Raw genomic sequence first — 50,790 nt, 5'->3', positions numbered from 1 at the left:
CCCACGCGCAGGTTGCAACCCGCGCCCTCGCTGCAACCTGCGCAGCCAGGCCGGCGCAGCCTCGCCCACCGACCGAACGACTCATTCGGTCACTACCGCGCGTGAACGCGCACCTTCCAGCCCACGCGCAGGTTGCAACCCGCGCCCTCGCTGCAACCTGCGCAGCCAGGCCGGCAACCCAGACCAGGCAACCCAGGCCGGCGAACCCGGGCCGACGGGGCGCCAAGAGGCTGACATTTGTCATGCCCCGACCATGAATCTGTCACCGCAGCCGATGACGCCGCGCACTACTGGTGGACACGCGATCCGGCGAAGCTTGGAGGCATGAGACAACCGGACGAAGGAAACCTGTTCACCGACATGATGGAGCTCGGACCCGCTCCGACGATGGCGCGGGAGATCGTTGTCATCGTCATCACGCTGGCATTGTTCGGGGCCGTGTTCGCACTCGTCGGACCACAGTTGCCCGCACTCATCGTCGCTGCGCTCGCGGTCGTGTTCATGGCCGGTCGGTTCGTGCTGGGACTGCGCGAATGGAAAAAGCGATGAGCATCATCGAGGTGACGGGCATGACCCGTCGATACGGAAGCGGCAAGTCCGCATTCGAAGCGGTGAGCGGGCTTGACCTTTCGGTTCAGGAGGGTGAGCTGTTCGGACTCCTCGGCACCAACGGAGCCGGTAAGACGTCGACTCTCGAAGTGATACAGGGGCTTTCGAGTCCGAGCGAGGGAACCGTGTCGATCATGGGCATGGATCCGATTCGGGATCGGCGTGACGTACGTCCGAATCTCGGGATCATGTTACAGAAGGGCGGATTGCCGTCCGACCTGACCGCGCTCGAAAGCCTCGACATGTGGGCGGGCACCTGCAGCAACCCGCTGTCGGCAATGGATGTGCTCGACCGCGTCGACCTCGCTGATCGCGCCGACACGAGGGTCAAGTTCCTGTCCGGTGGCGAGCAACGCCGCCTGGATCTGGCGTGCGCGATAATCGGCCGGCCACGCGTGCTGTTCCTGGACGAACCGACCACGGGTCTCGACCCCGAAAGTCGTCGCAACACGTGGACACTGATCGAGGAGCTGCGAAAGTCGGGTGTCACGATCATGTTGACGACGCACTACCTCGACGAAGCCGAGCGACTCTGCGATCGTCTGGCAATCATGCACAGAGGGCGCGTCGTGCGAAGTGGAACCGTCGCCGAAGTGGTCGGCGATCACCCGGCGACCATCCATCTCGAACTGCCCTCTCTACCAATGCCGGAACTGATGTCTGCTCGCATGAACATCGAAGACGGCAAGCTCGTCGTCGTCACGTCCGAATTGCAGGACACGTTGACCGAACTGCTCGTATGGGCTCAGCGAACAGGCGTCCGAATCGAGGGCCTCGACGCTCGGGCTGCGTCACTCGAGGCCGTATTCCTCTCCATCGCAGACGAATTCGACGACCGCAAGGAGATCGCAGCATGAGCACCATGGCCACACTGTCCCGAGCGGAATTCACTCTGCTGGTCCGCAACCGCGTACTGCTGTTCAACGCGCTCGTCATGCCACTTCTGTTCCCGGTGGTGTTCCTGTTCATCGGGCGCGAAGACGGCGCCCTGCCCGACGCCATCGTGTCCTCGGCGCTCGAGGTATTCGCCCTGTTTCTACTGGTGTTTCTGGTGTACTACAACCTGTTGTCGTCCTACGCGACGAGACGGGATGAGTTGGTACTCAAGCGTCTTCGTACCGGTGAAGCGACCGACAATCAGATTCTCCTCGGCCCCGCGGTACCGTCGTTCGCGCTCACCGCGCTGCTCACGATCGTCGTTGCCGGTGTCGTCCTCGTTCTCGGTGGCAATCTGCCGGTGAGTCCCCTGCTACTCGTCGCCGCCCTCGGTGGCGGCGCTGCGATGTTCGCGGCGCTCGCCCTGATCACGTCGACGTTCACCAGAAATGCCGAAGCCGCGCAGATCACCAGCTTGCCCATCATTCTGCTCGCGATGGCGGGCACGTCCTTCATGCGCGACATCGTGCCTGACTCGCTCGGGCCGGTCATCGACCTGACTCCGATCGCGGCGGTCCTGGACCTGATCAATCTCGGCTGGATCGGCACGACGGATCCGACGACGAGTTCACTCTCGTTCGCCGAGACCTTCTCCCCCGCCCTGCAGCCACTGCTCGTCATCGCGGCATGGATCGTCGGTTCGATCCTGATCGCCAAGACCCACTTCCGCTGGGAGCCGCGCGCGTAGTGCTGACCCAAGTCGGCTGTGGAAATGTGGAGTACATGGAACTGAGGCGCTATCTCGACCCCCGCACCACGTGGCGGGACACCTCGGAGGTCGACAAGGTGCGGCTGTACACCCGACAGTCGTTCGTGGGAATCGTCGTTGCCTTCACGATTCCCGGATTGATCGAGTCGATCTCGAACGCGGCCTGGCTGTCTGCGGTAGCACTGAGTGTCTCCGCCGTGGCGGCGGTGCTCGTGCTGCTGCGGCTACCACGAATCGGCGGAACCGGCTCCGGGAGCATCCGCATCCCTGTTGCGGTGAGCGTCGGGGCCGCAATCCTCGCCGGGGTGACCGGGACTGCCGCGGTTCCGCTCTGGGCGCTGCTGGTCGGATCGATCCCCGTGTGCGTCCTCCTCACGCCTGGATGGACACTCGCACTTGCGATCGCACTAGGTGCGGCGACGTCCATGACTCGCTTCGGGCTACCCGGGGCGGTGTCGGCTTTCGTCGTCGTGATGTTCATGTCTGCGACTGCGCGACTGTCGATCTGGTTGCTGCGCATCGTGACCGAGCTGGACGGTTCCCGTCACGCCGCAGCGCAATTGTCGGTAGCCGAAGAGCGACTGAGGTTTTCACGGGACCTGCACGACGTGGTGGGTCGGGCATTGTCGGCCGTCGCAGTGAAAAGCGAACTGGCGGCCATGCTCTCACGCCGGGGGGACGACCGAGCGGCGGCTCAGATGGACGAGGTTCGTGAACTTGCACAGCAGTCGATGGCCGAGGCACGTCAGCTTGTGCGCGGGTACCGGTCGATCGACCTCGAGGCAGAACTCGGTGGTGCCGCGTCACTGCTGAGCGCCGCGGGCATCGATACCGAAGTTCGTGGCGCAGCCGAATCGGTGGCACCCGAGTTCGCCGAGGCCGCAGCGTGGGTCGTACGTGAGGGCGCCACCAACATCCTCAGGCACTCCGAGGCCACACGTTGCCGCATCGAGGTGACACACGATTCGCTCCGAATAACCAACAACCGTCCGCGTACATCGACGTCGACGGACGGGACCGGTCTCGCGGGACTGGCCGAACGCCTGGCAGCCGTCGGCGGAACCCTCGACACGACCGGTGATTCGGACGAATTCACCGTTACTGCGACGTTCACACCAAGGGTGGCATCATGATTCGAGTACTCCTTGCCGACGACGAGAATCTGATCCGCACGGCGCTCGCAACGATACTGGGGCTGGAGGACGACATCGAAATCGTGGCACAGACGGAATCCGGCGAAGGCGCTGTCACCGCCGCGAAAGAATTCTCGCCCGACGTCGCAGTTCTCGATCTGCAGATGGGTGGCATCGACGGCATCGAGGCGGCCACCGAGATCGCTGCGGCAGTCCCGTCGTGCGCGTCGATCATCGTCACCAGTCACGGCCGTCCCGGGTACCTGAAGAAGGCGTTGTCGGCGGGAGTTCGCGGTTTCCTCCCGAAGACCACCTCGGCATCGACCCTCGCCGAGGTCGTGCGCACCGTGCACGGAGGGGGTCGCTACGTCGATCCCACACTTGCTGCGGAGGCAATCGGGGCCGGGGACTCGCCGTTGACCGCGCGGGAGTCCGACGTACTCGAATTCGCCGCCGACGGCGCAACCGTCGCCGAGATCGCTGCTCGTGCACACCTCTCGCAGGGCACGACGAGAAACTACCTCTCCTCGGCAGCCGCGAAGCTCGGTGCCGTCAACCGCCACGAGGCGTCGTCGATCGCGCGTCGTCACGGCTGGATCTGATGCACAGCCAATGCAGGTAGCCGACGCCCGCTCGCGGGGCGGGACACCCTGACCCGGAGATTGTTGTGCCGCAGCAGATACACCGCCGCGAACAGTCCCGATGCCACCGACACCACGCCGCCCACGACCAACGGCGCCCGCGGATCGACGACGTCAGCGAGCCAGCCGAGCACCGGGCTGCCGATCGGTGTTCCACCGAGGAAGCACAGCATGTAGATGCCCATCACCCGGCCGCGCATGTCCGAGGGCACGGACATCTGCAAGATGTTCATCGCCGACGTCGAGAACGTCAGGTTGAGTGCGCCCGTCGGGATCAGCAGCAGCGCAACGAGAATGTAGTTCGGCATCAGCCCGACGAGCAGCTCGAAGACCCCGAACGCGAGCACAGCACCGATGAACAGTCGTAGCCGCGGCGGGGTGGCACGGCGGGCGGCGAGCGTCGCACCCAGTAGAGTGCCGACAGCAAGCGTCGTCGACAGCAGCCCGTACGCGTCGGCGCCACTGCCGAAGGTGTTGCGTGCCAGCACTGCCAGACTCAGCGGAAAGTTCAGGCCGAACGTCGACACCATGAAGATCGTCGCGAGCATCACTCGGAGATCTGGTCTTCCCCACACATAGGCGAATCCAGCGCGGACCTGCCCCTTGGCACGCGGTGCCCGCTCGACGGCATAGAGGTCTTTCGCCCGCATGGCCACCAGCGCAGCGAACACTGCGGCGAACGACACAGCGTTGATCAGGAACACCCAGCCGGTACCGACGAACGTGATCAGCACACCCGAGATCGCGGGGCCGATGATGCGCGCCATGTTGAACGTCATGGAGTTCAATGCGATTGCGTTGGCCAGCGTCTTCTGACCGACCATCTCGATGGTGAACGACTGGCGCACCGGAGCGTCGATGGCAGACGAACAACCGAGGATGAACGCGATGACATAGACGTGCCACAGTTCGACGACATTACCGACGTCGAGCACGCCGAGAACGAGACCGCACACCGCTGCGAAGACCTGGGTGATCATCAGGAGCTTGCGTTTGTCGTATCTATCGGCGAGTACACCGCCCCACACCGACAGAATCAGAGTCGGCCCGAACTGGAGCGCCATGACGATACCGACGGCGAACCCGTTGCCCCCGGACAGCGTCAGAACAAGCCAATCCTGCGCGACGCGCTGCATCCAGGTACCGATGAGCGAGACGATCTGCCCCGACGCCCACAATCGGTAGTTGCGCGTGTGTAGCGCAGCAAAGATCGTGGGCACGTACCTAATAGTAACCCTAGGTAACTACTCCGAGTCGTTCACGAGCGCGCTGATGATCCCGACTGCCTCGCGCAGGATGGTGAGCTGATCCTCGTTCAACCCCGCCAGCTGCGCAGTCATCCATGCCTCGCGGGCACTGGCCTCGTCCGCGATCAACGTATGTCCTGCTGCGGACAGCGACACGATAACCTGGCGGCCGTCGGTCGGGTGAGCCGTACGCACGACCAGGCCCAACTCGGCCAACGATGCGATGACCCGCGTCATCGAGGGCGGTTGCACGCGCTCACGAGCGGCAAGCGCTCCGGGCGTCATATCGCCCTCACGGCTCAGCGTCGCAAGAGCCGACAGCTGAGTCAGCGACACCTGCGAATCGACCCGCCTCCCCCTCAGGTGGCGAGTCAAACGCACCACGGCAAGCGACAGATCGCTAGCCAATTCACGGTTGTCCTTAACGCTATTTCCCGACGTCACAGCGCAGAGACTACGCCTAGCGGAAGGAATCAGCTCACGTAACCGCCTCGGTGATCGGTCCGAGCGAAAAATACGCCACGAAGAGCAATGCGACGATCCAAAGCAAGGGATGTACCGATTTGATCTTGCCCCGCCCGGCAGCGAGCACGACCCAGGTGATGAACCCGACACCGATACCGTTTGCGATGGAGTACGTGAACGGCATCACCAGGATCGTCAGGAACGCCGGCAGGGCGATTTCGAACTTCGTGAAGTCGATGTCGCGGACCTGACCGATCATCAACGCACCCACGACGACCAGGGCCGGAGCGGCAGCTTCGATCGGAACGATGGCAGTCAACGGCGTCAGGAACATCGCGGCGAGAAAGAGAATTCCGGTGACAACATTGGCCAAACCGGTTCGTGCACCCTCGGCGATTCCCGATGCCGACTCGACGAAGACAGTGTTCGACGACGCCGACGCACCGCCACCGGCGATCGCGCCGGTCCCTTCGATCACGAGCGCCTTGCCGATTCCGGGCAACGTGCCCTTCGAATCGACGAGCTTGGCTTCCTTGCCCAACCCGGTCATCGTGCCCATGGCGTCGAAGAAGTTGGCCAACACGAGCGTGAAGACGAGCAGGCTCGCTGCGAGCACACCGATACGGGTGAATGCTCCGAGCAGGTTCACCTCACCGACCAGCGACAGATCCGGAACCCGCAACAACTGCTCCGGCAGGATCGGCACGCTCAGATTCCACCCCTTCGGATCGACCCCGTTCGACGGGCCGACGTCGGTGAAGGCTTCGACGATCGCCGCCACGAGCGTGGTCGTCACGATTCCGATCAGCAAACCGCCCCGCACCTTCCGGGCGACGAGGATGCCCATCAGCAGCAGACCGAAGACGAACACGGCCGTCGGCCAGGACGCGATGGATCCGTCGATACCGAGTCCGACGGGGACTGTCGTACCCGCGGCGTCGGGGATTCTCCGCACGAAGCCGGAGTCGACGAGTCCGATAAAGGCGATGAAGGCGCCGATGCCCGCTGCGATAGCCGCTTTGAGCTCGGACGGAATCGCGTTGAACACGGCAGTCCGGAAACCGGTCACGGCCAGCAAGACGATGATGATGCCGTCGATGACCACCAAGCCCATCGCTTCTGGCCACGTCACCTGAGGGGCGATCGTCACGGCGAGCAGCGTGTTGATCCCGAGACCCGCGGCGATGCCGAACGGGTAGTTGGCCACGATTCCGAACAGGATGCTCATGAAGCCGGCGACCAATGCCGTCACCGCCGCGACTTGTGCCACGGGAAGGATGTTGCCGAGAACGTCGGTCTTGGCCGCTGCGTCGTCCGCGGAGAAGCTGCCCAGGATGAGCGGGTTGAGCACCACGATGTACGCCATCGCCACGAAGGTGACGACGCCGCCACGCACCTCGGACGCGACAGTGGATCCTCGTTCGGTGATCTTGAAATAGTTGTCCAGGAGCCGGGACTGGAAAGGCATAGGGGTAACCTACATTTCGTGGAGCGAGAGCCGGAACCGACCGAGCTCAGCCGCAGGCTGACCGACCCGGCGCCCGTCATCGCCCTCGGAATTGCACTATGGGTGGCAGCAACAGTCGTCGTACTGACCGTCGGCGATCGGTGGTCGTCCGCTCTGCCCGTGTGCCTGGCCGGCATCGGCGTCGGCACGGTCGGCTTCGTACTGTTCCTCGTCCAGCGCGCCGCGGCCAGACGTGGGAGCAAGACCGCCCAGCGTGGCCTCGACTGAGCGTGCTTGCCGTCACGCCGCCCGAGGGAACGTAAGCGCCGTCACTGAATGTGCCGCTGACGTGCGGAAACTCACCACTGAATCGGTTGAGTTACACAGAGTTAACGTGGACGATGGGTTATGTCAGTTACACGAAACCATTGATATACGAAAGCAAGGCCATGAAGCTCGTTTCGCAGATCCGTACCCGTCGCAACCACGCTCGTTCCCTCCGCGCCCTCTACGCCCGCGCGCACGCCGTCAGCAGCCCCTCGATGCGCGACGAACTCCTCGTCATCGCGCAGCGATCCGATTTCTCGCGCTGATCGCTCCGCTCGCATAGATCCACAGCAGTGCCCACAGGGTCCCGAACACCCACCCCGCAAGCACATCCGTAGTCCAATGCGCGCCCAGGTAGATCCGAGAAAACCCGATCGCCAGGCTCGACGCAACAGGTAGTGCAAGCACAACGGGACGACGCAGCCACGGGGTGGTCGATCGCAGCATCATCGCGATCGCCACCGTGGCCAGCACCGCGGACATCGTGGCATGGCCCGACGGAAACGAGTGGGACGAGATCTCGACCAATCGCTCCGGTATCGGTGGCCGTGCGCGCCCGAAGATCAGCTTCGCCAGGCTCATCGCACCCCAGGCGGTCAACATCGCACCCGCCACCACAACGGCGTCGGCACGTCTACCCCTTCTCAGCAGCAGCACGCAGCCCGCGATCGACCAGACGAACATCGACACTGTGTTCCCGAGCGTCGTGATCACCCAGAACATCGTCGTCACCCAGCCGACACGGTTCTCGACCATGGACTGCAGAACGTCACCGTCCACTCGAACGCTCCGCTCCGTCGGCCAAGTGCGTGATGCCATCAGGCGTCACCCACCACGGAACGTCCCGCTCCCCCGTGACCGCTCCGGTCAACCGGACGACGAGATCGCGGTGAACGACGACCTGCCCCACAGGAAGCTCCAATCCGAGCGCCGCACAGGCCAGTACCGCTCTCGGCTCCCGGTCCCACGAGCTGACCCGCCCGACGCCCATGACTTCGGCGTCGACCGCCTCCGATGCCGTGCGCACATCGAGTATCGAGGCGAGCACCGACGCCGTCTCCATCGAGGACAACACCGCGACCTCGGCGGGAACGACCGATACCAACCACGGTCGATCGAGTACGAGCGCAACGTCGGGATCGACAAGGGCACCCGAGATCGCACGGATTCTCGGAGGGAGGTCGAGGTCGTCGAGATCCACTCGGCCGGCGAGCACAGCGTCCGCGAGAAGACGGTGTGCCCTCGCAATGACTGCCGGAGTCGGTGAACGCAGCGGATCCGCGAGTCGCTCGACAATCAGGCGAGCAAACCAGGCGCTCTCACACCTGTTCGATGCCAACGCGTAAGCGAGTGCGTCGGCGTGTGGATGATCGAAGGGGTCGAGAAGTCCGTCGAACGTGTCCTCGGACGGGGCCCGGAAGGATTCCAGTCGCGCTCCGTCGATGTGCGCGTGGGTGCGTAGCCACCAGGCGGTGTACCCGAACCTGTCCTGCAACGCCGCCGAGGTACTTGGATCGGTGACGAGTTGTGTCAGAGCCTGTGGCCACCGACTCTCGTCCACCAGATCCAGATCGCGCACGGCGAGAAGAACGTCGGGCTCCTCCGGCAGCGACTCCCACCACGACTCCTCGTCGTCGAGTTCGTGGTCCGGCGCCGTCGGAAGTTCGTCGGTGACGACGCCGAATCCCCACCCGACTCCGATTGCTCGAAGCGCCTCCGCACCGAACCTGTCGACGATCTCGGTCGCTACGAGACCGAAGGGTGATTGCTCGGACAGCACATCTGCCAGTGGCGCGTCGGGCAGAAGCAGTTCGTCTGCCGCGCGGAGTTCACCCTCGGAATCGGTGAGCGGAAGCGACCCGAGCCACGACGGCAACGCGCGGGCATCGGCCGCGAGGGACAGGATCGACTCGGTGAGCGTCTCCACCGACTCCGCGTCGTCCCAGTCGAGATCGTCGAGGAGTGCTTCCACCGCCGGATCGGCCAGCAGATCGGACGCAGTCGCCTCGGCCGCACCCAACCGCGACAGCAGTGACCTGGCGGCGTCGGGATGAACCAGACGCGCCCAAGGGACGGCCCCGGCCGCACTGATCCCCTCGCCGAGAACGGTTGTTCGAGGTCCCGTCACCGTTCGGCCGTCGGTCAGTGGAACCGGTAGCGCAGCAAGCTCTTCCGCGGCGATGCCGTCGACGACCAGCGGGGACAACGCGTCGTAGAACGTTCCCCACCACGACGGCTCGCGGTCCACACCCGTGAGCACCTCGGCGAGCTCGGCGAGACCGAGTCGGTGAACCCCGACAGCTGCGAGAGCGGTGGCGTCACGAGGACCCGACAGTGACGCGGACACCAGTCCAGGGAAGACGTCGACGAGTGCGTCGCCGAGTTCGTCCGTCAACCCCGGCAACACCGTCGCCCTCGACGGCACGAGGTTGTCCCCCGAGCATCCGAGAAGCCATGCAGTCGTGGTCGATTCGTGCAGCATCTGCTCTCGCAGTACGCCGTCGACCGCACTACGCGCGAAACCGGGAACGGGAACGAACGACGGCCGGTAGCGGCCGGGCAGTGCAGCGAGCACGTCGCCGTAACCATCGGCGACTCGGCGCACGTCGGCTCCGGGCAGGACGCGGCGCCGGTCGGGTTGCATCGCCACGTCGGCAACGAGCAGCACCGGAAGCGACAACTCCTCGTCCGAACGAGTCGGTGCACGAAGGACATCCGAGCTTGCCCGACGGGGCACTCCGTCGACGAGTGGAATCAGCCACCGGGCGTGCTCGGTGCGGTACTGCCACCACCGAAGATCGCCGATCGTGACCAGGTCCAGTCTGCCATCGAGGTTCTCGACGTCGCGGTGGATCACGTCGCCTGCTACCTCGATCGACTCGAGGGATTCGAGTTCGAGCAACAGATCCACGGCCTCGCTGCGCATCGAGTCCAACACTGCGTCGACGTCGTCGTCGCGAAGGCGCAAGACGATCTCCGACGCGAACCCCACGGCCGGTGGCTCGCTCGACGGCCACACCAGCCGAAGAACAGGGACTCCGACGCCAGGAGCGGACAGGCCAGCGTCGGCAAGCGCCCGTTGCGTCGCTTCACTGCTGAACGCCACACCTCCCGCAGCCGAGCGGAACTCGATGTCGTCGCTGACGGCTCGGACAGCGGTGAACCCGACCCCGAACCGCCCGACTCCGTCGGTTTTCGCCGACACTCGGAGCGCGGTCAGTGCATGGACACCACCGATGTCCAAGGGGGCACCGGTGTTGGCAACGTGAACAGCACTGCCGGACGACCACACTCGCATCGCGCCGAGAACGCCTGCGCGGGAGGCTGCATCGGCAGCATTCTGCGCGAGTTCGGTCAACAGCCGGTCTCGATAGCCACCGCGAACGAGGTCGTCCTCGGTGGCAGCGTCTTCCTTCAACCGAGTCGGCGAGGACGTCCATGCCGAGACCGTTGCGGCCCGGATCGACTCGGTGTCGAACGGATCTCTCAGTTCGTCGATTGCGCGTCCTGCGGTGCATCCTCGGCCTCGGCCGCAGTCTCGGTCGGGGCCGCAGTCTCGGTTTCGGTGGTTTCGGTTTCGGCCTCGGCCTCGGGCGTCGGCACCTGCACCGTCACGTCGAGAGCAGCATCGTCATAGGGATCGAATTGCGGTGATCCTGCACCAGTGGGCAATTCGGTGTCCGAGTGAGCACCGCAGCCGTACTCGGCGTGCACGACGCGTCCGTCCGCGGCGTACTCGTTTCCGCACACTCCGAAAGCCGCGGACAGCGACCCGGCAATCGGCAGATAGAACCCGCACAGCCCACACGTGGACGGCGCGGCCTTGGCCGTCTCGCTGTCCGGGCCGAAATCGCCGTCGTGCCAGCGCTCTGCGGCGTCGAGACGCCCTTCCCTGCTCGGAACCTGGGTCCGCCCCAAGCCGAGCTCGTAGGCGACGTCGTCCACCGCAGGGTCGCCGGTGGCGACGTATCCGGGCACCAGACGCGGGTCCTGATGCCGGGGAGGGAGGAGATCACCGGGGCCGAGATCGCCGGGACGAATCCGCTCGTCCCACGGTAGCCAACCCGGCGCGACGATCGCATCGGGGCCGGGAAGAAGAACGATTTCACTGATCGTGGCCACGTCGGCCCCGTCGGGTGCAGCAACGACGACAGCCCATTGCCAGCCTCGGTAGCCCTGCAGCTCGGCGAGAAAACGGTGGGTTGCGGCAGTGTCATCTTCCGCGGTGACGCCGAGATAATCACCGACACCGCCCTCTGCCGCATCGATCAGCGCCTCGTGGGCCAACTCCCTGGCGTCGGCTAGGACTGGACGAATCTGGTCGAGTTCTGGAGAAGATGTGAAACTCACACATTCATTTTGCCGCATCACTTCGAAAGCGCCCAGTTCGGGCTGCCATGATGAGGCCATGTCGGCCTCGTTTCGTATCCTGCTTGGCCTTGTCGCTTCGACCGCCCTGCTGGTGGGCTGCACGTCGTCCACCCCGGCAGCTACGGATACGTCGGTTCCGGACCTGTCCGTGTCGGTCGTACGCACCCTCCCTCATGACCGGACTGCGTTCACGCAGGGGTTGGAAGTGTCCGACGGTCAGCTGTACGAGAGCACGGGTCGCAACGGGTCCTCGTACATCACGGTGTCCGATCTCGACACCGGCGCCGAACTCCGCCGAGTGGACCTGTCCGCGGACTACTTCGGCGAAGGTTTCACCGTCGCCGGCGACACCGCCTGGCAGATCACCTGGCAAGACGGTGTCGCATTCGCGCGCGACCCGCAGACCCTCGAAGAACTCCGCCGCGTCGAGTACGACGGTGAAGGCTGGGGCCTCTGCGAATCCACGGACGCCGGACTGGTGATGAGTGACGGATCGTCGACACTCACCTTCCGTGATCCGGTGACGTTCGAGGTCACCTCGACGGTCGAGGTGACCTCGAGCGGGCAACCAGTGGCGAACCTCAACGAACTCGAGTGCGCCGAGGACGGTTCGGTGTACTCGAACGTGTGGCGTACCTACGACATCGCCAGAATCGATCCGAAGACAGGAGACGTCACCGCCATGATCGATGCCCGTCCACTGTGGGATGCGATGACGACCGACGAGCGAGCCGGCGCCGACGTGCTCAACGGCATCGCGCAGATCCCCGGAACTGATCGCTTTCTCGTGACTGGAAAGCTGTGGCCGACCATGTACGAGGTGGAGTTCACAGCCTCCCAGTGAGTCGGTGTTCTCAACCGCCGCAGATTTAGGACAGAATTGATCTCGTGACCGATCCCCGCGACTCCGACGCCCCACCGGGTGAGGACCATCCAGGGTTCGACAACTATCCGCCGGCTTCCCAGGAGCGGAGCCTGCGGAGTGACCCGGGTGGTCACGTTCCGAGCCGGCGGACGCCGCTGCCGCCCCTGCATCCGACACCCCACACGCCCTCGAAGCAACCGCCCTCGGGAGCGAAATCACAGGGGCCGAAGCCTCCGCCGATGCCCCGCAAGCTGACCGTCACGCGTGTTGCTGCGATGCGCAGCCGTGAGCTGACCGGCAAGGGCATCGCGACGTTCCAGCGAGCAGCCAAAGCCGACGGTGCCGACAAGTCGGGGTTGACCGCCCTGACCTATGCCACGATGGCGAACTTCGCATCCGACGCCGCCATGGCGGTCGCGCTCGCGAACACGCTGTTCTTCTCCGCGGCGACCGGCGAGGACAAGACGAAGGTGGCGCTGTATCTCGTCATCACGATCGCTCCGTTCGCCTTGATCGCTCCGCTCATCGGCCCGATGCTCGATCGGTTGCAGCACGGTCGACGGATCGCGTTGGCGACGTCGTTCCTGTTGCGGACTGTTTTGGCGGTAGTGCTGGTGTTCAATTTCGACAGCTGGGTTCTGTATCCGGCGGCTCTGGGGATGCTGGTCCTGAGCAAATCGTTCGCAGTGCTCAAGAGCGCTGTCACGCCCCGCGTGCTGCCGCCCGAGATCGACCTCGTCCGGGTCAACTCGCGGCTGACGGTGTTCGGTCTGCTCGGCGGAACCATCGTCGCCGGTGGCATCGCCGCAGGTATCGCATTCGTCGCCGATTCACCCGGCGCGCTGTGGTTCGTGGCGGCAATCACCGTGTTCGGTGCGTGGCTGTCGATGCGGATTCCGTCGTGGGTGGAGGTCACCGAGGGCGAAGTTCCGGCCACGCTCAGCTATCACGGCGACAACGCCCAGACCGAGGTCATCCGGCGCGGAAATGCCACGGCTGCCCCACCGAAGGCCCGGCGGCAGCCACTCGGTAGATCCGTCATCATAGGGTTGTGGGGTAACGGAACCATTCGAGTGCTCACCGGATTCCTGACGCTGTACGTCGCCTTCGTCGCGAAGGCACAGACCGACCACGAACCCATCAAGCAGGCGGCGATGCTCGGACTCGTCGGCGCGGGCGCTGCGATCGGCAACTTCGCGGGCAATGCCACGGGAGCGCGCCTCAAGCTCGGCAAACCCGCCATCGTCGTACTCAGGTGCACAACTGCGGTCACGTTCATCGCGATCGTCGCTGCCGTTACCGACAGTCTGTTGACGGCAGCATTGGCAGCTCTCGTCGCCTCGTGTGCGAGTGCCCTTGCCAAGGTCTCCCTCGACGCATCGCTGCAGTCCGACCTGCCTCCCGAGTCGATTGCCTCCGGCTTCGGACGGTCCGAGACAGTGCTGCAGCTCTGCTGGGTGCTCGGCGGCACCATGGGGGTGCTGCTGCCCACCGAGTACTGGCTGGGCTTCACCGTCGTATCGGTCGTGCTTACGATCGGACTCGTCCAAACGTTCCTGACCTACCGCGGGCGATCCCTGCTCCCCGGCTTCGGCGGCAACCGGCCCGACCACGCCGACCAGGAAGTATCGACTACCGTTTCGTAGTCGTTCCACATCGACAGAACGTGAGCCAAGTGAACTTCGCACCGAAGACCAAAAAACTACTGGCCATCGGAACCGCCGGACTCCTCGTCATCGGCGTGGCGTCTGTCGCTGTGCTGGCGCTCCTCATCTCGGATGCGCCGACTCATCGACCGACCATCACCGCGTTCGCCGACGGCAAGGCCGTCACGGTCGAGCCGTACCTGTACTGCCCCGTCGAGGCGCCACTGTGCGATCCCGACGGAGCCAGTGCGAGCCTTCCGGTGCGCGCCGGCCGTCCACTGCAGCTGTCGCTGCCCTCCGAGATCACCTCGGCGCCCTGGATCGTCGCCGCCGTGTACTCGGACGGCAGCGGCTCGAACGGCAGCGGCTCGGACGGCAGCGGCTCGAACGGCAGCGGCAACGTGGTCGAAACCGACACGCTCTATCTCCCCGACCAGAAGCTGGGACTGACAGTCGCACCGGTCGACGACGACGGCCGAAAGCTACTCGGCGTCGAGATTCGACTGCCGTCCGGGGTGATCTCGACCGAGACCGCGCAGGAAGAGATCATCAGCCACGCGATCTGGTCGATCGCGACGAGCTAGACGCCGGCGTTCGGGGGAATCAAGTGTCGAGTTCCCGGGCAACCGCGCGAACAACCTCGGAGATCTTCTGAGCGGTCTTGCGGTCCGGGTACTTACCCTTGCGCAGCTCAGGCTGAATCGTTGCCTCGAGCAGCGTGATCATGTCCTCGACCATGCCGTGAAGCTCGTCCGGGGTGTGCTTGCGCTCGACCGGCTCGCGGCGGTTCGGCGTGTTCTGACGCACTGTCGGTGCTGGTTCGAGGACCTTCAGGCTGAGCGCCTGCGGTCCACGGCGTCCCGCGGCCATCCCGAACTCGACGCGCTGGCCCGCCTTGAGGCCCTCGACACCTGCCGGGAGCGCCGACGAACGGACGTAGACGTCCTCACCTTCCTCCTGCGAGAGGAAGCCGAACCCCTTGTCGACGTCGTACCATTTCACCTTGCCGGTAGGCACTGCGCTCACCCGTCCATTTGTCTCGTATGGTCTTGCTGGCATAAAATTTCGCGCCCCACACAACTAGGCAGGACGCGAATGCACCAGTCTAGCGCGCAGGCACGGTGCCGGGCACCTCGGTTTCCTTCGCGGCTACCGTTGAGCCTGTGACCGAACGACGACACAGCTCGAACTCCGTACTCCTGCGCGTAGCACTGACGCTGTTCGCCGCGGGACTTCTCGCCATCGCAGCGATATTCTTGGTGCCTGCGGTCGGCGGGAACGAGCCACCCCTGTGGCTTTATCTGACGGCGATGATCGCCGCGCCACTCGGGTTCGTCCTGGCACTGGTTTACGCACTGATGTCCGGCCGGCGTGCGCGATAGAGAGGGAGTACTGGCGATGCGAGTAATTCTGAACATCATCTGGCTGATCTTCGGCGGGCTGTGGCTCGCGCTGGGCTACTTCGCAGCAGGCATCATCTGCTGCATCCTCATCATCACCATCCCGTTCGGCATCGCCTCGTTCCGGATCGGCGTCTACGCACTGTGGCCGTTCGGCAAGACCGTCGTCGAGCGGCCGACGTCGGGAGTCGCATCGGTCATCGGAAACGTGATCTGGCTGATCGTTGCCGGGGTGTGGTTGGCGATCGGACACATCGCCACGGCGATCGCGATGGCCATCACCATCATCGGGATCCCGCTGGCCATCGCGAACCTGAAGATGATCCCGATCTCGCTCATGCCGTTGGGCAAGGACATCGTCGACGCCTGATTCACAGGCACAGGCACGGTCCCGGTGTGGAAGGACACGGGAACCTTTCGGCATGGCCGCAGCATCCAACTACCGGTGGAGGTAAATTCCCTCCCGGCCTGGGCACCTCGATGCCCGGCCGATGCGAGAAGGGCGGACTGACTGTGTACAGGTGCACTATGACGGCGCGATGCCGTGGATACATGCTCGACTCTCGTCGCGAGGTTCGGCACTGATGGCTGCACGCGACTGGGTACTCGCGATCGATTTCGGTACCTCCAACACCGCTGCAGCGCACACGAGCCCGATCAGCGGTGCGGTGGAGGCGCTGACCCTGTCGCACAATCGCACGACGATGTCGTCGTCGGTGTTCGTCGAATCGCCGGATCGCATCGCGGTCGGCGACGTAGCCACCGACCGCGCCGAGTCGAACCCTGCCGCATTCATCCCGGCCCCGAAACGCGCAATCGGGCAGGGGGTGGTGACGGTCAACGGGTACACCGTCCCCGCGGCCGTACCCGTGGCTGCTGTTCTCGACTCGGTCATCGCACGTGCCACGGCTGCCCACAGCGGTACTGCGCCGTCGAGGCTGGTGCTCACACACCCCGAAGCTTGGTCGCGACGCGAGATTCAGGTGTTGCTCGATGCCGCCGCCCAGCTCGGTCACGATCCGTCTCGGGTGACCACGGTGTCCGAGCCTCGCGCGGCCGCGCACTATTACACCCGCGCGCACACGGTGACGCCGGGAACGAAGATCGCGGTCTTCGACTTCGGCGGAGGCACCCTCGACGTAGCGGTGCTCGAAGCGAACAGCCGCGGGAGCTTCGACGTCGTAGCCGCCCGCGGTGACAACGGGTTGGGTGGAAAGAACCTGGACGCGCACATGCGCCGTTGGGTGGATCAGCAACTCGATGTCCGCGACCCCGACCTGCTCGACTTCCTACGCACCCGCGCCCCTCTGGACGTGCGATATGCCCTCGAAGATTCGATCCGTCGAGCCAAGGAACTGCTGTCGGAGGCACCGTCTGCGACGATCGCGGTCACCGGCGACGGACGCACCGAGCGTTTCCAGATCACCCGGGACGAGTTCGAAGAGCTGATCTCCCCGGTGTTGGACAAAGCTGTCGAGTTGGCCAGGTCGACGCTGCTCGACGCCCGCATCACCGAGCCAGGCCAACTCGAAGCCCTGTACCTCACCGGCGGGTCGTCGAGGATCCCAGCGGTGCACGAACGCCTGCGTCCCCTCGGACCGATCGCGACGCTGGACGATCCGAAAACCGTGGTGGCGCAAGGAGCTTTGGCTGCTGCTGCACCCATCGTTCGCAGCCCGCAGGGCCCGGTTCACAGCCCGCAGGGCCCGACACGCACTCCTGGACCACAACCGACCCGGCCGGCTCCAGCGGTGCCGAATCCGCCTACCACGGCACTCGCCGAGTGGCCGAGCCCGTCGATCGGAACACCCGCGCACCCCGAACCGGCTACCGGCGGGCACAGGAAGTTGGTGATGGCGGGTGCTGCAGTCGCGGTCGTGGCGATCGCAGCCTTGGCAGGATTCTTGGTCCTCGATCGAAGCAGCGGCGATTCGGACGCACCGACAGCAGGCGGGCCGAGCTCGAGTGTGGCACAGGACGTCGATCCGGCGGCCGCGTCGGGAGGTGGAGATGCCGTCGACACGCCTCCGACGACGAAAGAGGCTGTCGTCGCAGGTCTTCCGCCGGCACTGCGCGCGGAGCTCTCGGAGTGCAAACAGACCGGAGAGACCGACAACGGCGGTGCACAGTTGCAATGCCAAATCCCGGCGGACAGTTCGTTGACGAGCGGGATAGTCGAAGAGAACAGTGGGGCGTCGTACATCACGGTCTCGGTGGACGTCCGTGAGGCGAAGAAGCAGGTCCTGCGGCTCCGGCAGGGGAATCAGAACGACACCGCGGCCGCCGACAATCAGATCGTGGAGAACGTCGCTCGCACTGCTGCGGCGCACCTGTCCGCTCCCGAGATCACCGGCGCCTACTCCATCGCCTACGCCAACGGCGCGACCGGTGTGATGGTGGGCTATTACGACGCGGTCGGGGCAGACGGCGCGAAGACCTTCCTCAGCCGCGCAGGACTGATCAACTGACACGCCGAAAAGGCTCGGCGACAACACCTTCCACAGCAGGGGCTACCAGGACCAATCCGGTCTTGGTGGCCCCTGCTGCTTCTCTCGAGCACAGCACGGTCGCGTCGCGACGTTCTTTTTCGAATGCGCGGGAACCTTTTGCGGGCCCGGGTGCATCCAACTATCGACCGCAACAACGAGAGCAACTCGAGATACGCCCGAAAGAGGACACGCCATGCAGAACGACGACAAAGCCGTCTACGACAGCACCGACTCCGCCGAGTACAAGGCCAAACTCGACGCGATCGCCAACGATCCAACCATGAGTGTCGAAGAGAAAGCCGATGCCATCACCAACGCCATGGAGGAAGAAATGAACGAGATCTCTGCTGCCACTGATACATCCGACGACAGGGCAACAGCAGCCGAGCCGACAGCGTCCTCGGCAGAGGTGACCGCCGACCCATCGACCGCCACCTACGGCGACTCCTCGGCCACCGCATCGGAGTCGGTGCCCCCTGCCAAGGTAGACGCAGTCGATTCACCCGCTGCATCGACGGTCAACGAGGCCATCGGGGTCAACGGTCAGGTCGACTACGTCTCGCCACGCGACGTGGACGGCGACGGTCTCATCGATCTGACCCATTCGCGAGTCGACGGAATCGACACCACAACCCATTACAACGAAGACGGCACGATCACCCTGATCGAGCAGGACACCGACTCGAACGGCACCTACGAGACCGCAGCAGCGCAGCAGTCCGACGGCACTATCCGCGTCGCCGAGGATCTCGACGACGACGGCGACGTCGACCTGGCGACGTTCCACGACCCCGTCAGCGGCGCGCCGGTCCGCCAGGACACCATCGAGGGCGGTGCGATCACCGAAACACTGATCGACTCGAACAGCGACGGCCAGGTGGACGTCGTGCTGATCGACTCGAACGGCGACGGCCGGTTCGACACCGCGATGCTCGACTCCGATGCGGATGGCCGCATCAACGCCACCCTCGTCGACACCGATGGTGACGGCCGATTCGATTTGGGCGAGCTCGACAGCAACGGCGACGGCAACTTCGACACCGTGGCCACCGGCGCCGACACGGACCTCGGCACCATCGAGAGCCTCGAGTCGGCCATTCCCGCCGACGACAACTACCACGCGCAGGCCGGCACTTACCCAGCCGAATCGCAGAACGACCTCTGACCGAACTTTCCTCGACGACAAGGGGCCGACCGATGCACGAGTTCGACACGACCGCGATGTGGCCGTCCGATGCGGCAGATGATCTCGCCGACGGGTGTGCCGGAGAGCAGGTCACTGCGGACTTCTCCGATGACGGCATGGCAGGCGCCGAGCTGATCGGTGCACCGGCCGGCCCCCACCGCGAGGACCAGTACGATTCCGAAGCCGTCTACACACGACCCGGGCCGAGTGGATCCTCCGCGGCCGACTCCCTGGCAACGGGCAACCCTGCACTCGACATAGACCTCTCCGATATCGACACCTCCGATATCGACACCTCGGGCGCCGATTCCGACAGCACCGAAGATGCCTCTACGCCACCTGGTGACGCCGACGCAGTGCACGGAAACCCCGCGCAGTGGACGATCAACTGGTTCTACCAACAGTTCGACGGATATTGCGGCCCCGCAGTCGTCGGACAACTCGTCGCCGAATACACCGAGGCCGACATCAGCGACCCCCGGGATCTCGTCGATCGCGCGGTCGAGTTGGGCCTGATGGCCGGTGATGATCCGGCCGGCGGAATGACACTGCCCGACATCGAGATCCTTCTCGAAGATCAGGGCGTGCCCGCCACCATCAGCTCCGGGTCGCTCGACGATCTCCGCTCGGCCCTCGACAACGGGCAGGGCGTCGTCGCGATGGTCGACTCCGGGGAAATCTGGAAACCCGAGCACGAAGGCGTCGAAGACAACCGCCCGGACCATGTCCTGGTCGTCGCCGGCATCGACGACGCACGCGGCGTCGTCATCCTCTCCGACCCCGGAGTACCGGACGGCAATCAACTCGAAGTGCCGATCGAGCAGTTCGAGCAAGCCTGGGCCGACTCCGGGCATCAGATGCTCGTCGCCGACGATTCGGATCCCGATCTGATTCCGGCCGACACCGACTCGACCACCACGACACCACCCGTGACCGACACGCGGCCGGCCAGAACGACGGTCATCTCGCTTCGCTCGTGAACCACCAGGCACAATGAACACATTGGACCTCTGGGCGCGCCATCGCCCACGGCCGAGTCGACCGGACAGTAGCGAGGTGAACGATGACCGACGACCACATGGCTTTGTTGCGTGAGCTCGCCGGCGACCTGCCACCGCTTCCCGACGGGGTCTGGAACCGCACCCTCGACGCCGCGTTCGACCCCGATGCTTCCGTCGATTCCGACCTCGTCCCCGAATTGGACGACCGTCCCCTCGTCCCCGAAGACGAGGACCTCGTGCTCGACGACGAGGACATGGCGCTCGACGACGACACCGTGCTCGACGACGTGCTCGACGACGACGCACCTCATCCCGACGGCGACACCGACCTCCCCCTGGCCGACGACCTGGGGATCGACTCTGGCGGCACCGGACCGGGCGACGACCTCGGCCACCAGCTCGACATCGATTTCGGGCACACCGACGAGCCGGGCGACGATCTTCTTTGATGCGAGCTACCGCTGGGCCCTGCAACGTCCAACGGGAGTTCGGTCCTGCCGCGAGCATGCTCATATCCGCCCGGGTTCGTACCGGTGGGTACTATCTCTCCGCCGGGGGTGGACACGGCGGAGATTCGCAGCATCGATCGGGGGTGGAATGAGCGAGTCAGAGCTGATCGCGGCGTGCCGCCTCGGTGATCACCGTGCATTCGCCGACCTCGTCGGCCGATACCGCACCAATGCGTGGCATGTCTGCTTGCAGATCACCGGCAACACCCACGACGCCGAAGATGCGTTCCAGGACACCGTCACAGCGGCCTGGCAGAATCTGCACAGGTTCCGCGGCGAGGCACGCTTCAACACCTGGCTGCACCGCATCGCGGTCAACGCTGCCCTCGCTGTCGTACGCCGCCGTAAACCGACCTCGAGCCTCGACGACGACACCACCGACGAGCCTGGCATCGACCTCGGCCACGACCAACCTCGAATCGACGACCGGGTCGCGACCGCATCGGTGGTCCATCAGGCCTTGAACGAGCTGCCCGAGGACTTTCGCGTCGCGATCGTGCTCGCCGAATTTGCCGACATGCCCTATGCCGACATCGCCGAACACCAAGGTGTGTCGGTGGCAACGGTCAAAACCCGCATCCACCGTGCACGTAAACAGCTCGCCGCCCTGCTCGGTCCGCGTACCGACGTCCACTGACAATCGGGTTGCCTTGCACAGGAGACAAGAGAACGCGGCAAAGCCGTCCGGCACACCCCAATCGGTGGGTGCGCCGGACGGCTTCGTTTTCGAGCCGACCACGCTCTACTCTGCGTTCTGGTCGGCCTGTTCGAGGATCAGGTACTGGGCGCTGATCTTTTGGTCGACGTCCTTCTTGTCGTCCGTTCCGTACGCTTCGCCGACGTAGCGCCCGTTGACGACCAAGCAGTAGTCGGTCGTCCCGTTCGTGGTGTCCTTGCTCAGGCACACTGCGTCGGGAAGTCCCTGCGGCGACGGTGCTTCCACGTATCCCTGGGAGGTGAGGTCGTTGCGGAATTCCTCGACGATCATCTGCGCACCGGCGTCGTCGGACGCCCGGTAGACGTTCGTCTTGTAGACCGCGTTGTGGTCGGAACCGGCCTCGGTGAGAACGCGGTAGGTCAACGGCGGGTTCGTCGAGCGGTGTGACATTCCGCGGGGGCCGTAAGAAGCCATGTCGTTACCGGAATCAGCTTGCTCGTCTTCCTCGGGAATGGCGTAGAGGAGGATCTTGTCCTGGTCGATCATGGGCAATTCGGCGGGCTCGCCCCCGTTCTGCGCCAGGGTCGGTTGCGCAGGGAACTGGTCGATGAGCGGACCTTGCAGATCGAGCGCGCGAGCCACGGCCTGAGCTGTCCACTCTTTCTCGTCGGCAGGCGCTTTGGCCCAGGTGTAGATCAGGTAGTTGCCGTGCGCGGTGAACGCGTTGGCGGACACCTCGGGACCAGCACTGTGGGTGTACTCCGACGTCGAGACAAGAGTGTTGGGCAAGATTCCGATCGTCTCCGGGGTCTCGACGCCAGTGCCATCGGAGTCGACGGTGGTCAACCCGTCATGCATCTCCTGGGCTGCGGCAGCAGCGTTGTCGGAGGTTTCGAAGCGCAGGACCATCTGCACGAGCGAGCGGGACGGGTCGGTGACAGCTGTGGTCGCGGTTGCGGCCGTGGAGACGTATCCGTACAGCATGCCGTGGGCTTCGGCGACATCGGCTGCATTCCCGCTGAGCACCATCTCGAGGTTCTCGTGGCTGCGGATGACCATCGTGGGCATCTTCGCCGTGACCAAGTTCGGGTCCACCTCGAAGGGCACCACGACGAACTCGGCCAGTCGCTGGGTTTCCACGTCGAGGATGTTGTCCCTGGTAGCACGACCGAACTCCGGAGCCGGGCTGGTGGGATAGCTTCCGGTATCGAGTGCCGCCGGGTCGACAGCACTGCTCTCCTCGCTCGCGTCTCCGCCGGATTTCGCCACGGGCAGGCCGTCGCTGGTGTCGGTGCCGCATCCGGCCAATACCGCACCGGCGCAGGCAATCGCCCCTGCACGCCTCAGCCATGTTCTCGAACGCACGCGAAGATCCTCTCGGTAGTAAGCCCGGTCGTCGAAGACTGCGCCGGGCTCGTTGTCGGTGTCACTGACTGTTGGATGCATCCGGCACCGCATAAGGTTCCCGCACCGAGGCCACCAATTCCTCTCGACGAATCCACGACGGTGCCGACCGGGCTCCGTTCCGCGCCCCGACGATGGCCGGGGTTAGAGTCTGACCGCGCAGATCATGCGCACGGGGGTCGAAATCGAAGGCGAACGAAGCGGAGGGGCAGTGAACTCGAGCGATACAGCAGCGCCTCCTGCCCCGGCAACAGATCGCGCCGCGGCATTGCTCGAGACGATCACCACCAAGATCCTGCGCCCGTTCCAGTTCGACGCGGTCGCCGACCTCGCCGCTCGCCGCGCCGCACAGGACCTCGCCCGCACTGTCGTCGTGGTCGGAGAAGTCAAGCGCGGCAAGAGTTTCCTCGTCAATGCCCTCGTCGGGTTCCGGGATGCCTCCCCGGTCGGTGTCGACGTGACAACCTCGACGACCCTGTCGTTCACCGATACCGACGCAGGTGCGCCAGGCGGGGGCGCGGAGTTGATCTATCCCGATCGCACCGAGGCGATCCCCCACGCCGACCTGGAGGACTGGGTTTCCTGCGAAGGCGCGCGCGTCCGCGATGCCCGAGCGGTGGAGCTGCCGACCCGCGCAGTGGTCGCTGTGCCCGGCAACCGGATGGGGACCACAACGGTCATCGACACTCCCGGTGTCGGCGGCCTCGACCCCTCGTACGCCGCTCTCGCGGCCGACAGCGCAGCGCGAGCATGCGTGGTGGTGATAGTCTGCGACGCGTCCACCCCGCTCACCGCACCCGAGATGGAGTTCATCTCCGGCGCCGGCGCTGGCGTCGAGGCACTGATCGTTGCGGTGACCAAGACCGACAAGAACGTGCGTCGGTGGAGGCCGATCGTAGAGCAGAACACCGCCCTGCTGCGCGAGCATCTCGGTCGCGAAATTCCGGTGCTCGGGGTCTCGAGCCTGCGGGCCGTCGTCGCCGCCGAGATGCCACCGGGCGCTGCCCGCGACGCGGCCGAGCATCGTTCCGGGATCACCGCGCTGCGCGCGTTGATCGAGACGAAACTCGCTGTCGCCGATCAACTTCCGGCGGCCAGCGGGTTGCGGACCGCGGTAGGTGGACTGCGTAGCCTCGCCGACGACCTCGCCGTTCAGATCGCGGCGATCGACGACGCGGCTCGGGTGGTCCCCGATTTGACCGCGCAGCTCGACGAACTGAAAGAGCTCAAAGATCACTCCCAGCAGTGGGAGCAATATCTGCAACGCGATCTGACGCTGATCCGGCAGAACGCCACCGCCGAACTCGACCGACGGCTCGATGCGATCCGCGAGAAGTGGACGAGCAGGATCAACAAGAACGGGATGGAGGTGCTACGGAAGAACCCGCAGCACTTCACCGCCGAAATGGAGAGAGACTTCCAATCGGCGATGGCCGAGTCGATGACGGTCTTCCTGGAGCAGCTCTACACCACGATCGTGAAACCGCGATTCGATTCCGATGTGGTGTGGGAAGAGATCTACGAGCAGGTCGTGGCCACCCTGTCCGGCCGCACGCTCGACACGCACTCCGTCGCCGGCAAACGCCATGGGCTGCTCGATCCGTCGATGTTGACCATGGGAGTGATGGGATCGTCGATGCTCGGCGGCATCGTCGGACTCTCCACCGTCGTGGGCGTCGGAGCCGTGGTGGGGATCGCGTGGGTCGGTTTCAACCTGGGGTTTCGGGCCATGCGCGCCGGTAAGACGAATCTGCTGAGCTGGATGCGAGAAACGACTGCCGCGACCAAGACAGCGACCGCTCGGACGTTCGAATCGACCATCGCACTTGCCCGCCCGGAGATCGTGATTCGCTATCGCGAGCATCTCAAGACCTCGATCGCACAGTTGCAGTCGCAGATCAAGGACGCCGAAGAAAGTGCCCGCTCGGATACTGCCGTACGGGAAAAGAAACGCGACCGCCTGGAAAACAACCTGAAAGTGGTGAAGGGCAACATCACCCGAGCCGAAGCCCTCATTGCCGAACTCACCGGAGTGGGACGATGACGGCGCAAGGAACGCAGCTCGACCCGGTTCGTGCAGGACTCGATCGCGCCCTGCACGCCCTCGCGGCACTCGGCCCGGACTTGGCCGGCCACGCCAACCGCATCGGTGCCATCCTGTGGTCACCGCCGCGGATCGTCATCGTCGGCCGACTCAAAGCCGGAAAATCGACACTGGTCAACGCGTTGATCGGCGCGAAGATCGCCGACACCGGCGCGCTCGAAGCCACCAGGGTTGTCTCGGTGTACCAAGAGGGTGCACCAGCTCGCGCCGAGGCAGTGCTCGTCGACGGTACTCGGGCACCGGTACACACCGAACGGGGCCGGATCCACGGTCTCGACATCGCGCCGCACGACATCGCCTACCTGCATCGGTGGTTGCCCTCGGCCGCGATCCGCGAGTACACCCTCGTCGACACCCCGGGTCTGGCGACGTTGACGGCCGAGAACGAAGCTCGAACCCGGCGGGTCCTCATCGACGGGTACGACCAAACTCGCACCGCGTCCGTCGACGCCGATGCCGCAGTGTTCTTGTTCGACGGGGCTCCCCGGGCGGACGAGATCGATTTCCTCCGCCAACTCGGCTTCACCCCGTTGACCACCCTGGGAGTGCTGTCGCGCGCGGACGGCTTCGGTGAAGGCGCTCTCGGAGCCCGCGATCCGCTCGCGCATGCGGGCGAGCACGCAACACGGTTGTCGGCCCAGCTCGCCGACACCGTGATGACCGTCGTTCCGATCGCAGGTCTGCTCGCCGAGACCTCGCACACCGGAGTTCTCACCGAAGCCGACGCCCGCGCCCTGCATGCCATGCACGGGATCGACCCGTTCGATCTGATCGACCTGCTCGACTCCGACGACGACGCGCTCGTCCCTCCACACGTGCGCGGCCGATTGGTCGACCTGCTCGGCGAATACGGCACGATCCACGGCCGCACCGTCGCGGCACAGGGCGCTGCAGCGCTCAACGACTGGCTCGTCGCGCATTCCGGTGTGCCGAGACTGCAGAATCTCCTTGCCTCTCATCTGGGCGCGTTCGCGGCGGTGAAACGTGCCCACCGCATCCTCGGCGAACTCGACCGCCTCGCCTACAGCCACCCCGAGCGCGAGCGCATTCGCGACATCGTCGATCACCTGCGATCCGACCCGGCCCTCCACACCGTCGTGCTGTTCGGACATCTCGAAGCGATGCTCGGCGCCGATCCGGCATCTCCGGTCACCCAGGAACTACGTCGTCTCGTCGAACACAGCACACCGGCATCGAGACTGGGCATCTCCCCCACCGCCGGGCCCGACCACGTCCGGGCAGCCGCGCAGGACAAGCTCGCCTGGGCGCACACGCAGGCCCTCGTGACCCTCACCGCTGCCGAAGATGCCGCACTGGTCGCGCTGATCCACACGTACGGAAACCTGAGCCGCTGACGGCGGGTGCCTCCGGGTCCCAAGCTGGATGCCCAGTCACTTTCGTCACTTCAGCCCCACCTGGATCATGTGACTTCTGTCACATAACGATGGGGTAACGGAAGGGCAACGCCTGAGCGTCATCGGAACTCCGACGCTGCTAGCTGCAGGTTCGTTCGTTACCCAGAATCGGGTTCGGCGATGCAGCAGTCCTGGCCGAAAATGAAACAGTTACCAAATGGTGACACTCCAGGGGAATTTCAGTACGGTCAGTGGCGGCTGAGAAACTTCGGCCGACTCCGTACCCGCAGCGCCAAACCTCGTCCCGCGGGAACGGACCCCCACAAGAACACCCAGGGGACGAGGACGGGGGACCCACACGTCCTCTCGGATAACCGGAAAGCTGTGCGAGAGCACAACTTTCCTTGGGGTGAAGCCCAACATTTCCTTCGGGAGAGTTGGGCCGGGCTACCTCTCAGCCCGAACCCGACAGCTGACCTCGCAGGCGCCAGTGGAGAGGATTTCAACTCGTATGAGCGGACGTCATCGCAAGCCGACCACCACCGGCCGCACCGTAGCCAAGGTCGCCGTAACCGGCGCGATCATGGGCACAGCAGGCTTGGCCTTCACGGGCACCGCCAGTGCTGCCCCTGATTCCGACTGGGACCGACTCGCACAGTGCGAGGCCGGCGGCAACTGGGGCATCAACACCGGCAACGGCTTCCAGGGCGGCCTGCAGTTCTCGCCGAGCACCTGGACCTCGCACGGCGGCGGGCAGTACGCCGCCTCTGCCAACCAGGCCAGCCGCGAAGAACAGATCGCAGTCGCCGAGAAGGTGCTCGCATCGCAGGGCTGGGGCGCATGGCCTTCCTGCTCGTCGAGCCTCGGACTCAGCAGCTCGCCTTCCGAGCGCAGTGTCCCGGCATCGCCGAAGTCTGCTCCCGAGGCACCGAAGCTTCCCGACCTCACCAGCATCCCGACGGTCGACGGCACCGCCGAGGTCATCGACGGCATCACGGGCGCGGTGCAGACCATCACCAACGACCCGCAGATCGCCACGCTGATCAAGGACGCGACCCAGGGAATTCAGCTCGATCCCCAGCTGGTCGAGTTCTACCAGGCCAACAAGGCATTCCTGCCTCAGTAAAGCGTCACACTCGACGAAGAAGGCCCCCGATCACTCGGGGGCCTTCTTCGTTGTGGAGAAGCCTGAGGTGTGGAGCAGGTAGTTCTAGCGATTGACGACGGTCACGGGGTGGGCATACGGCAACTGGTCCACGGGCAGCGGGAACTCGGTGTCCTCGCCGTAAGGAGACAAGCCTCCCGAGCGTGAGGAGGCCAACTCACTCACCGCGTGGTCGCCGCGTGCGGTTTCCGGCCAGCCTGGATCGACGTAGGGCTTCTTCGACTTGTTCACCATGCGCCTATTTTGACACCTGCGCTGCGGCATCCGCCAGCCCAGGTCACTAATCTGATAAGCGATGACCGAAACAGCAGCGCCACCGGACCTCGCCACCTGGTTGAAGTCCCGTACCGATACCGAACTCGTCGGCACCCTCACGCTGCGCCCGGACCTGACCGTGCCGCCGCCGTCGACGATCGCTGTGCTCGCCGGACGAGCCGAGCAACGGGCCTCGATCCTCCGGAGCGCCGACACGCTGGACACCCTTGCACTGACCATTCTCGAGCTGCTCGCCATCGAGGGCGCCCACGAGATGCCAGTGCCGCGCTCGCAACTCGACGCTGCCATCGACAAGCGAGCAAGCGCCAAGGCAGTCGAGAAGGCACTGTCGGCGCTTCGCGAGCGTGCACTGGTCTGGGGCACCCGCTCGCTCCGGATGACGCCTGCTGCTCGCGATGCGGTGCCATGGCGGATCGGGCGCATCCTCGATTCCACCGAGGTCCTGACCCCGGAGCGCATCACCGAGGCGCTGGCCGAAATCGACGACAGCTCGCGCAAGCTGCTCTCTACGCTTGCCCGCTCGTCGCCCACCGGGCGCACCCGCGACGCCGCCCCGGGCACCTCACCCGACCGGCCCGTCCAGAAGCTCTTGCGGGCAGGCCTGTTGATCTGGCTCGACGAGCAGACCGTCGAACTTCCCGCTCAGGTCGGCCAGGCGTTGCGCGGCGAACCGATCTCGGACCCCACGTCGATGACACCGCCGAAGCCACAGGCGACCAAGAACTCTCTCGCCGACGTCAACGCGACTGCCGCAGGCGAAGCGCTCGAATTGATACGGCACTGTGCAGCGGTCATCGATGCGCTGGCGGTCAGCCCGGCTCCAGCCCTGAAAGCCGGTGGTCTCGGCGTCCGCGAAGCGAAGCGCATCAGCAAGGCCACCGGCCTCGACGAGGCGCAGGTGAGCCTTCTCCTCGAACTGCTGGCGGGCGCATCGTTGATCGCGAGCGGCACTCCCGATCCCGTGCCGTCGAACGATTCCGGCGACGACTACTGGGCACCGACCGTCGCAGTCGATTCCTGGATCACTGCAACTCCCGCCGCACGCTGGCACGCGATCGCATCGGCATGGCTCGATCTCCAGCGGGCGCCATGGTTGATCGGCATGCGCGATCCCACCGACAAACCCGTCGCCGCGCTGTCCGAGGAAGTGCGCTCTCCCGCCGCACCTCGCGATCGTCGAACCATCCTCGAATATCTGGCCGAGCTCAGTTCGGGTACGGCAACGACCCCGACCGACGTCTCGCGGGGACTGGCGTGGCGGCGACCACGGTCTGCTGCCCGCTTCGGGTTACGCCCAGTGGAGAAGATGCTCGACGAGGCCACCACGCTCGGCATCGTCGCGCGCGGTGCGCTGTCGACACCGGGCAAAGCGCTACTGCACGGGGGCGACGCCGAGGCGTCGATGCGCGACGCGCTCCCGACCCCGATCGACTACGTACTGCTGCAGGCCGACCTGACACTCGTCGCGCCAGGGCCGTTGGAGCCGGACCTGCACGACCGCATCGGGCTCGTCGCCGACGTCGAATCGGCAGGTGCCGCGACGGTGTATCGCGTCACCGAGGACAGTCTTCGCCGCGCGCTCGATGTCGGGTTGAGCGCAGCCGAGCTGCACTCACTGTTCGGGACACATTCACGAACACCGGTTCCACAGGGGCTCAGCTACCTCATCGACGACGTCGCCCGACGCCACGGCCGATTGCGGGCAGGCGTCGCATCGTCCTTCGTTCGGTGCGAGGATCCGGCACTGCTGGCCGAGGTCCTGACATCCAGCGCAGCAGAACAGTTGGCGCTGCGGGCATTGGCGCCGACGGTTGCCATCTCACAGGCATCTCTCGCGGAAGTCATGAACGTGCTCGGCGCGGCGGGTTTCGCACCCGCAGGTGAGGACGCGAACGGCGCAATCGTGGATCTACGGAGCCGCGGCGCGCGGGTCGCTGTCCGGCGCTCGCGTGCCCACTTCCGTAGTCCAGCCGTACCGACCGACGAACAGCTCGGACGCCTCGTCACCGAATTGCGGGCGGGTGAGCGGGCATCGACGGCCGGCGGGCAAGCTGTCCGTTCCGACGGGACGCATGCCACCGGCACCGCAACGTTGGCGCTGCTGCAGACGGCGCTGAAGGCACGTCGCAGCGTCACCATCGGCTACGTCGACGCACAGGGCACGGCGTCGCAGCGCGTCGTGGACCCCGTCGGGATGGGTGGCGGGCAGCTGGAAGCCTTCGATCCGGCGACCGGCGAGATCCGGCGATTCACACTGCATCGAATCACCTCGGTAGCCCTGGTCGACTGACGCGGCTCCGCCGCCGGCTGGCATGCGCGGCTCCGCCGCCGGCTGGCATGGTTGAGTGCACCCTGGTGCACTTATTCGTGCCACTGGAGCGGAGCGACTTGTGGCCCTGGAGCGGATCGACTTCCCCCGCCCTCGAGCCGAGCGATTCCCGCGCACATGGCGCTACCGCCCCGAAGTCTGGACAATGGAGAAGTTGCGCACTTTCACGTGCGTCCAGAAGTGCTCTAGGAGGAACAAGTGACCGACGGACCTTTGATCGTCCAGTCCGACAAGACGCTGTTGCTCGAGATCGACCATGCCCTTGCCGGTGAAGCGCGCGGCGCGATCGCCCCGTTCGCCGAGCTCGAACGCGCCCCCGAGCACGTCCACACGTACCGCATCACACCACTCGCGCTGTGGAACGCACGCGCCGCCGGACACGACGCCGAGCAGGTCGTCGATGCCCTCGTGAACTACTCGCGCTACGCAGTTCCGCAGCCGCTGCTCGTGGACATCGTGGACACCATGGCCCGCTACGGCCGACTGCAGCTGGTGAAGAGTCCGGTGCACGGACTGTCGCTGATCAGCCTCGATCGCGCGGTCCTCACCGAGGTCATGCGACACAAGAAGATCGCACCGATGCTCGGCGCGATGGTCGACGAGGACACCGTCATCGTCCATCCGAGCGAGCGCGGGCACCTCAAGCAGATGCTGCTCAAGATCGGCTGGCCCGCCGAGGACCTCGCCGGTTACGTCGACGGTGAAGCACACCCGATCGAACTCGACACCGAGGGCGGCAAGTGGACACTGCGGGATTACCAGGAGATGGCTGCGGACTCGTTCTGGGCCGGTGGCTCGGGGGTCGTGGTGCTTCCATGTGGCGCAGGCAAGACGATGGTCGGTGCCGCCGCCATGGCGAAGGCCAAAGCGACAACGCTGATTCTGGTCACCAATACCGTCGCCGGACGGCAATGGAAGCGCGAGCTCATTGCGCGGACCTCGCTCACCGAGGAGGAGATCGGCGAGTATTCGGGTGAGCGCAAAGAGATCCGGCCTGTGACAATTGCCACGTATCAGGTCATCACTCGCCGGACGAAGGGCGAGTACAAGCACCTGGAATTGTTCGACTCCCGAGACTGGGGATTGGTGATCTACGACGAGGTGCACCTTCTCCCCGCACCCGTGTTTCGCATGACGGCCGATCTCCAATCGCGCCGCCGCCTCGGGCTGACCGCAACTCTGGTGCGAGAGGACGGCCGCGAGGGCGATGTCTTCTCTCTCATCGGACCGAAGCGCTACGACGCCCCGTGGAAGGACATCGAAGCGCAGGGTTGGATCGCGCCCGCCGAGTGCATCGAAGTCCGTGTGACGCTGACCGACGCCGAGAGGATGGCGTACGCGGTGTCCGAGCCGGAAGAGCGCTACAAGCTGTGTTCGACGGCCCACACCAAGGTCGCGGTCGTGAAGTCGATCCTGGCCAAGCACGAGGATGCTCCGACACTGGTCATCGGCGCATACCTGGATCAGCTGGACGAACTCGGCGAGGCATTGAACGCTCCGGTTATCCAGGGTTCGACGAAGAACAAGGAACGCGAAGTGCTGTTCGACGCCTTCCGTCGGGGCGAGATCCAGACGCTCGTCGTCAGCAAGGTCGCAAACTTCTCCATCGATCTTCCGGAAGCGTCGGTCGCGGTGCAGGTTTCGGGAACGTTCGGCTCCCGGCAGGAGGAAGCTCAGCGACTCGGACGGCTGCTGCGGCCCAAGCACGACGGCGGGCAGGCACACTTCTATTCGGTCGTGTCCAGGGACACTCTCGATGCCGAGTACGCGGCGCATCGTCAGCGTTTCCTGGCCGAGCAGGGCTACGCTTACCGCATCACCGATGCCGACGACATGCTCGGACCGGCCATCTGAGCTGCGGAGTGTCACCCGCCTCGGGGCGTGCGTGCTACTAATGGGCATGTGCGCCGATTCCAGTTCCCTGTCGATGTAGCCCACGCCAAGTCGGTGAACGAGACGATGGCCGATGTTCGACGGCTTCGCGCCTCGGCCATCGTCACCGCAGCGGTGTTGATCGCTGCGGCCGCGTGGTTCTTCTGGCTCGCGCACCCGTGGTCGTACATTCTGGGTGCAGTGTTCGTGATCACCGCGGCAACCTCACTGTGGGTCACGGTGTGGGCGCCGAGGAAGGTCGGCACCGTCGAAGATCTGTACAAGAACGGGAGCCTGGTTCCGGCGGTCATTGCCGAGACACGCGCTCGCGGAGTCACTCTGCTGGCGTTGATCGACATCGCCAAGCCCGATGCGAACTCACCGCACTATGCTCTCGTCACGCGAAGCGTCAGATCGTTACCCGGTCACGAGCTGGTCGAGGGCGAGTTGGTCCCGTCGGTCTCGGTGCTGTCCGACCGCACCAAGAACACGATCAGCGACAGCTGGCAGATGGTATCGCCCATGCCGATCGCCTGGGGGACGACGGACAAGTCGGTGATCGAGCGCGCGACCGCCGAGATCAGCGAGGCGGAATGGTCGCTGCTGGTGGCCAACATCGGTCTGTCGGAGAAGGTCCGTGAGGCCGACAACCAGCAGTTGCTGGTCGATCCGCACGACCTCCCCGACGACCTTCGGTAATCTGCGCCCAGGTCGGTCAGCTCAGCGCCGGCATGACTTCCCGCTCGAAGAGTTCGATGCCGGTGCGGTCGTAGGCGGCTTCCGGGAAATAGAAGATGCCGTAGCCGAGACCTTCCTGCTTCAACGCGGTGAGGTTCTCCACGATCTGCTCCGGGGTCCCGACGCCGGGTAGCCCGCGGAACGCACCGAGCGCACCCTCTGCCTTCTCGGCGCCGACGTACCTGGTGAGCCGGTCCTGCAGCTGCTTCAGACGATCCTCCACCTCCGCTTCGGTGGACCCGATTGCCACGTTGTAGTTGGCCGAACGGACGATTGCACCGAAGTCACGCCCGACGGTCTCGCAGTGTCCCCGCAGCAGCTCCGACTTGTGCGTGAATCCCTCGAGAGTGCCGTCGAAGTTGGTGTAATCGGCATACTTGGCCGCGATCTTCAGCGTCACCTTCTCGCCACCTCCGGCGATCCACAGGGGAATACCGTTATCCTGCAACGGCTTCGGCCAGACGCGAGCACCGTCGACCTGGTAGTACTTGCCATCGAGAGTGGCCGACCCGCTCTCCCACGCCTGCTTGAAGATCTGCACGCCTTCGTCGAGCGCGCCCAACCTCTGCCCGCCGGAGGGAAAGCCGTAGCCGTATGCGCGCCATTCGTGCTCGTACCAACCGGCACCGATACCCATCTCCACGCGTCCACCGGAGATCAGGTCGACCGTCGCAGCGACCTTGGCCAGGTACGCGGGATTGCGGTACGCCATCGCTGTGCACATCTGACCGAGACGAATACGCGACGTCGACGCCGCGAATGCCGACATCAGCGTCCACGCCTCGTGCGTCGCCTCCTCCGTCGGTTCCGGAACGGTGTGGAAGTGGTCGTACACCCAGAGGGACTCCCACGGACCGGAATCCGCTGCGGTAGCCAGATCCCGCATTACGCCCCACTGTGCAGCAGGGTCGATACCGACCAGGTCGAGTCGCCAGCCTTGGGGAATGAACAGTCCGAATCGCATGGTCAGAATCCTACCGATGCACCAGGCAATAGACTGAGCGCCATGAGCACAGGCTCGCTCGCCGCACTGTTCCAGTCGCACCGAAGCCATCTCCTCGCGGTCGGCTACCGCGTCACCGGAAGTGTCGCCGACGCCGAGGATGCAGTCCAGGAAAGCTGGCTCAGACTGTCGGCTTCCGACGCCGAATCGATCGAGGATCTGCGCGCATGGCTCACCACCGTCGTCGCTCGAATCTGCCTCGACCGGCTGAAGTCGGCTACGTCCCGGCGAGAAAGCTATGTCGGCCAATGGCTTCCGGAACCGGTCGTGTCGGTGTGGAACGCTCCGTCGTCGGACCCACTCGACCTCGTCGTACAGCGTGAGGACACCAGGCTGGCCGCTCTCGTCGTGCTCGACACACTCACCCCGGCCCAGCGCGTGGCTTTCGTGCTTCACGACGGCTTCGCCGTGCCCTTCGACGACGTGGCAGCCATTCTCGACGTGTCCCCCGCCGCAGCCCGCCAGTTGGCGTCCCGTGCCCGCAAGCAGGTCGACGCGACACCTGCTGCTGCGCCCGATGCCGAGCACGACGAGGCGGTCACCCGCCTCATGACGGCGATGGCGAGCGGTGACCTCGACCGCGTTCTCGCCGCGCTGCATCCGGACTGCCGCATGATCGGCGACAGCGGCGGCACCACTCGCACTGCGGTACAGGTGGTACGCGGCCCGAGCAAGTGCGCTCGGTTCTACCTCGGCCTGGTGGCGATGTACGGTCCCGCGTCGTTGACGTCGATGTCACCGGCGTCGGTGAACGGACAACTCGGCTACTACTCCCGTGGTGTTTCCGGAGAGCGCAGCTTCCCCGCCCGCGCCGGCGGCTTCACCGTCCGCGACGGCCTGGTGTGGGCGTCGTACGACTTCGCGAATCCCGCCAAGCTCGCGGGCGTCAGCGCTGAGCTGGCAGCTCGGCCTGCGGAGTGAGCCGAGTGTCTGCACTCTCCCATGGCACCCGACATGCGTCACCCGAGCTGAATCCCTGTTCGGTGATACCGAGGGACGAGTTGATCCGAGCGCGCATGTTCTCGAGGCCGATCTGGAAGGTCAGCTCGACGACGCCGGCGCGGCCGAACCGTTGTTCGAGATCGGCGACCTGACCGTCGGAGACGGAGTCCGGCGTGGACGTCATGGCATCGGCATACGCGATGGCTGCTCGCTCGTCGTCGGTGTATTTCGACGACGTCTCGTAGTCGCCGATCTCTTTCAACCTGTCGACATCGAGGCCGTCGAGTCGCTGCATCATCGTTCCGAAATCGACACACCACGAGCAGCCGAGCGTCCAAGCCACCCGGTAGACGGCGAGCTCGCGAACGCTGAGAGGAAGCGTCGTCGACGCTTTGTCGGCTGCGAATTCCTGCGTGAGGGAGGTGAAGAACAACTTCGGATGGTTGGCGAACACCGCGAACGGTTCCGGCACTTCACCGACCATCTTGGCGGCGGCACGGTATGCCAGGCGGACCAGAATTCCAGCGTCGGACGGGGCGACCGGCGGTATGCGCGACATGAGTTCTCCCGAAAGTAGTAGGACCATCTGCTCTCTTCGACGAGCTGCCGGTTGGAAATGTGACACCAGCTACGCTGCAAGGATGTCCGCGGAGTATCAGAGCCGAACTGTAGAACGTCTACGACCGTTCGGATCGACGATTTTCGCCGAGATGACGGCCCTTGCCGTCGCGACGGGCGCGGTCAATCTCGGCCAGGGATTTCCCGACACGGATGGCCCCGCGTCGATGCTCACGGCAGCCAAGGAGGCCATCGCCGGCGGGCTGAACCAGTACGCGCCGGGCCCCGGTATGCCGGTGTTGCGCGAGGCTATCGCCGCCGATCGCACGCGCAACTACGGCCTCGAGTACGACCCTGCAGATCAGATACTCGTCACCGTGGGTGCCACCGAAGCAATCGCGGCGACCATCCTCGGGCTCGTCGAGCCGGGTGAGGAGGTTCTGCTGATCGAGCCGTACTACGACTCCTACGCCGCGGCGGTCGCGCTTGCCGGTGCCAGGCGCACGACAGTGCCGCTTGTCGAGGACGGTTCAGGTTTTGCTGTCGACCTCGATGCCCTCGAGCGGGCAATCACTCCGCGGACGAAGCTGTTGGTCGTCAACTCGCCACACAATCCGACCGGGATGGTCATGACGGGCCGCGAGCTCGTCCGGATCGCCGAGATCGCGTGCGAACACGACCTGCTCGTCCTCACCGACGAGGTCTACGAACGCCTCGTCTTCGACGGCTCCACCCACGTACCCCTTGCCACCCTCCCCGGCATGTTCCAGCGGACCGTCACCGTGTCCAGCGCGGCGAAGACGTTCAACGCCACCGGATGGAAGACCGGTTGGGCGCTCGGCCCAGCCGACCTGATCGATGCTGTCCGCGCTGCGAAACAGTTCATGACGTTCGTCGGAGGCACCCCGTTCCAACCTGCGGTGGCGCACGCTCTCACCCACGAGGCCGAATGGGTAAGCGCGCTGCGGTCCAGCCTCCAGTCCAAACGAGATCTTTTGTCCGCGACGCTGTCCGATGCCGGATTCGACGTGAAGTCCAGCAGTGGAACGTACTTCGTGTGCGCCGATGTAGCACCACTCGGCGAGAGCGATGCGGTCGAGTTCTGCCGATCGCTCCCGCACCGAATCGGCGTCGCCGCGGTACCGGTGGCAGCGTTCGTCGATCATCCAGATCCATGGAAGACGTTGGTACGCTTTGCTTTCTGCAAGAAGGACGAAGTTCTGAATGCGGCGGCCGGCAGGCTGCACACACTCGCCACAGGCCGATGACAGCCAGAACGATCCCAGTCGACTTCGTCGTCAAAGCAGTCTCGCTTGCAGCCAGCGGTGGCGTCGACCTGTCCTATCCACTGTCGATCGCCGGCATCGGACCCGAGACCTTGAAGGATCCACACTCTCGGCTCACCGCACGACAAGTCACGCTGTTCACCCAGGCAACCTGGCAACTCACCGACGACGAGTTGTTCGGATTGTCCTCGACGCCTATGCGCCGAGGGAGCTTTCGGGTCATCTGCCTGACGCTCATTCACAGTCCGGACCTGTCCGCAGCCATGGAACGGATGTCGGAGACGACGCGAGTGCTGTCGGGGATGCCGCCGATGCTGATCACTCGCGGCGAAAAGTCGACGCGATTGACCATCCCACCGGCAGACAACAGTCACCTACCCGACAGTGCACGGGAAGTAGCAGGCCAACTGCTCACCGACTTCCGGATGGTCCTCGTGCACCGCTTCGCTGCGTGGCTCATCGGCGGCAGAGTGAAACTTCACTCCGTCGAGCTCCCCTACGAACTCGGCGATCCGGCAACGGGAAAGCTCTACGACCGAATGTTCGGCACCCACGTGACCTACGGTGCGCCTGCAGCGGTGCTCGAATTCGACAACGCTGCGATGCGCGCACCGATAGTCCAGACCGAAGAGACTCTGGCGAACTACCTCCGCGAGTCGCCGAATCTACTGTTCACTGCGCGTGATTACGACAGCACTGCATCGTCGCAGGTTCGTCGGGCATTGGAACTCGGTCTGCACGGCGGAGCCCCGGGGACCGTCGAGATCGCCGAGATGCTGTCGGTCAGTACCGCCCATCTTCGACGCCTGTTGCGCCAAGAGGGGACGTCGGTCAACCAGATTCGCGAAGAAGTAATGCTCGACGCGGCTGTGTCCGGGTTGAGTCGAGGAGATTCCGTCGACGACATCTCCAGCCGACTCGGGTTCTCGGAACCGTCGGCTTTTCGACGGGCGTTCAAACGGTGGACCGGCCGAACGCCGGGGGCCTACCGCTAGACCTCGTCGGGGAATCGATTGTCTACCCTCGTGTATTCGAGCCTCCATGGGTCCTCGGAACGGCTCAGTAGACGCCACCCGTCGTTCTCGACCTGCTTTTCGATCTCGCGCAGACTGTGCCGCATGTCGGCCGCCCACTCGTCCTGTGGTGAAAGGAAGCCCACGGTTCGAGGCACTGGGAACGTTGCGCTGAAGTACCTCGGTTCCTTCCCGACCACTCCGACGAAGCGCATGTACGCAGCACCTGACTGCGACGTGAGCGTCGCGATCAGGGCCTTCCACCATTGGTGGGCCCCCACCTCTTCGATTCCGATCACAAGACTCGACGACGTGTCCGGCATGAAGGAAGTGTGCACGCGACGGATGATCGTGGGCCGCGGTCGACGGTCACAGATCGGGGAGTCGAACGACCCTATTGGGCGCCCTCGTCGTTGCCGTTGAGTGATACAGGCGGATCAGCCATCGACGAGGAGGGGCAATGCACACAACACACACCAAGGCACGGTCACCACGAGTCACCAACCGCATCTGGTCGAACATCGCGGCGGTGGCGGCCGCCGTGACCGGAGTTCTCGCGTTCGCCGGAGCGATCGGACTCATCGGTGGCGGAACCACTTTGGGCAGTGAGGTCCCACAACGCTTGCCCTGGGACAGTATCGTCCTGGCCGGCGTCGCACTTGCACTCGTGGTCGGAGTGCCGACGACGGCTGCAGCTTTGGCGCTCTGGAGAGTCATTCCCCGGGCGGCGCTGATCACGACGACGGCGGGACTGCTTCTCATCGTGTGGATCGTGGGACAGATAGCTGTCATCAGAGAGTTCCACATTCTGCAGGTGGTGTTCGGCCTGGTGGGCGTACTACTGACAGCGGTCGGATGGCATTTGACTCGGAGTGCGTCGGCAGATTCTCCCGCCCGCGGTCATCACTCCTAGCCCACGCAGAACTCGTTGCCTTCCAGGTCGGTCATCGTGATCCACGTACTCGGCCCGACCTGGCCACGATGCAGAACTGTGGCGCCCGCGTCGACCAGTTGTTGCGCGATGGCCTCCCGTTCGTCGCCGGCCCGGATGTCGAAGTGCAGCCGGTTCTTGACCGTCTTGGACTCCGGCACCGCCTGGAACAACACCCGCGGACTCCCCGGTCTTTCGGGGTCCGTGATGGCCGCGCCCATCTTCCAGACGAGCTGGCCGTCGAACTCGAGGGTGTCCTCTTCTCTGGCATGTCCGGCCTGAACGAGGCCGCGGATGAAGTCGCTGTCGGACGGCTCCACCTGCCACTGGAGAGCTGCTGCCCACCACTTCGCCTGCTGGTGAGGGTGCTCGCTGTCGATCACAACCTGAATGTCGTAGCCCATGAAGACACGATAGGACCCGACACCGACATGGCGCCTGGAGTCAGCCGCCATTTTCCCACACTGGAACATACGTTCGAATGAAGCTAGACTTGTTGCCATGAGTGTCGAAGTGCAGGGTTCGTTGTTCACCGACGAGGACTCGGACTTCGGACCCCTGGGCTCATCCGTCACCCGACGCGAGCTCAGCGACGGGGCCTGGGTGGACGTACGGCCTGGATGGGCCAGTTCGGTGGACCTGTTCGACCGGCTGGTCGGAAAAGTCGACTGGCGGGCAGAGCGTCGTCAGATGTACGACCGAGTCGTCGATGTTCCTCGGCTCGTCAGGTTCTACTCGGAGACCGAACCGTGGCCGGACGCTGCGATAGTCGACGCCAAGACAGCACTCGATGCGCACTACCGTTCCGAGCTCGGCGAGGAGTTCGCTACCGCCGGATTGTGCTACTACCGAGACGGATCCGACAGCGTTGCGTGGCACGGCGACAACATCGGCCGCAGCGCCACCGAAGATACGATGGTCGCGATCGTATCCCTGGGCGCGACAAGGCAATTGATGCTCAGGCCGCGAGGAGGTGGGCAGTCGCTGAAGTTCACTCTCGGACATGGAGACCTGATCGTCATGGGCGGTACGTGTCAGCGAACCTGGGAACATGCCGTTCCCAAGAGCATCCGCGCGACCGGCCCACGCGTGAGCGTGCAGTTCCGGCCGCGCGGAGTACGTTAGATCCTGCGCCTCTCCACTGCTGCGGCGAGAGCGTCGAGTTGCGTTGCGGTGGTAGCCCAGTCGAGGCACGCGTCGGTGATGGACTGCCCGTAGGTGAGCTCGTCCTTGTGCCCGAGGGTCAAGTCCTGTCGACCTTCTTCGATGAAGCTCTCGAGCATGACGCCGACGATTCCGGGCTCGCCTGCTGCGATACGCGCGGACAGGTCGGTGACTACATCGACCTGCTTGTTGTGATCCTTGCGACTGTTGCCGTGACTGGCGTCGATGACGACACGTTCGGGCAGCGAGGACTTCCGCAGCCGGGCGACGGTGTCGGCGACCGAGTCGGCGTCGTAGTTCGGCCCGTCGGTTCCGCCACGGAGGATGACATGGCAGTCAGGGTTGCCGGTGGTCCGAATCAAAGCCGCCTGGCCGTCGAGATCGGTGCCCGGGAACACGTGGCTCGATGCCGCCGCACGGGTGCCGTCGACCGCGACCTGGACGTCACCTTCGGTCGAGTTCTTGATTCCCACTGGCATCGACAGTGCGCTGCAGAGCTGCCGGTGTACCTGGCTGGCCGCGGTGCGAGCACCGATGGCGCCGTAGCTGACCAGGTCGGCGATGTACTGCGGTGTGATCGGGTCGAGGAACTCGCATCCGACCGGCAAACCGAGCGAGGAGATGTCGACGAGTAGCTGGCGCCCCACGCGCAGCCCCCCGTTGATGTCGAACGAGCCGTCGAGGTGAGGATCGTTGATCAGGCCCTTCCAGCCCAGCGTCGTGCGCGGCTTCTCGAAGTACACACGCATGACGATGTGCAGGCGGTCGCCCAGCTCGACGGCCTTCTCCGCAAGCCTGCGTGCGTAGTCCATCGCCGCAGCGGTGTCGTGCACCGAGCATGGTCCGACGATGACGATCAGGCGGTCGTCACGGCCGTCGAGGATGTCGACGACGCCGGCGCGCCCACGGCGAACCGTCGCGGACACCGCGTCGTCGGCCGCATGTTCGCGGCGCAGCAACGACGGCGCCACCAGCGGACTGATGCTGATGGTGCGCTGATCGTCGAGATCTGTATCCATGGGGGTGATGTCGATAGTCATGAGAAGTTGTCTACTTTCTCAGACCGGCTCTCGCAGAGCTCCACGCGCACGTCGAGCCGGTCTGTATCCGGCTCGTGGGGTGGGGGTTTCAGCGCATGGCGTCGCTGGCTGACCCACCCGGGGCCGGCCTGCTAAACCAAAAATATGCGCGCTGCATGGGCACGACGGTAGCACGCCTCTTCTCGAGTGCGGCGTGGGCCTGCGGCGCCGGCCCGACCGTGGGCAAATGTTGTCTATCCATTCAGCACAGGATAGCGTTTCCTTACCTTCAGTATGATTCCCGATTCAAGAGGCCCCGTGAAACGCACATCGATCATCTTGTCCGTCATCGCCACAGCAGCACTCGTGGCCTCGTGCAGTTCCAGTGACACACCCACCGACGAACCTGTCACCACGAGCACCTCCGAAGCGGTAGCCGAATCCCCAGGACCGACCGGCGTTCCCGACGGCATGGGCTCTCCCGGCGTCGACGACGGCGTCTTTCCCCGCACCGTCGGCCACTTCGGAGGCAGCACCGAGATCCCCGCCGAACCGAAACGCATAGTCGTCATCGCGACCGGGCAACTCGATGCGGCATTGACACTGGGAGTCGTACCGACCGGCGTCGCATACGGCGATGGGGCGGCTCTCGTTCCCGATTACATCAATCGCGAATTTCCGCAGTACAGCGACGAACTCGCCGACTTCGTCGACGTGGGTAGCCGTCAGGCCCCGAATCTCGAAGCGATCGCCGAGCTGGAACCAGATCTGATTCTTGCCAACAAGGCGGCATCCGAGGACAGCTACGACACACTGTCCGCTATTGCACCTACCGTGCTCACCGAGGGCACTGGAGTGAACTGGAAGCAGGACTTCCTGCTGCTGGCGGACGCTCTCGGCCGTACCGAACAAGCACAGTCGTTCATCGACGATTTCGTCACGCGAGCAAAGGGTCTGGGGCAGCAGGTCAGTGCCGACAAGCCGACTGTTTCGTTCGTTCGGTTCACCGCTGACCGCGCCCGTGTGTTCGGGGTCCCGTCGTTCGCCGGATACATCGCCTGGGATGCCGATCTCGCTCGGCCCGAAAGCCAGCAGTTCGACAAGACTTCTCAGGACTTCAGCGAGGAGGAGATTCAATTGGCAAACGCCGATTGGGTTTTCGTCGGCAGCCAGACGTCGGAGACAGGCTCGCGCGCCGAGACGTACACGACCAATCCACTGTGGACCGGAATGAGTAGCTCCACCGAGGGTCACATCGTGACGGTCGACGATGATCCCTGGTATCTCAACGCCGGCCCGACCGCCGCAAACATCGTGCTCGACGGGTTGTCCGAGTCACTGACTCGCTGACCCCTCCGGTGCGTGCGCAGTCGCGCGCACCGGCTTCTTCCCAGATAGGTTGCGCACAACTTAAACGTGCACTACTGTTCCTGAGGTGACCAACGAACTCGCACTCGATCGCCAGGTGTGCTTCGCGCTGTACTCCGCATCACGGGCGACCACCGCGGTGTATCGCCCGATGCTCGAGCGCCTCGGCGTCACCTACCCCCAGTACCTCGTGCTACTGGTGCTGTGGGAGAAGGACGGCCGCGGTGTCCGCGAGATCTGTGCCGAACTCGAACTCGACACCGGCACCTTGTCACCGCTGCTCAAGCGACTCGAAGGACTCGGATTCATCGAGCGACGTCGCCTCACGACGGACGAACGCCGGGTCGAAATTCACCTGACCGACTCCGGAAGCGCACTGCGGACCGAGGCACTCGACATCCCCAGACAGCTCGCTCACAAGACCGGCATGACGGTCGAAGACCTGGAGCATCTCCGAGACTCGCTGGTCAAGCTGACCAGCGCACTTCACGACACAGAAGGGTAATCACTCACATGAAGACCATCTACACCGCCGAAGCATTGGCAACCGGCGAAGGCCGCAACGGTCACGCACGAACCTCCGACGGACGACTCGATCTCGACCTTGCAATCCCCGAGGCAATGGGTGGCAACGGCGAAGGCACCAATCCCGAGCAGCTCTTCGCCGCTGGCTATGCAGCATGTTTCCATTCGGCACTGCAGCTCGTCGCGCGTCAGGCGAAGGCCGACATCACCGATTCCGCAGTCGGCGCACGTGTCGGCATCGGCCCCAACGATGCCGGCGGTTTCCAGCTCGAGGTCACCCTCGAAGTGACGCTCCCCAATCTCGCCCACGACGACGCGCAGGCACTTGCCGACCAAGCGCACCAAGTGTGCCCGTATTCCAACGCCACTCGCGGCAACATCGACGTCACCGTCACCGTCACCGACGACTAGAAGAAGGTTATTACTGTGCAAGCCAAGGAAATTCACCTCGCATCTCGCCCCAACGGCGAACCGGTACCGGACAATTTCCGCGCCGTCGTCACCGAACTGCCATCCCTGAAGGACGGCCAGATTCTGGTACGGAACATCGTCATGTCCGTCGATCCCTACATGCGTGGCCGCATGAACGACGTCAAGTCCTACGTTCCCCCGTTCGCGCTCGACGCGCCGCTAGACGGAGGAGCCGTCGGAGAGGTCATCGAGACTCGCAACGATGCGTTCTCGGTCGGCGACGCCGTCAGCCACGGCCAGGGTTGGCGTGACATCGCCGTCGTCGACGGAAAAGGCGCGCGAAAGGTGGATCTGACTCGTGCGAAGGCGTCGTCGTATCTCGGCGCTCTCGGAATGACCGGACTCACCGCCTATTCCGGGCTCACCGCCGTCGCGCAGTTCAAGCCGGGCGACACCGTCTTCGTCTCCGGCGCAGCTGGAGCAGTCGGATCGCTCGTCGGCCAGATCGCCAAGGCGCTCGGCGCGGAACGCGTCATCGGCAGCGCCGGCTCGCCCGCGAAAGTGGCACGTTTGCTCGAGCTCGGTTTCGACGCGGCGTTCGACTACCACGACGGATCGGTGAAAGCGCAACTGGCACAAGCGGCCCCCGACGGAATTGACGTCTACTTCGACAATGTGGGCGGTGAACACCTCGAAGCTGCGATCGCGTCGGCGAACAAGTACGCACGATTTGCACTGTGCGGCGCAATCTCTCAGTACAACGCCACCGAACCGACACCTGCTCCGCGCAATCTGGCCTTGGCCATCGGCAAGGAGTTGACGCTGAAGGGCTTCATCGTCGGGTCCTACAGCCACCTTGCGGGTGAGTTCTCCGAGAAAATGGCCCAGTGGCTTGCCGACGGCGCCGTCGAGTGGGACGAGACCGTCGTCGACGGTCTCGAGAACGCTCCCAGGGCCTTCATCGGTCTACTTCGCGGCGAGAACACCGGAAAAATGGTCGTCTCGATCTGACCCATGACCTACTCGTGAGTGGGTAGTGACGTCACTACCCACTCGCGAGAGCGAAGCGCACGCCGGTGAGCTCCTCGGACTTGCTCCACAGCGCGGACGCGACCGCGCGGTCGCGCGCACGGGAACTCGGCCCGACGATGGTGGGATAGCCGCTCAGCTCGGATCGCCCGTCCGGGCCGATGTACAGCCCACTCGTCACGTCGGGTGAGGTCGCTGCGTACAACTCGGGCAACGCGCCCATCTCGGCGCTCTGCGCGAGCACTTTTCCGCCTATGGCCATCATGGTGTCCTGGAACGATTCGGTACGCCCCTGGAGGTTCGTTCGAGCATACCCAGGATGCGCTGCAACCGATTTCAACTCCGAACCCGCTGCAGCCAGTCGACGATCGAGTTCGAGAGCGAACATAAGATTGGCCAGCTTGGACTGCCCGTACGCCAGCCAGCGGCGATAAGGCCGACGCTCATAGTTCGGATCGTCGAGGTGAATACGCCCGATCTGGTGCAATCCACTGGACAGTGTCACGACGCGATCGGTGATCTTACTCGCCAGCAGACCCGTCAGCGCGAAATGACCAAGATGGTTGGTACCGAACTGCATCTCGAATCCGTCGGCCGTGCGTCGAAACGGCACAGCCATGACGCCGGCATTGTTGATCAACACGTCGACCGAATCCACGGTGCTCGCGAACGATCGAACCGATTCCAGATCCGCCAGATCCAGCTGTCGCACGTGCGCCCTGAGACCGATGCTGCGAGCCACCGCATCGCCCTTGGCCGTATCCCGACAGGCCAACAGAACATCTGCCCCTGCGGCCCCGAGCGCCCTGGCAGTCACCTCACCGAGTCCACTGTTGGCGCCGGTGACGATGAATTTTCGACCCGTCAGATCGCCGATGTCTTTTGCGGTCCAACGGCGATCCGGTGTCATGCTGGAAGCCTATCGCTTCCGGCGCCAACAGGCCCCGAGCACCTGCCGACGCTTCGCTAGAGTGAGGGTCATGGTCCGCGCTCCCCTTCCCATCCGCGACGGCCTCGGACCCACCCGCATACGCATGCCCGACGCGGCACAATTCGGGACAATTCTGGACTACCTCGTCGACAGATTTCCGCAGGATTCCACTCGGCTGCGAGAGAAGATGGACCTGGGGGAGATTGTCGACGCGTCGGGAAATCCGCTGGTAGCGGAGTCGCCGATCGTTCCGCGAACCGACATCTATCTTTATCGTGATCCTCCGATCGAGCCGGTTGTGCCGTTCGCAACCCCCATACTTCATCGCGACGAGAATCTGTTGGTCGTCGACAAACCGCATTTTCTCGCCACGATGCCGCGAGGGAAGTACATTGCACGATCGGCTCTGGTGGTGCTTCGCCGGGAACTGGATCTGCCCGAGCTCAGTCCAGTGCATCGCCTCGATCGGCTCACTGCTGGTGTCCTGATGTTCACGGTGCGCCGCGAGGTCCGCCGCGCCTATCAGGAACTCTTCGCCGATCGGGCTGTCACCAAGGTGTACGACGCCGTCGCGCGCTACGAACCGAGCCTCTCGCTGCCGGTGACGCTGCGCAGTCGAATGATCAAGGAGCGGGGCGTACTTCGCGCCGAAGAAATACCGGGTAAACCCAATGCGGAGACGTTCGTGGAGCTGTCCGAGCACGACGGCCGACATGGCATGTACACGCTGCACCCGAGAACCGGACGCACGCACCAGCTTCGGCTGCACATGAATTCGATCGGCATTCCCATTCTGGGCGACAATTTCTACCCGGAGTTCTACGACGTTGCGGGTGACGACTACTCGACGCCGCTGCAGCTCCTGGCCCGATCGATCGAGTTCCGTGATCCGTTCAGCGGAGAACAACGTCGCTTCGAGAGCAACAGAAGGCTTCGTCTCCCTATTTAGGCATGGACAACACATCGCCGTGCGCTGCATTGTTCTCGGCGATCTCGACGGTTCGGACATCTATTCGATGCGACAGCACTGCCAGTGTGAACAATCCGACTGCCACATTGATCAGCGCGACGAAACCCTCCTGCGCGAAATCCACCAATGCGTTCAGCAGCGTGAAGATCAGCGCCGCGATTCGCAGCATTCGCAGCGGCCACAACTTACCGCTTCGAAGTCGAATCACCGAAGGAAGTGCCAATGACAGCGTGAGACAGGAGGATACGAACAGAATTCCGCTCGCGATTCCCATTTTGTCGATATCGATGGTGGTGTCGGTGGTATCGACGTGCAGGTCGCCCAACACCAATTGCACTACGCCGAACACGACGCCGACGAAAGCTGCGAGCGTCATGGCCCAGGCCACAAGCGGCACCCAGCGAGGACTCTTGAAAAATCGGGGGATCAGTCGTGGAGCGAACTTCTGTGCGTCGTACAGGCGTGAACTGCCGGTCCTGCAGTTCTCGAGCAGCAACCGCAGACCCGCGACGGTCTTCGGTTCGGCGCCCTCGGCTTCGGCACGATCGACCATCCTCAGCGCCCAGGCGCGTCGATGCTCGGGAATCCCGTGCGTGACGCCCTGCGCCGCAATATGAGCCGCATTGGCAAGAGTTTCCTCGTGTGAGGGCCGCCTGGCGTCACGGACGATGCGATTGCCGACGAGGACGACGACCACCAGGATGTACATGATCTCCGACGACGGCCCGTAGAAGTAGTCGTTGTCCTTGGTGACGAACTTGCCGACCTCGTCGAGAAACAGCCCGAAGCCGACGCCACCGAGCACGATGGCGAGCGCTCGCACCCCGAACCCGAGGAACATCCATCCGAGCAGTAGCGCCAGCATCATCAGCGCACCGCCGTACAGTGCATGTGCGATGTGCAGCGATTTGCCGCCCACCTGTGGGTAATTGGTGAGTTCGAGATACAAGCGAGTGATGAGTATCGTCGCGACGGCGATGATCATGAAGGCTTCGGCACTGGTACTGCCATACGCGTCCCGGAGTACACGCGAGCGGCGAACCGGAACGTGCGTCGCGGTAAGTTCCCTGGTCACCGCTCAAGTATGGGCGTCATCGATGGTGCGTACGCAACTTTTTCCGAACTCGATCGGCGACCGAGCGGCTTGACAAACTTCTTTGCTGAAACTGCAATGTAGGCATGAGCACCGCCGACCCGGACATCGAAGACGTCATTGCTGGCGTCGGTCCCAGACTCCGCAGCCTGCGCACCGAACGCGGAACGACTCTGGCGTCGCTGGCCGAGACCACCGGGATCTCGCTCAGCACCCTCTCACGACTGGAGTCCGGTGACCGTAAGCCGAGCCTGGAGCTGCTGCTCCCCATCGCCCGCGCACATCAGATACCACTCGACGAACTGATCAGCGCTCCTCCGGTCGAGGACCCCCGCGTGAGGTCGACTCCGGTTCGACGCGATCGCGTCATCATCCACCCGCTCACTCGTCGACCCGGCGGCATGCAGGCGTACAAGATCGTCGTCGACGGAGGCCGCCGCGAACCGGACCCACGTGTCCACGAGGGCTACGAATGGCTGTACGTCCTCAACGGCAGGCTGCGTCTCGTGCTCGGTGAACATGACATCGTCATGAAGCCCGGGGAGGCCGCCGAATTCGATACCCGCGTGCCACATTGGTTCGGCTCCGTCGACGAACGGCCCGTCGAGATCCTCAGCCTGTTCGGCCCGCAGGGTGAACGTATGCACGTCCGTGCGAAGCCGGCCGAGTCGTGAGTCACGTGCGAAAGACAGGATCCCCGCGTAGTTCCGGAAAGCGAGCAGTCATGTTGTCGATCTGGCGATACATGTCGTAGAGCTCACGGCGCAACATTGCCGCTTCCGAATCCAGCTCTTTCGCGCGTTTGGCAGCCCTGTCGGCGCGTGCGCGGAATGCTCGGGCCTGCGCGATCTCGATCGATGTCGTGCAGGTCTTTATGTACTCGACCAACCCAGCTGCGAACAACCGCGCCTGTGCGAGGTTCACTGCGTACAGGTCGTCGCCGTAGCTGTCGTCACGCCGGGTGTTGTCGATGATGGTGCCCTTGCCACTAGCAGAATATTGTCCGTCGAAACCTTACGCTCGCAGGTGACAAGCGAACCATTCTCCTACGAGAACATGATTGCCAACACGACCGACGCCGAAGTCGCTGCGATCGCCAAGATGATGAGCGCCGCTACGACGCGTTGGTGCACCGAGCGTCCGCCGAGCCCAGAGCTCCCGTCCGGAAAGTCCTCGTCGAGGAAGTCGTCGGAATCGACTCCTGTTTCGTCGAAGTAGACGGTGTCCCGCGGAGGCACCCAGTCCTGGCCGTTGATGCGAATCGCCGTCGTCAGGCGTTCGAGGCGGTTCCTGGCGTGCGTCGGGTAGTACTCCGACGGAGCGTTGATCGGAAGCGCTCGCGCGACGCCGATCGCGGACCCATGGCGTGCCTCCAATGCAGCGAACGCCGACGCCGCAGTGGGATCGTCGTCGGACTTGCCGGTCAGGAACCATGCCGCCCCTGCCGAGGCACGGTCGCCCATCACAAGGTAAGTGTAGGCAAGCAACTCGAGTATCGGTTGCGACGCAGGCTCACGACGCAATGCTGCGTACAGTCGGTCCCTCGCACCACCGTGGTCCCCACGAGCCAAGTCCTGCTGTGCCTGATCGATCACGTCCACCCGATCAGCCTAACGCCGGGGCGGCCTCACCAGCATCACAGGATCATCCGGTCGACTGTGCTGGATCGCAGAGGAACCCCCCGCGCCTCCCAAAACGAAAAATCCGACCCTCGAGGAGGATCGGGTCAGGCGAAGATGTGGTGGCCAGGGCCGGGATCGAACCGGCGACCTTCCGCTTTTCAGGCGGACGCTCGTACCAACTGAGCTACCTGGCCGGGCGGCACCGGTGACAATGCCATCTCGTGAACTACACGCAACTCGGAACTTTCGCACCGACTTTGCGACCCTGACGGGACTCGAACCCGCGACCTCCGCCGTGACAGGGCGGCGCGCTAACCAACTGCGCCACAGGGCCTTGCTGTGAAACATCTCCGTCATGGAGACTTGCCGTCGCATACTTTAGCAGGCGATCAACCTGCATCGAACCGCGGCGGCCTGCAAGAGACTGCTGTACTGCTGGCCGGTTTGTCAATTCCGACCTTTTCCTACGTACCCCCTACGGGATTCGAACCCGCGCTACCGCCTTGAAAGGGCGGCGTCCTAGGCCGCTAGACGAAGGGGGCCCGACGAAATGATCCGGTCCCACACATTCTCGAGACCGAACTGCTCCGCCGTTACCCTCAACGGCGTTCCGTTGGGAGCTGGGATAGCTTAGGACACTTTTCGCGCAAAACTCAAACCGTGAGGTCAGAGGCAGTTTCGGCCCCCTCGACGTCGAGGGGGCACCATCCTTCGGTGCGCCAGCGATCAAGCCACTGGGGCGTCGCCATCGCGTAGAGCACTATTTCCAAGGACTCTTCGAACAGCGCACGGAGGTTACTGCTGTCCGAGACGAGGTCTGCCATGTATCGCTGCCCGGCCAATGACGCCGCCAGCACACGCATGAACTTCTCCGGACCGAACTCGGCGTCGAGGTCGCCCATGTCCTGCGCACGACGTGCGAGCTCGATACCCGCCGTGCCCCAGACGCGTCCACCGCCATTTTGAACCTCGCTGTAGAACTCCGGCTCGACGATCAACCGGAACTCGGCTCGGACGATGACGTCATCCTGGAAACCTCGGGCTATGTCGTCGATGATTCCGTGGATCACGTCGAAAGGATGCCGAGTGGACGACTTCCATTTCTCGGTAATCGCCACGTACTTCTCCAGCGCGGCGCTCAGCACTGCTCTCGCCAGGTCTTCCTTCGACTGAAAGTGGAAGTACATCGCACCCTTGGTGGCATTGGAGCCCTCGAGGATCGTGTTGACCGACGCTGCCGCGTATCCGCGACGCGCGAACTCCGATGCCGCGGCCTCCACTATTGCTGCTCGAGTCCGCCGAGCGCGCTCCTGTTGTGCCATTGCTTCCGTGCCTCCGAACCCGAGCGACCTGCATCTATCAGCAGGCAATATCGCTTGCCGAGCGTACGTCAAACGACGTACACGGGACCGACCACTTGCTCGGAAAATGCATTCGAAACCGGAATTCGGACAAATCTCCAGCGGTAAGCAAACAATCCGAGTGGTACGCTCCGACAGGCTCGAGTGCGCTGCAGGGGGTGCGCACTCGAGCTTCCAATCCATGAAGCCGGTCGAATCGATTGCTGTCGAATGCGACACCGCTTCGTAGTCACGAGCAGACTTCGCTCACCTTACAAACAGGTGGATATTGTAAGGCACGAATTCGACTGCCCACCCTCGAGATCTCGACCACATCCGCGCATCGAATGTCGGTTTCGACTCGGCCGACGGCATTGTGTCCGTTTTGTCACGGGCGGCGATATCGAAACGTCGACGTCTGCGACAACGTGAATTTCCCGCTCCCACCGCGACCGACTTGCCGGATTCCCGGTTTCGACGACAAGCAGCAGACAACGGGGCGATTCCGCGATTTTTTCGAAAGCGATTGCGCAACAGCATGAAAGAACCGTTTCGGTAGCGACTTACAGCGCCAGGCCGCCATTTCGTAATTCGTTGTAGCGATTGACTATTCGACTATATTTCCGTCGGTTTCTCTGCAGCGGAGCAATTCTCAATAGGGGTTCGTATAACAGTTCCGCCTCGACCCGCGAGGGAACACCCC

The 50,790-nt window shown here is 64.2% G+C and carries 54 protein-coding genes, 3 tRNA genes and 1 riboswitch; of the genes, 34 read left to right on the top strand and 23 right to left on the bottom strand.

Annotated elements, in window-relative coordinates:
* On the bottom strand, positions 1-244 hold a 244-nt coding region (locus ACODSO_RS08245), incomplete at its 3' end, for a hypothetical protein (RefSeq protein ID WP_489036349.1).
* Positions 245-324: 80 nt separating this feature from the next.
* On the opposite strand from ACODSO_RS08245, the gene ACODSO_RS08240 reads away from it, so the two are divergent.
* The 5 genes from ACODSO_RS08240 to ACODSO_RS08220 are packed head-to-tail and all read left to right on the top strand — an operon-like array spanning position 325 to position 3,989.
* Entirely contained in the window at positions 325-549 is a 225-nt protein-coding gene (locus ACODSO_RS08240) for a hypothetical protein (protein WP_489036348.1), read from the top strand.
* On the top strand, positions 546-1,466 hold the full coding sequence (locus ACODSO_RS08235; protein ID WP_489036347.1) for an ABC transporter ATP-binding protein: 921 nt from the start codon (positions 546-548) through the stop codon (positions 1,464-1,466). The genes ACODSO_RS08240 and ACODSO_RS08235 overlap by 4 nt, the downstream gene beginning before the upstream one ends.
* Positions 1,463-2,233: an ABC transporter permease gene (locus ACODSO_RS08230; RefSeq protein WP_489036346.1), complete on the top strand. Its 771-nt coding sequence runs from the start codon at positions 1,463-1,465 to the stop codon at positions 2,231-2,233. The genes ACODSO_RS08235 and ACODSO_RS08230 overlap by 4 nt, the downstream gene beginning before the upstream one ends.
* A gap of 35 nt (positions 2,234-2,268) precedes the next feature.
* Positions 2,269-3,387, top strand: a complete 1,119-nt coding sequence (locus ACODSO_RS08225; protein WP_489036344.1) for a sensor histidine kinase — start codon at positions 2,269-2,271, stop codon at positions 3,385-3,387.
* Complete coding sequence (locus ACODSO_RS08220; protein WP_489036343.1) at positions 3,384-3,989, top strand: response regulator transcription factor; 606 nt, start codon at positions 3,384-3,386, stop codon at positions 3,987-3,989. The genes ACODSO_RS08225 and ACODSO_RS08220 overlap by 4 nt, the downstream gene beginning before the upstream one ends.
* Here ACODSO_RS08220 and ACODSO_RS08215 read toward each other — a convergent pair.
* From ACODSO_RS08215 to ACODSO_RS08205, 3 genes are read right to left on the bottom strand one after another with little or no spacing between them, the layout of a single operon-like run.
* Positions 3,974-5,239 carry an MFS transporter gene (locus ACODSO_RS08215; protein ID WP_156520485.1) on the bottom strand — a complete coding sequence of 422 codons (1,266 nt, stop codon included), beginning with the start codon at positions 5,237-5,239 and terminating at the stop codon, positions 3,974-3,976. The genes ACODSO_RS08220 and ACODSO_RS08215 overlap by 16 nt on opposite strands.
* Before the next feature lie 33 nt (positions 5,240-5,272).
* Positions 5,273-5,719: an Rv0880 family HTH-type transcriptional regulator gene (locus ACODSO_RS08210; protein WP_068377736.1), complete on the bottom strand. Its 447-nt coding sequence runs from the start codon at positions 5,717-5,719 to the stop codon at positions 5,273-5,275.
* Between the two features lie 34 nt (positions 5,720-5,753).
* The gene (locus tag ACODSO_RS08205) at positions 5,754-7,208 is read right to left on the bottom strand and encodes an NCS2 family permease (RefSeq protein WP_068377738.1); all 1,455 of its coding nucleotides are present in this window, start codon (positions 7,206-7,208) and stop codon (positions 5,754-5,756) included.
* A gap of 18 nt (positions 7,209-7,226) precedes the next feature.
* On the opposite strand from ACODSO_RS08205, the gene ACODSO_RS08200 reads away from it, so the two are divergent.
* Both ACODSO_RS08200 and ACODSO_RS08195 read left to right on the top strand, forming a co-directional pair.
* Positions 7,227-7,475: a DUF2530 domain-containing protein gene (locus ACODSO_RS08200; protein ID WP_489036341.1), complete on the top strand. Its 249-nt coding sequence runs from the start codon at positions 7,227-7,229 to the stop codon at positions 7,473-7,475.
* Between the two features lie 161 nt (positions 7,476-7,636).
* Entirely contained in the window at positions 7,637-7,780 is a 144-nt protein-coding gene (locus tag ACODSO_RS08195) for a hypothetical protein (protein WP_156520484.1), read from the top strand.
* Here ACODSO_RS08195 and ACODSO_RS08190 read toward each other — a convergent pair.
* Genes ACODSO_RS08190 through ACODSO_RS08180 form a run of 3 tightly spaced genes read right to left on the bottom strand, consistent with a single transcriptional unit; the run spans position 7,749 to position 11,882 of the window.
* On the bottom strand, positions 7,749-8,333 hold the full coding sequence (locus ACODSO_RS08190) for a phosphatase PAP2 family protein (RefSeq protein WP_489036339.1): 585 nt from the start codon (positions 8,331-8,333) through the stop codon (positions 7,749-7,751). The genes ACODSO_RS08195 and ACODSO_RS08190 overlap by 32 nt on opposite strands.
* On the bottom strand, positions 8,284-11,004 hold the full coding sequence (locus ACODSO_RS08185; protein ID WP_489036364.1) for a sacsin N-terminal ATP-binding-like domain-containing protein: 2,721 nt from the start codon (positions 11,002-11,004) through the stop codon (positions 8,284-8,286). Before ACODSO_RS08185 ends, ACODSO_RS08190 begins: the two co-directional genes overlap by 50 nt.
* Positions 11,001-11,882 (bottom strand): DUF3027 domain-containing protein, encoded by an 882-nt coding sequence (locus ACODSO_RS08180; RefSeq protein WP_489036362.1) that lies wholly within the window; start codon positions 11,880-11,882, stop codon positions 11,001-11,003. Before ACODSO_RS08180 ends, ACODSO_RS08185 begins: the two co-directional genes overlap by 4 nt.
* 40 nt (positions 11,883-11,922) lie before the next feature.
* Here ACODSO_RS08180 and ACODSO_RS08175 point away from each other — a divergent pair, with 40 nt between their 5' ends.
* Genes ACODSO_RS08175 through ACODSO_RS08165 form a run of 3 tightly spaced genes read left to right on the top strand, consistent with a single transcriptional unit; the run spans position 11,923 to position 14,980 of the window.
* Positions 11,923-12,729 carry a glutaminyl-peptide cyclotransferase gene (locus ACODSO_RS08175; protein WP_489036337.1) on the top strand — a complete coding sequence of 269 codons (807 nt, stop codon included), beginning with the start codon at positions 11,923-11,925 and terminating at the stop codon, positions 12,727-12,729.
* A 44-nt stretch (positions 12,730-12,773) separates the two neighbouring features.
* A complete protein-coding gene (locus ACODSO_RS08170) occupies positions 12,774-14,396 on the top strand; it encodes an MFS transporter (protein WP_489036335.1) in 1,623 nt (540 codons plus the stop codon).
* A gap of 29 nt (positions 14,397-14,425) precedes the next feature.
* Positions 14,426-14,980 (top strand): DUF2771 family protein, encoded by a 555-nt coding sequence (locus ACODSO_RS08165; RefSeq protein ID WP_489036333.1) that lies wholly within the window; start codon positions 14,426-14,428, stop codon positions 14,978-14,980.
* 19 nt (positions 14,981-14,999) lie between these two features.
* On the opposite strand, the gene ACODSO_RS08160 is transcribed toward ACODSO_RS08165, so the two are convergent.
* Positions 15,000-15,413: a cold-shock protein gene (locus ACODSO_RS08160; RefSeq protein ID WP_489036361.1), complete on the bottom strand. Its 414-nt coding sequence runs from the start codon at positions 15,411-15,413 to the stop codon at positions 15,000-15,002.
* A 146-nt stretch (positions 15,414-15,559) separates the two neighbouring features.
* Between ACODSO_RS08160 and ACODSO_RS08155 the strand changes: the two genes are divergently transcribed.
* From ACODSO_RS08155 to ACODSO_RS08125, 7 genes are all read left to right on the top strand, one after another.
* On the top strand, positions 15,560-15,778 hold the full coding sequence (locus tag ACODSO_RS08155) for a hypothetical protein (RefSeq protein ID WP_489036332.1): 219 nt from the start codon (positions 15,560-15,562) through the stop codon (positions 15,776-15,778).
* A 16-nt stretch (positions 15,779-15,794) separates the two neighbouring features.
* Complete coding sequence (locus ACODSO_RS08150; protein ID WP_068377760.1) at positions 15,795-16,166, top strand: YccF domain-containing protein; 372 nt, start codon at positions 15,795-15,797, stop codon at positions 16,164-16,166.
* A gap of 214 nt (positions 16,167-16,380) precedes the next feature.
* Positions 16,381-18,264, top strand: a complete 1,884-nt coding sequence (locus tag ACODSO_RS08145) for an Hsp70 family protein (RefSeq protein WP_489036330.1) — start codon at positions 16,381-16,383, stop codon at positions 18,262-18,264.
* A gap of 214 nt (positions 18,265-18,478) precedes the next feature.
* Positions 18,479-19,450, top strand: coding sequence for a hypothetical protein (locus ACODSO_RS08140; RefSeq protein WP_489036328.1), 972 nt, complete (start codon positions 18,479-18,481; stop codon positions 19,448-19,450).
* A gap of 32 nt (positions 19,451-19,482) precedes the next feature.
* Positions 19,483-20,451 (top strand): C39 family peptidase, encoded by a 969-nt coding sequence (locus tag ACODSO_RS08135; RefSeq protein WP_489036327.1) that lies wholly within the window; start codon positions 19,483-19,485, stop codon positions 20,449-20,451.
* An 83-nt stretch (positions 20,452-20,534) separates the two neighbouring features.
* Positions 20,535-20,921 carry a hypothetical protein gene (locus tag ACODSO_RS08130; protein WP_489036326.1) on the top strand — a complete coding sequence of 129 codons (387 nt, stop codon included), beginning with the start codon at positions 20,535-20,537 and terminating at the stop codon, positions 20,919-20,921.
* A 148-nt stretch (positions 20,922-21,069) separates the two neighbouring features.
* Positions 21,070-21,618 carry an RNA polymerase sigma factor gene (locus ACODSO_RS08125; RefSeq protein ID WP_489036324.1) on the top strand — a complete coding sequence of 183 codons (549 nt, stop codon included), beginning with the start codon at positions 21,070-21,072 and terminating at the stop codon, positions 21,616-21,618.
* A gap of 105 nt (positions 21,619-21,723) precedes the next feature.
* On the opposite strand, the gene ACODSO_RS08120 is transcribed toward ACODSO_RS08125, so the two are convergent.
* A complete protein-coding gene (locus ACODSO_RS08120) occupies positions 21,724-23,085 on the bottom strand; it encodes a DUF7373 family lipoprotein (protein ID WP_489036322.1) in 1,362 nt (453 codons plus the stop codon).
* Between the two features lie 169 nt (positions 23,086-23,254).
* Between ACODSO_RS08120 and ACODSO_RS08115 the strand changes: the two genes are divergently transcribed.
* The 3 genes from ACODSO_RS08115 to ACODSO_RS08105 all read left to right on the top strand — a co-directional run bounded on the left by ACODSO_RS08115 (position 23,255) and on the right by ACODSO_RS08105 (position 27,628).
* Positions 23,255-25,087 (top strand): dynamin family protein, encoded by a 1,833-nt coding sequence (locus ACODSO_RS08115; RefSeq protein ID WP_489036321.1) that lies wholly within the window; start codon positions 23,255-23,257, stop codon positions 25,085-25,087.
* The gene (locus ACODSO_RS08110) at positions 25,084-26,502 is read left to right on the top strand and encodes a dynamin family protein (protein WP_489036319.1); all 1,419 of its coding nucleotides are present in this window, start codon (positions 25,084-25,086) and stop codon (positions 26,500-26,502) included. The genes ACODSO_RS08115 and ACODSO_RS08110 overlap by 4 nt, the downstream gene beginning before the upstream one ends.
* Positions 26,503-26,821: 319 nt before the next feature.
* A riboswitch (cyclic di-AMP (ydaO/yuaA leader) is annotated at positions 26,822-27,005 on the top strand.
* Between the two features lie 8 nt (positions 27,006-27,013).
* A complete protein-coding gene (locus ACODSO_RS08105) occupies positions 27,014-27,628 on the top strand; it encodes a transglycosylase family protein (RefSeq protein ID WP_489036317.1) in 615 nt (204 codons plus the stop codon).
* A gap of 84 nt (positions 27,629-27,712) precedes the next feature.
* On the opposite strand, the gene ACODSO_RS08100 is transcribed toward ACODSO_RS08105, so the two are convergent.
* Entirely contained in the window at positions 27,713-27,901 is a 189-nt protein-coding gene (locus ACODSO_RS08100) for a hypothetical protein (RefSeq protein ID WP_489036316.1), read from the bottom strand.
* 61 nt (positions 27,902-27,962) lie between these two features.
* Between ACODSO_RS08100 and ACODSO_RS08095 the strand changes: the two genes are divergently transcribed.
* From ACODSO_RS08095 to ACODSO_RS08085, 3 genes are all read left to right on the top strand, one after another.
* Entirely contained in the window at positions 27,963-30,233 is a 2,271-nt protein-coding gene (locus ACODSO_RS08095) for a helicase-associated domain-containing protein (protein WP_489036315.1), read from the top strand.
* A gap of 237 nt (positions 30,234-30,470) precedes the next feature.
* Positions 30,471-32,126: a DNA repair helicase XPB gene (locus tag ACODSO_RS08090; RefSeq protein ID WP_489036314.1), complete on the top strand. Its 1,656-nt coding sequence runs from the start codon at positions 30,471-30,473 to the stop codon at positions 32,124-32,126.
* 48 nt (positions 32,127-32,174) lie between these two features.
* Complete coding sequence (locus ACODSO_RS08085) at positions 32,175-32,843, top strand: DUF3239 domain-containing protein (protein WP_489036312.1); 669 nt, start codon at positions 32,175-32,177, stop codon at positions 32,841-32,843.
* A gap of 16 nt (positions 32,844-32,859) precedes the next feature.
* Here the strand turns inward: ACODSO_RS08085 and ACODSO_RS08080 are convergent, their stop codons facing one another.
* On the bottom strand, positions 32,860-33,846 hold the full coding sequence (locus ACODSO_RS08080) for an LLM class F420-dependent oxidoreductase (protein ID WP_489036310.1): 987 nt from the start codon (positions 33,844-33,846) through the stop codon (positions 32,860-32,862).
* Positions 33,847-33,888: 42 nt separating this feature from the next.
* Here ACODSO_RS08080 and ACODSO_RS08075 point away from each other — a divergent pair, with 42 nt between their 5' ends.
* Positions 33,889-34,806: a sigma-70 family RNA polymerase sigma factor gene (locus tag ACODSO_RS08075; protein ID WP_489036308.1), complete on the top strand. Its 918-nt coding sequence runs from the start codon at positions 33,889-33,891 to the stop codon at positions 34,804-34,806.
* Here ACODSO_RS08075 and ACODSO_RS08070 read toward each other — a convergent pair.
* Complete coding sequence (locus ACODSO_RS08070; protein WP_489036306.1) at positions 34,772-35,386, bottom strand: carboxymuconolactone decarboxylase family protein; 615 nt, start codon at positions 35,384-35,386, stop codon at positions 34,772-34,774. The genes ACODSO_RS08075 and ACODSO_RS08070 overlap by 35 nt on opposite strands.
* An 82-nt stretch (positions 35,387-35,468) precedes the next feature.
* Between ACODSO_RS08070 and ACODSO_RS08065 the strand changes: the two genes are divergently transcribed.
* Both ACODSO_RS08065 and ACODSO_RS08060 read left to right on the top strand, forming a co-directional pair.
* On the top strand, positions 35,469-36,653 hold the full coding sequence (locus tag ACODSO_RS08065) for a pyridoxal phosphate-dependent aminotransferase (protein ID WP_489036304.1): 1,185 nt from the start codon (positions 35,469-35,471) through the stop codon (positions 36,651-36,653).
* The gene (locus ACODSO_RS08060; RefSeq protein WP_068377793.1) at positions 36,650-37,666 is read left to right on the top strand and encodes an AraC family transcriptional regulator; all 1,017 of its coding nucleotides are present in this window, start codon (positions 36,650-36,652) and stop codon (positions 37,664-37,666) included. The genes ACODSO_RS08065 and ACODSO_RS08060 overlap by 4 nt, the downstream gene beginning before the upstream one ends.
* Here the strand turns inward: ACODSO_RS08060 and ACODSO_RS08055 are convergent.
* Positions 37,663-38,022 (bottom strand): hypothetical protein, encoded by a 360-nt coding sequence (locus ACODSO_RS08055; RefSeq protein ID WP_489036302.1) that lies wholly within the window; start codon positions 38,020-38,022, stop codon positions 37,663-37,665. The two genes, ACODSO_RS08060 and ACODSO_RS08055, sit on opposite strands and share 4 nt — an antisense overlap.
* 122 nt (positions 38,023-38,144) lie before the next feature.
* On the opposite strand from ACODSO_RS08055, the gene ACODSO_RS08050 reads away from it, so the two are divergent.
* Positions 38,145-38,597: a hypothetical protein gene (locus tag ACODSO_RS08050; RefSeq protein WP_489036301.1), complete on the top strand. Its 453-nt coding sequence runs from the start codon at positions 38,145-38,147 to the stop codon at positions 38,595-38,597.
* Here ACODSO_RS08050 and ACODSO_RS08045 read toward each other — a convergent pair.
* Positions 38,594-39,019: a VOC family protein gene (locus tag ACODSO_RS08045; protein WP_489036300.1), complete on the bottom strand. Its 426-nt coding sequence runs from the start codon at positions 39,017-39,019 to the stop codon at positions 38,594-38,596. The genes ACODSO_RS08050 and ACODSO_RS08045 overlap by 4 nt on opposite strands.
* A gap of 97 nt (positions 39,020-39,116) precedes the next feature.
* On the opposite strand from ACODSO_RS08045, the gene ACODSO_RS08040 reads away from it, so the two are divergent.
* Positions 39,117-39,740 (top strand): alpha-ketoglutarate-dependent dioxygenase AlkB, encoded by a 624-nt coding sequence (locus ACODSO_RS08040; RefSeq protein WP_489036298.1) that lies wholly within the window; start codon positions 39,117-39,119, stop codon positions 39,738-39,740.
* Here the strand turns inward: ACODSO_RS08040 and ACODSO_RS08035 are convergent.
* Positions 39,737-40,819, bottom strand: a complete 1,083-nt coding sequence (locus ACODSO_RS08035; RefSeq protein WP_489036297.1) for a 3-deoxy-7-phosphoheptulonate synthase — start codon at positions 40,817-40,819, stop codon at positions 39,737-39,739. The two genes, ACODSO_RS08040 and ACODSO_RS08035, sit on opposite strands and share 4 nt — an antisense overlap.
* A gap of 297 nt (positions 40,820-41,116) precedes the next feature.
* On the opposite strand from ACODSO_RS08035, the gene ACODSO_RS08030 reads away from it, so the two are divergent.
* The 4 genes from ACODSO_RS08030 to ACODSO_RS08015 all read left to right on the top strand — a co-directional run bounded on the left by ACODSO_RS08030 (position 41,117) and on the right by ACODSO_RS08015 (position 44,113).
* Complete coding sequence (locus ACODSO_RS08030) at positions 41,117-42,148, top strand: ABC transporter substrate-binding protein (protein WP_489036296.1); 1,032 nt, start codon at positions 41,117-41,119, stop codon at positions 42,146-42,148.
* 85 nt (positions 42,149-42,233) lie between these two features.
* A complete protein-coding gene (locus ACODSO_RS08025; RefSeq protein WP_489036294.1) occupies positions 42,234-42,671 on the top strand; it encodes a MarR family winged helix-turn-helix transcriptional regulator in 438 nt (145 codons plus the stop codon).
* An 8-nt stretch (positions 42,672-42,679) separates the two neighbouring features.
* Positions 42,680-43,102, top strand: a complete 423-nt coding sequence (locus tag ACODSO_RS08020; protein WP_489036292.1) for an organic hydroperoxide resistance protein — start codon at positions 42,680-42,682, stop codon at positions 43,100-43,102.
* Between the two features lie 15 nt (positions 43,103-43,117).
* On the top strand, positions 43,118-44,113 hold the full coding sequence (locus tag ACODSO_RS08015; protein WP_489036291.1) for an NADP-dependent oxidoreductase: 996 nt from the start codon (positions 43,118-43,120) through the stop codon (positions 44,111-44,113).
* A 34-nt stretch (positions 44,114-44,147) separates the two neighbouring features.
* Here ACODSO_RS08015 and ACODSO_RS08010 read toward each other — a convergent pair whose 3' ends face one another.
* Positions 44,148-45,041: an oxidoreductase gene (locus ACODSO_RS08010; protein WP_489036290.1), complete on the bottom strand. Its 894-nt coding sequence runs from the start codon at positions 45,039-45,041 to the stop codon at positions 44,148-44,150.
* A gap of 70 nt (positions 45,042-45,111) precedes the next feature.
* Between ACODSO_RS08010 and ACODSO_RS08005 the strand changes: the two genes are divergently transcribed.
* A complete protein-coding gene (locus ACODSO_RS08005) occupies positions 45,112-46,011 on the top strand; it encodes a pseudouridine synthase (RefSeq protein WP_489036288.1) in 900 nt (299 codons plus the stop codon).
* Here ACODSO_RS08005 and ACODSO_RS08000 read toward each other — a convergent pair.
* Positions 46,004-47,017, bottom strand: a complete 1,014-nt coding sequence (locus ACODSO_RS08000; RefSeq protein WP_489036359.1) for a hypothetical protein — start codon at positions 47,015-47,017, stop codon at positions 46,004-46,006. The genes ACODSO_RS08005 and ACODSO_RS08000 overlap by 8 nt on opposite strands.
* A 194-nt stretch (positions 47,018-47,211) precedes the next feature.
* Here ACODSO_RS08000 and ACODSO_RS07995 point away from each other — a divergent pair, with 194 nt between their 5' ends.
* Positions 47,212-47,799 carry a helix-turn-helix domain-containing protein gene (locus ACODSO_RS07995; protein WP_489036286.1) on the top strand — a complete coding sequence of 196 codons (588 nt, stop codon included), beginning with the start codon at positions 47,212-47,214 and terminating at the stop codon, positions 47,797-47,799.
* 1 nt (position 47,800) lies between these two features.
* On the opposite strand, the gene ACODSO_RS07990 is transcribed toward ACODSO_RS07995, so the two are convergent.
* The 6 genes from ACODSO_RS07990 to ACODSO_RS07965 form a co-directional block, all read right to left on the bottom strand.
* Positions 47,801-48,049 carry a hypothetical protein gene (locus tag ACODSO_RS07990; RefSeq protein ID WP_489036285.1) on the bottom strand — a complete coding sequence of 83 codons (249 nt, stop codon included), beginning with the start codon at positions 48,047-48,049 and terminating at the stop codon, positions 47,801-47,803.
* A 122-nt stretch (positions 48,050-48,171) separates the two neighbouring features.
* Complete coding sequence (locus ACODSO_RS07985) at positions 48,172-48,726, bottom strand: DUF6584 family protein (RefSeq protein WP_489036284.1); 555 nt, start codon at positions 48,724-48,726, stop codon at positions 48,172-48,174.
* Positions 48,727-48,864: 138 nt separating this feature from the next.
* Positions 48,865-48,941 (bottom strand) — tRNA-Phe (locus tag ACODSO_RS07980).
* A gap of 66 nt (positions 48,942-49,007) precedes the next feature.
* Positions 49,008-49,081, bottom strand: a tRNA-Asp gene (locus ACODSO_RS07975).
* Between the two features lie 135 nt (positions 49,082-49,216).
* Positions 49,217-49,289, bottom strand: a tRNA-Glu gene (locus tag ACODSO_RS07970).
* A gap of 111 nt (positions 49,290-49,400) precedes the next feature.
* Positions 49,401-50,069: a TetR family transcriptional regulator gene (locus ACODSO_RS07965; protein ID WP_489036282.1), complete on the bottom strand. Its 669-nt coding sequence runs from the start codon at positions 50,067-50,069 to the stop codon at positions 49,401-49,403.
* Positions 50,070-50,790: the final 721 nt, after the last annotated feature.

Source organism: Rhodococcus sp. FG69, from assembly GCF_057808915.1.
Note: the sequence above shows the minus strand (reverse complement) of the source record. Positions and strands in the feature narration are given on the sequence as shown.

Excerpts from the sequence above, each read along its gene's own strand:
- ACODSO_RS08240 (WP_489036348.1), top strand. The coding sequence starts at position 325 with ATGAGACAACCGGACGAAGGAAACCTGTTCACCGACATGATGGAGCTC.
- ACODSO_RS08235 (WP_489036347.1), top strand. The coding sequence starts at position 546 with ATGAGCATCATCGAGGTGACGGGCATGACCCGTCGATACGGAAGCGGC.
- ACODSO_RS08230 (WP_489036346.1), top strand. The coding sequence starts at position 1,463 with ATGAGCACCATGGCCACACTGTCCCGAGCGGAATTCACTCTGCTGGTC.
- ACODSO_RS08225 (WP_489036344.1), top strand. The coding sequence starts at position 2,269 with ATGGAACTGAGGCGCTATCTCGACCCCCGCACCACGTGGCGGGACACC.
- ACODSO_RS08220 (WP_489036343.1), top strand. The coding sequence starts at position 3,384 with ATGATTCGAGTACTCCTTGCCGACGACGAGAATCTGATCCGCACGGCG.
- ACODSO_RS08205 (WP_068377738.1), bottom strand. The coding sequence starts at position 7,208 with ATGCCTTTCCAGTCCCGGCTCCTGGACAACTATTTCAAGATCACCGAA.
- ACODSO_RS08195 (WP_156520484.1), top strand. The coding sequence starts at position 7,637 with ATGAAGCTCGTTTCGCAGATCCGTACCCGTCGCAACCACGCTCGTTCC.
- ACODSO_RS08190 (WP_489036339.1), bottom strand. The coding sequence starts at position 8,333 with ATGGCATCACGCACTTGGCCGACGGAGCGGAGCGTTCGAGTGGACGGT.
- ACODSO_RS08180 (WP_489036362.1), bottom strand. The coding sequence starts at position 11,882 with ATGCGGCAAAATGAATGTGTGAGTTTCACATCTTCTCCAGAACTCGAC.
- ACODSO_RS08175 (WP_489036337.1), top strand. The coding sequence starts at position 11,923 with ATGTCGGCCTCGTTTCGTATCCTGCTTGGCCTTGTCGCTTCGACCGCC.
- ACODSO_RS08150 (WP_068377760.1), top strand. The coding sequence starts at position 15,795 with ATGCGAGTAATTCTGAACATCATCTGGCTGATCTTCGGCGGGCTGTGG.
- ACODSO_RS08145 (WP_489036330.1), top strand. The coding sequence starts at position 16,381 with ATGGCTGCACGCGACTGGGTACTCGCGATCGATTTCGGTACCTCCAAC.
- ACODSO_RS08140 (WP_489036328.1), top strand. The coding sequence starts at position 18,479 with ATGCAGAACGACGACAAAGCCGTCTACGACAGCACCGACTCCGCCGAG.
- ACODSO_RS08135 (WP_489036327.1), top strand. The coding sequence starts at position 19,483 with ATGCACGAGTTCGACACGACCGCGATGTGGCCGTCCGATGCGGCAGAT.
- ACODSO_RS08130 (WP_489036326.1), top strand. The coding sequence starts at position 20,535 with ATGACCGACGACCACATGGCTTTGTTGCGTGAGCTCGCCGGCGACCTG.
- ACODSO_RS08125 (WP_489036324.1), top strand. The coding sequence starts at position 21,070 with ATGAGCGAGTCAGAGCTGATCGCGGCGTGCCGCCTCGGTGATCACCGT.
- ACODSO_RS08120 (WP_489036322.1), bottom strand. The coding sequence starts at position 23,085 with ATGCATCCAACAGTCAGTGACACCGACAACGAGCCCGGCGCAGTCTTC.
- ACODSO_RS08110 (WP_489036319.1), top strand. The coding sequence starts at position 25,084 with ATGACGGCGCAAGGAACGCAGCTCGACCCGGTTCGTGCAGGACTCGAT.
- ACODSO_RS08105 (WP_489036317.1), top strand. The coding sequence starts at position 27,014 with ATGAGCGGACGTCATCGCAAGCCGACCACCACCGGCCGCACCGTAGCC.
- ACODSO_RS08100 (WP_489036316.1), bottom strand. The coding sequence starts at position 27,901 with ATGGTGAACAAGTCGAAGAAGCCCTACGTCGATCCAGGCTGGCCGGAA.
- ACODSO_RS08095 (WP_489036315.1), top strand. The coding sequence starts at position 27,963 with ATGACCGAAACAGCAGCGCCACCGGACCTCGCCACCTGGTTGAAGTCC.
- ACODSO_RS08080 (WP_489036310.1), bottom strand. The coding sequence starts at position 33,846 with ATGCGATTCGGACTGTTCATTCCCCAAGGCTGGCGACTCGACCTGGTC.
- ACODSO_RS08075 (WP_489036308.1), top strand. The coding sequence starts at position 33,889 with ATGAGCACAGGCTCGCTCGCCGCACTGTTCCAGTCGCACCGAAGCCAT.
- ACODSO_RS08070 (WP_489036306.1), bottom strand. The coding sequence starts at position 35,386 with ATGTCGCGCATACCGCCGGTCGCCCCGTCCGACGCTGGAATTCTGGTC.
- ACODSO_RS08065 (WP_489036304.1), top strand. The coding sequence starts at position 35,469 with ATGTCCGCGGAGTATCAGAGCCGAACTGTAGAACGTCTACGACCGTTC.
- ACODSO_RS08060 (WP_068377793.1), top strand. The coding sequence starts at position 36,650 with ATGACAGCCAGAACGATCCCAGTCGACTTCGTCGTCAAAGCAGTCTCG.
- ACODSO_RS08050 (WP_489036301.1), top strand. The coding sequence starts at position 38,145 with ATGCACACAACACACACCAAGGCACGGTCACCACGAGTCACCAACCGC.
- ACODSO_RS08045 (WP_489036300.1), bottom strand. The coding sequence starts at position 39,019 with ATGGGCTACGACATTCAGGTTGTGATCGACAGCGAGCACCCTCACCAG.
- ACODSO_RS08040 (WP_489036298.1), top strand. The coding sequence starts at position 39,117 with ATGAGTGTCGAAGTGCAGGGTTCGTTGTTCACCGACGAGGACTCGGAC.
- ACODSO_RS08035 (WP_489036297.1), bottom strand. The coding sequence starts at position 40,819 with ATGACTATCGACATCACCCCCATGGATACAGATCTCGACGATCAGCGC.
- ACODSO_RS08020 (WP_489036292.1), top strand. The coding sequence starts at position 42,680 with ATGAAGACCATCTACACCGCCGAAGCATTGGCAACCGGCGAAGGCCGC.
- ACODSO_RS08010 (WP_489036290.1), bottom strand. The coding sequence starts at position 45,041 with ATGACACCGGATCGCCGTTGGACCGCAAAAGACATCGGCGATCTGACG.
- ACODSO_RS08005 (WP_489036288.1), top strand. The coding sequence starts at position 45,112 with ATGGTCCGCGCTCCCCTTCCCATCCGCGACGGCCTCGGACCCACCCGC.
- ACODSO_RS08000 (WP_489036359.1), bottom strand. The coding sequence starts at position 47,017 with ATGATCATCGCCGTCGCGACGATACTCATCACTCGCTTGTATCTCGAA.
- ACODSO_RS07995 (WP_489036286.1), top strand. The coding sequence starts at position 47,212 with ATGAGCACCGCCGACCCGGACATCGAAGACGTCATTGCTGGCGTCGGT.
- ACODSO_RS07965 (WP_489036282.1), bottom strand. The coding sequence starts at position 50,069 with ATGGCACAACAGGAGCGCGCTCGGCGGACTCGAGCAGCAATAGTGGAG.